The 57671-nt window shown below is 41.9% G+C and carries 48 protein-coding genes and 2 pseudogenes (1 of these 50 cut by a window edge); 38 read left to right on the top strand and 12 right to left on the bottom strand.

Annotation, left to right across the window (positions count from 1 at the left end):
- From JZY04_RS14830 to JZY04_RS14720, 23 genes and pseudogenes are all read left to right on the top strand, one after another.
- Positions 1-1175, top strand: the 3' portion of a protein-coding gene (locus JZY04_RS14830; protein ID WP_122142719.1) for an oligosaccharide flippase family protein. It extends 355 nt beyond the left edge of the window; 1175 of the gene's 1530 nt are visible here — the last part of the coding sequence; its start codon lies off the left edge, out of view; it ends in the stop codon at positions 1173-1175.
- Positions 1176-1229: 54 nt separating this feature from the next.
- On the top strand, positions 1230-2486 hold the full coding sequence (locus tag JZY04_RS14825) for a glycosyltransferase (RefSeq protein ID WP_122142718.1): 1257 nt from the start codon (positions 1230-1232) through the stop codon (positions 2484-2486).
- A 302-nt stretch (positions 2487-2788) separates the two neighbouring features.
- Positions 2789-3811 carry a glycosyltransferase gene (locus JZY04_RS14820; protein ID WP_122142717.1) on the top strand — a complete coding sequence of 341 codons (1023 nt, stop codon included), beginning with the start codon at positions 2789-2791 and terminating at the stop codon, positions 3809-3811.
- Positions 3812-3831: 20 nt separating this feature from the next.
- Positions 3832-4392, top strand: coding sequence for a serine acetyltransferase (locus tag JZY04_RS14815; RefSeq protein WP_122142716.1), 561 nt, complete (start codon positions 3832-3834; stop codon positions 4390-4392).
- A 141-nt stretch (positions 4393-4533) separates the two neighbouring features.
- On the top strand, positions 4534-5730 hold the full coding sequence (locus JZY04_RS14810; protein WP_122142715.1) for a glycosyltransferase: 1197 nt from the start codon (positions 4534-4536) through the stop codon (positions 5728-5730).
- A 17-nt stretch (positions 5731-5747) separates the two neighbouring features.
- Positions 5748-6839 carry an EpsG family protein gene (locus JZY04_RS14805; protein ID WP_181996410.1) on the top strand — a complete coding sequence of 364 codons (1092 nt, stop codon included), beginning with the start codon at positions 5748-5750 and terminating at the stop codon, positions 6837-6839.
- 25 nt (positions 6840-6864) lie between these two features.
- Positions 6865-8187 (top strand): polysaccharide pyruvyl transferase family protein, encoded by a 1323-nt coding sequence (locus tag JZY04_RS14800; RefSeq protein ID WP_122142713.1) that lies wholly within the window; start codon positions 6865-6867, stop codon positions 8185-8187.
- Positions 8188-8282: 95 nt separating this feature from the next.
- Positions 8283-8912: a sugar transferase gene (locus JZY04_RS14795; RefSeq protein ID WP_122142712.1), complete on the top strand. Its 630-nt coding sequence runs from the start codon at positions 8283-8285 to the stop codon at positions 8910-8912.
- The gene (locus JZY04_RS14790) at positions 8912-9877 is read left to right on the top strand and encodes a hypothetical protein (RefSeq protein ID WP_122142711.1); all 966 of its coding nucleotides are present in this window, start codon (positions 8912-8914) and stop codon (positions 9875-9877) included. The genes JZY04_RS14795 and JZY04_RS14790 overlap by 1 nt, the downstream gene beginning before the upstream one ends.
- Positions 9877-10881, top strand: a complete 1005-nt coding sequence (locus JZY04_RS14785; RefSeq protein ID WP_122142710.1) for a glycosyltransferase family 10 domain-containing protein — start codon at positions 9877-9879, stop codon at positions 10879-10881. Before JZY04_RS14790 ends, JZY04_RS14785 begins: the two co-directional genes overlap by 1 nt.
- On the top strand, positions 10878-12029 hold the full coding sequence (locus JZY04_RS14780; RefSeq protein WP_229080741.1) for an ATP-grasp domain-containing protein: 1152 nt from the start codon (positions 10878-10880) through the stop codon (positions 12027-12029). The genes JZY04_RS14785 and JZY04_RS14780 overlap by 4 nt, the downstream gene beginning before the upstream one ends.
- Before the next feature lie 13 nt (positions 12030-12042).
- Positions 12043-12891 (top strand): NAD-dependent epimerase/dehydratase family protein, encoded by an 849-nt coding sequence (locus JZY04_RS14775; protein WP_122142709.1) that lies wholly within the window; start codon positions 12043-12045, stop codon positions 12889-12891.
- Positions 12884-13993, top strand: a complete 1110-nt coding sequence (locus JZY04_RS14770; protein WP_122142708.1) for a glycosyltransferase family 4 protein — start codon at positions 12884-12886, stop codon at positions 13991-13993. The genes JZY04_RS14775 and JZY04_RS14770 overlap by 8 nt, the downstream gene beginning before the upstream one ends.
- An 833-nt stretch (positions 13994-14826) precedes the next feature.
- The gene (locus JZY04_RS14765; RefSeq protein WP_122142707.1) at positions 14827-15504 is read left to right on the top strand and encodes a PIG-L deacetylase family protein; all 678 of its coding nucleotides are present in this window, start codon (positions 14827-14829) and stop codon (positions 15502-15504) included.
- 245 nt (positions 15505-15749) lie between these two features.
- Positions 15750-16109 carry a hypothetical protein gene (locus JZY04_RS14760; protein WP_122142706.1) on the top strand — a complete coding sequence of 120 codons (360 nt, stop codon included), beginning with the start codon at positions 15750-15752 and terminating at the stop codon, positions 16107-16109.
- Positions 16103-16420, top strand: a complete 318-nt coding sequence (gene tnpB, locus JZY04_RS14755) for an IS66 family insertion sequence element accessory protein TnpB (protein WP_122142705.1) — start codon at positions 16103-16105, stop codon at positions 16418-16420. Before JZY04_RS14760 ends, tnpB begins: the two co-directional genes overlap by 7 nt.
- Before the next feature lie 98 nt (positions 16421-16518).
- Positions 16519-16737: a hypothetical protein gene (locus JZY04_RS14750; protein ID WP_147347880.1), complete on the top strand. Its 219-nt coding sequence runs from the start codon at positions 16519-16521 to the stop codon at positions 16735-16737.
- 36 nt (positions 16738-16773) lie between these two features.
- Positions 16774-16974, top strand: a complete 201-nt coding sequence (locus JZY04_RS21535; protein WP_122142703.1) for a transposase — start codon at positions 16774-16776, stop codon at positions 16972-16974.
- A gap of 16 nt (positions 16975-16990) precedes the next feature.
- Positions 16991-17236, top strand: a complete 246-nt coding sequence (locus tag JZY04_RS21530; RefSeq protein WP_181996408.1) for a transposase — start codon at positions 16991-16993, stop codon at positions 17234-17236.
- Between the two features lie 140 nt (positions 17237-17376).
- Positions 17377-17753: pseudogene (locus JZY04_RS14735) on the top strand (N-acetylmuramidase family protein); the annotation flags it as partial.
- 322 nt (positions 17754-18075) lie between these two features.
- Positions 18076-18555 (top strand): HU family DNA-binding protein, encoded by a 480-nt coding sequence (locus tag JZY04_RS14730; RefSeq protein ID WP_032541833.1) that lies wholly within the window; start codon positions 18076-18078, stop codon positions 18553-18555.
- 25 nt (positions 18556-18580) lie between these two features.
- Positions 18581-18673, top strand: coding sequence for a smalltalk protein (locus JZY04_RS14725; RefSeq protein WP_005781518.1), 93 nt, complete (start codon positions 18581-18583; stop codon positions 18671-18673).
- A 287-nt stretch (positions 18674-18960) separates the two neighbouring features.
- A complete protein-coding gene (locus JZY04_RS14720; RefSeq protein ID WP_122142700.1) occupies positions 18961-21030 on the top strand; it encodes an LruC domain-containing protein in 2070 nt (689 codons plus the stop codon).
- Between the two features lie 47 nt (positions 21031-21077).
- Here the strand turns inward: JZY04_RS14720 and JZY04_RS14715 are convergent, their stop codons facing one another.
- Complete coding sequence (locus JZY04_RS14715; RefSeq protein WP_005781514.1) at positions 21078-21512, bottom strand: thioesterase family protein; 435 nt, start codon at positions 21510-21512, stop codon at positions 21078-21080.
- Positions 21513-21591: 79 nt separating this feature from the next.
- On the opposite strand from JZY04_RS14715, the gene JZY04_RS14710 reads away from it, so the two are divergent.
- The 11 genes from JZY04_RS14710 (at position 21592) to JZY04_RS14660 (ending at position 38216) form a co-directional block, all read left to right on the top strand.
- The gene (locus JZY04_RS14710; RefSeq protein WP_005781511.1) at positions 21592-22155 is read left to right on the top strand and encodes an L-threonylcarbamoyladenylate synthase; all 564 of its coding nucleotides are present in this window, start codon (positions 21592-21594) and stop codon (positions 22153-22155) included.
- Positions 22155-23945 carry a chloride channel protein gene (locus JZY04_RS14705; protein WP_005781508.1) on the top strand — a complete coding sequence of 597 codons (1791 nt, stop codon included), beginning with the start codon at positions 22155-22157 and terminating at the stop codon, positions 23943-23945. The genes JZY04_RS14710 and JZY04_RS14705 overlap by 1 nt, the downstream gene beginning before the upstream one ends.
- 44 nt (positions 23946-23989) lie before the next feature.
- Positions 23990-24964 (top strand): methionyl-tRNA formyltransferase, encoded by a 975-nt coding sequence (fmt, locus tag JZY04_RS14700; protein WP_122142699.1) that lies wholly within the window; start codon positions 23990-23992, stop codon positions 24962-24964.
- A gap of 187 nt (positions 24965-25151) precedes the next feature.
- Positions 25152-25802, top strand: a complete 651-nt coding sequence (rpe, locus tag JZY04_RS14695) for a ribulose-phosphate 3-epimerase (protein ID WP_005781503.1) — start codon at positions 25152-25154, stop codon at positions 25800-25802.
- 9 nt (positions 25803-25811) lie between these two features.
- Complete coding sequence (locus JZY04_RS14690) at positions 25812-27911, top strand: ComEC/Rec2 family competence protein (protein WP_122142698.1); 2100 nt, start codon at positions 25812-25814, stop codon at positions 27909-27911.
- Between the two features lie 50 nt (positions 27912-27961).
- Complete coding sequence (locus tag JZY04_RS14685; RefSeq protein WP_005781501.1) at positions 27962-28993, top strand: bifunctional oligoribonuclease/PAP phosphatase NrnA; 1032 nt, start codon at positions 27962-27964, stop codon at positions 28991-28993.
- Between the two features lie 204 nt (positions 28994-29197).
- Positions 29198-29842, top strand: coding sequence for a DUF4827 domain-containing protein (locus JZY04_RS14680; RefSeq protein ID WP_005781500.1), 645 nt, complete (start codon positions 29198-29200; stop codon positions 29840-29842).
- Between the two features lie 36 nt (positions 29843-29878).
- Positions 29879-31267: a phosphoglucosamine mutase gene (gene glmM / locus JZY04_RS14675; protein ID WP_005808542.1), complete on the top strand. Its 1389-nt coding sequence runs from the start codon at positions 29879-29881 to the stop codon at positions 31265-31267.
- Between the two features lie 181 nt (positions 31268-31448).
- Positions 31449-34454, top strand: coding sequence for a glycoside hydrolase family 2 TIM barrel-domain containing protein (locus tag JZY04_RS14670; RefSeq protein WP_122142697.1), 3006 nt, complete (start codon positions 31449-31451; stop codon positions 34452-34454).
- Positions 34455-34493: 39 nt separating this feature from the next.
- Positions 34494-36803, top strand: a complete 2310-nt coding sequence (locus JZY04_RS14665) for a beta-galactosidase (RefSeq protein ID WP_122142696.1) — start codon at positions 34494-34496, stop codon at positions 36801-36803.
- A 216-nt stretch (positions 36804-37019) separates the two neighbouring features.
- A complete protein-coding gene (locus tag JZY04_RS14660; protein WP_181996418.1) occupies positions 37020-38216 on the top strand; it encodes a 6-bladed beta-propeller in 1197 nt (398 codons plus the stop codon).
- A gap of 131 nt (positions 38217-38347) precedes the next feature.
- On the opposite strand, the gene hydF is transcribed toward JZY04_RS14660, so the two are convergent.
- The 8 genes from hydF to JZY04_RS14620 form a co-directional block, all read right to left on the bottom strand.
- Entirely contained in the window at positions 38348-39532 is a 1185-nt protein-coding gene (gene hydF, locus JZY04_RS14655) for a [FeFe] hydrogenase H-cluster maturation GTPase HydF (RefSeq protein WP_122142694.1), read from the bottom strand.
- The gene (gene hydG, locus JZY04_RS14650) at positions 39529-40947 is read right to left on the bottom strand and encodes a [FeFe] hydrogenase H-cluster radical SAM maturase HydG (protein ID WP_122142693.1); all 1419 of its coding nucleotides are present in this window, start codon (positions 40945-40947) and stop codon (positions 39529-39531) included. The genes hydF and hydG overlap by 4 nt, the downstream gene beginning before the upstream one ends.
- Positions 40948-40959: 12 nt before the next feature.
- Positions 40960-41997: a [FeFe] hydrogenase H-cluster radical SAM maturase HydE gene (hydE, locus tag JZY04_RS14645; RefSeq protein WP_022011090.1), complete on the bottom strand. Its 1038-nt coding sequence runs from the start codon at positions 41995-41997 to the stop codon at positions 40960-40962.
- Complete coding sequence (locus JZY04_RS14640) at positions 41978-43447, bottom strand: monomeric [FeFe] hydrogenase (protein WP_005781492.1); 1470 nt, start codon at positions 43445-43447, stop codon at positions 41978-41980. The genes hydE and JZY04_RS14640 overlap by 20 nt, the downstream gene beginning before the upstream one ends.
- Before the next feature lie 88 nt (positions 43448-43535).
- Positions 43536-44315 carry a LytTR family DNA-binding domain-containing protein gene (locus JZY04_RS14635; RefSeq protein ID WP_032529800.1) on the bottom strand — a complete coding sequence of 260 codons (780 nt, stop codon included), beginning with the start codon at positions 44313-44315 and terminating at the stop codon, positions 43536-43538.
- The gene (locus tag JZY04_RS14630) at positions 44312-45373 is read right to left on the bottom strand and encodes a sensor histidine kinase (protein ID WP_005808531.1); all 1062 of its coding nucleotides are present in this window, start codon (positions 45371-45373) and stop codon (positions 44312-44314) included. The genes JZY04_RS14635 and JZY04_RS14630 overlap by 4 nt, the downstream gene beginning before the upstream one ends.
- A 28-nt stretch (positions 45374-45401) precedes the next feature.
- Entirely contained in the window at positions 45402-46289 is an 888-nt protein-coding gene (locus JZY04_RS14625) for an efflux RND transporter periplasmic adaptor subunit (protein ID WP_005808529.1), read from the bottom strand.
- 20 nt (positions 46290-46309) lie between these two features.
- Positions 46310-50629 (bottom strand): CusA/CzcA family heavy metal efflux RND transporter, encoded by a 4320-nt coding sequence (locus JZY04_RS14620; RefSeq protein ID WP_122142692.1) that lies wholly within the window; start codon positions 50627-50629, stop codon positions 46310-46312.
- A 178-nt stretch (positions 50630-50807) separates the two neighbouring features.
- On the opposite strand from JZY04_RS14620, the gene JZY04_RS14615 reads away from it, so the two are divergent.
- Complete coding sequence (locus tag JZY04_RS14615; RefSeq protein WP_122142748.1) at positions 50808-53150, top strand: GH92 family glycosyl hydrolase; 2343 nt, start codon at positions 50808-50810, stop codon at positions 53148-53150.
- A 62-nt stretch (positions 53151-53212) separates the two neighbouring features.
- On the top strand, positions 53213-53755 hold the full coding sequence (locus JZY04_RS14610) for a glutathione peroxidase (protein WP_005781482.1): 543 nt from the start codon (positions 53213-53215) through the stop codon (positions 53753-53755).
- A gap of 119 nt (positions 53756-53874) precedes the next feature.
- Here JZY04_RS14610 and JZY04_RS14605 read toward each other — a convergent pair whose 3' ends face one another.
- On the bottom strand, positions 53875-54405 hold the full coding sequence (locus JZY04_RS14605; protein WP_122142691.1) for an NUDIX domain-containing protein: 531 nt from the start codon (positions 54403-54405) through the stop codon (positions 53875-53877).
- A gap of 3 nt (positions 54406-54408) precedes the next feature.
- Complete coding sequence (locus tag JZY04_RS14600; RefSeq protein ID WP_022011084.1) at positions 54409-55629, bottom strand: S-adenosylmethionine:tRNA ribosyltransferase-isomerase; 1221 nt, start codon at positions 55627-55629, stop codon at positions 54409-54411.
- Positions 55630-55709: 80 nt separating this feature from the next.
- Between JZY04_RS14600 and JZY04_RS14595 the strand changes: the two genes are divergently transcribed.
- Positions 55710-56759 carry a DUF2027 domain-containing protein gene (locus JZY04_RS14595; protein ID WP_122142690.1) on the top strand — a complete coding sequence of 350 codons (1050 nt, stop codon included), beginning with the start codon at positions 55710-55712 and terminating at the stop codon, positions 56757-56759.
- 111 nt (positions 56760-56870) lie between these two features.
- Entirely contained in the window at positions 56871-57095 is a 225-nt protein-coding gene (locus JZY04_RS14590) for a hypothetical protein (RefSeq protein WP_044301437.1), read from the top strand.
- A 304-nt stretch (positions 57096-57399) separates the two neighbouring features.
- Here JZY04_RS14590 and JZY04_RS14585 read toward each other — a convergent pair.
- Positions 57400-57606, bottom strand: a pseudogene (locus tag JZY04_RS14585) (hypothetical protein); the annotation flags it as partial.
- Positions 57607-57671: the final 65 nt, after the last annotated feature.

Raw genomic sequence — 57671 nt, 5'->3', positions numbered from 1 at the left:
TTCCTGTAGAGCGTATGGGGGCAGCTTTAGTAGCATTTCATTGTTCTATAGTTTCATTGTTTTTTGTTATTATTGCTGTACCATTTTATGCAGATATAATAGCTCATGAAAAAATGGGGGCATATGCAGCAATTACACTTATTGATGCAGTTTTACGCTTGGGTATCGCTATTGCATTGAAATTCTCACAAAATGATAGATTGGTAATATATACTATTCTACTGATGGTATCGCAAATTTCCATTCAATTATCATATGGCTATTATAGTAAAACGCATTTTAATGAAGTCGGTTTTGTAAAACAAATAGGGTCAAAACTGGTAAAAGAGATGTTAGCATTCTCAGGCTGGACGATTATTGGAAATTTAGCATTTATATTGTATAGTCAGGGAACAAATATGATTCTCAACGTCTTTTTCGGCCCTATTGTAAATACAGCAAGGGGGTTGGCCGCTCAGGTACAGGGCAGTCTAATACAATTCTGCAGTAGTTTCCAAACAGCTGTCAATCCTCAGATAATCAAGCAATACGCTTCTGATGATTTGTTTTCAATGAATATTTTAGTCCTTAGGAGTTCAAAAATATCTTTCTTCTTGCTCTATTTTATTTCGATACCTATATTTGTAGAAGCAGATTCCCTGATGGCTCTTTGGCTGGAGGAAGTTCCTCCTTATTTGGTTGGCTTTGTGAGATTGTCGGTTTTGGTTTCATTTATAACAGCGTTGGCTAATCCATTTGCAACGGCGATTAGTGCCACTGGCATTATTAAAAAATATCAGTTAATTATAGGCGGCATCTTGTTGCTAAATCTACCTGTATCTTTACTTTTTCTTTATTTAGGTTTTTCACCCTATTGCGTGTATTTTATACAATTAGCGATAGAAATTTTTGCCATTATTGTTAGAATTATCTTTTTTTCTTCTCAAATATCAATTAAAATATTTGATTATTTGTCGCAGGTTCTCCTTAGAATTGTCATTACATTGCCAATTTGTTTGTTTGTCCCATTATGGCTAAAACAGCAATTATGTTTGAATATGATTGTTGAATTAATCACAATAACTATTTTTTCCTGGTTTGTATCCATCATTTTTATTTATTGTGTTGGAATGACTTGTGAGGAAAGAATTTCATTGACGAGTATAGTAAAAACAAAGTTTACAAAATTTAAGTAAGCCCTATTAGAAACAAAATTATCACACTGGGGAACCTCAGTCTATATAAGTATTATGAATATTCTTTTCTTAGTAAGATTATGGCCCGAATTTGGGGGAGGAGAAACAGTTACCAGAAGCTTGGCAAATGAATTTGAGAAGAGAGGACACAATGTTCATGTAGTTTATTTTGTAGATTCGAAGATTAGCAACTTTGCTATGTTAGATGATAGAGTAGTTTCATATCGTATAGACAATGTCAAATGTGATCAAAACTCATATGATGTTAGCATGGCTAAATTTGTTAATCAACAAATTTGTAATTACATAAGACAAAATAGTGTCGAAATTGTTATTAATCAGTGGGTCCCGTTAGAATACACTACTTCAATAAAAATAAAAACTAGTGCAAAAGTCGTGAAATGTTTACATACATCTTTCTACAATCGCATTTCTATCGGGTATAGATTATCAAAGCTTTTAAAACCAGAAATTAAACATGGTAGTATTTTCGCTAATACCATAAAAGAAGTTGTGAAAATTTTAATTGCACCATTTTATGAATATTTTTTAGAAAAAAAAGCTATACAGGAAGTTGAACAATATTTTCCTTATATCGATAAATATATATTTCTTTCAACACAATTCTTAAACCAATACTTAGAAGTATCAAATCACTATAATTATAAAGAAAAAGTTTTCGCTATTTCAAACCCCTTATCTCAAAAAGAATATTACCAATACGAACCTAATAGTAAAGAGAAAATAGTTCTTATTGTTGGTAGACTTGAAGAAAGTTGTAAAAATATATCAAGGGCTATTAGGGCTTGGGCTAACGTTGAAAAAGACTCAAAATCCAGATTTTCCGAATGGAAACTCCAGATTGTAGGAGACGGTTCTAGTAAATTAGAATATGAAACTCTCGTAAGTAATCTTAATCTTAAGAAGGTTGAATTTCTTGGATTTCAAGATCCCGTTCCTTATTATAAAAATGCAAGCATTTTTTTGATGACTTCCTCTTTAGAGGGTTTTGGAATGACACTAGTCGAAGCACAGCATTATGGTGTTGTTCCTATCGTTATGGATTCTTTTTTATCACTTCACGATATAATTATAAATGAGGAAAATGGATTGATTATACCAAATGGTGATATATCTGCTTTTACAAAAGCTCTTTTTAGGCTGATGGAAGATGACAAACTATGGCAAAAATTATCTTATAAATCGTTACAAACGTGTAAACAGTTTGATGTAACTACCATAGCTGACAAATGGGATATTCTTTTTAATGAATTGGAATCAAATAAGAATAAATATGATTATACAATGTAGATTTGATTATGTTAATAGCATTAAAACAATAACTTATTCAAGATACACAGATATGCCTCTGTTTAGTCCTTTCGAGTATACTAGTTTTCTCGTTGCTATTATATCCTGTTTACATCAAAGTTAGAAGGTCATAAAGTCAATCGGATTTTTGCCGCTTAACTTATTGTGAGGATTTAAAGCGATTTTAGACTAAATAACATAGAACGGACAATACGTGCATTATACCCCTATAAATGAGTGTAAAACATCAAATTTCAGTTTGAAACGCAGCTTAAAAATTATTGCATTCAAATATACAAATTATGGAATATTTAAAATTAGTATATGTGGGGTTTGCTTTTCCCCATCATGAGAATACAATGGGTGGATACCATCATATCGCTTCAAGTTTGAAGTATGATTATTGTGTTGATTGTCAAACACTATATAATCAATTCTCTGCTAAGTCGAGTTCTGTATTGGCGAAAATGATAAGAGGTATAAATAGGATATTGTGGGGCCAACATATTGTGCCTTGGTATTTACTCCGTGTTTTATGGTTATCTATTACCAACAAGAATTTATGTTTTCATGTTATCTATAGCGAAAACCTTATAGATGATCTTTTTTTGCGCTGTATTGGTCGTCACAAGGTGGTATGTACACTTCACCAACCATTCGAATGGTTCAAAAAGAGACCTTTCTGGTTGAATTACCTCAAGCGGATTGATCACATAATATTAATGTCAGAAGATGAAATCGTTTTGTTTGAAGAAGTTACTGAAAGAAAAAATGTTTCCTTTGTTCCACATGGTATTAGATGCGATTTTTACCGGTTGCCGTTGTCTTACGAAACTAAAAAAGATGGATCTATACTAATGGTGGGGAATTGGCTTCGTAATTTTGAACTTGCTAATGAGGTTTTTTGTAAACTGCTTGAAAAGAACCCGAATCAAATTATAAATGTCATTTGTTCAAAAGAAAATCACAAGTTCTTTACCAACCGAAATATTCATTGCTTTTGTGGTATTAGCGATGTTGAGTTGCGTGAATTATATTGGAAATCTAATGTTGTTTTCTTGCCGCTACTTCGCTTTACAGCCAATAACGCACTTTTAGAGGCAAGTGCTTGTGGTTGTAATATAGTGATTGCATCGGAACAAATAGAGAATAGTTATTTGCCACACGAGTTTATTACTATATTGGAGCCTAAGTTTGAAACTTGTGTTTCATATCTTGAAAGCATTAATAAGTCCAATGCTAATATAACTCTATGTAATTTTGTGACAAATTACTATTCTTGGAAAAACATTGCAAATCTTACTCTAAAAATACTAAATAGTTAAGATCTTCTTATAATTTCAATATGATAGTTACAAAAAAAGACCTTAGGGAATATCTGTCTTGTGATGCAAAGAATTTTCCTTTGGAAAATGAATGGTGGGGAAAAAGAGTTATGAATCATTTGTTTTCTAATCCCATTTCTGATCAGAAATACATATGGAAGTATATTTATACTCTTAGGCATGTTGAGTATCATTTTAATAATAAGGGTATTTATCATATCCTAATGTCGTTATATTATCGGTGGTTATTACGAGAATATAGTTACAAAACTGGGTTCCAAATTCCCCCTAATACTTGCGGCAAAGGATTGACCATTTGGCATTGGGGACCTATTATTATTAATTCTAAATGTAAATTAGGTGAAAACTGCACGCTCTATCCGATGGTTTTAATCGGCCACAAGAGTACTTGTTCACCAGCACCTGTATTAGGTGATAATGTGTTTGTTGGCGCTGGTAGTAAAATAATTGGAAATATTCGAATTGGAAATAATGTTGTTATAGGTCAGAATGTGACAATTGTTAAAAATATACCTGATAAAACCATTATTGTTAGCCCTTCAGCCCGTTTAATAAATTAAAATTGTTTTAAGCATTTGATTATAAGTGGCACTTTTGAAAATACCCCCTATATTATAAGTCGAATAAATAACTAATATTTGAATTAAACATTAAATAAAAAATGTATATCAAGAAGCGTTATTATTTTTGTGACAACACTGATGAAAGTTGCACTAATTAACCAATATTACGGGATAGGAAGCACTGGAAAAATTGTTTCCGATTTACAGGATTACATGGATTCAATAAGAATGAATAGCCATGCATTCTGTGCAATGGGTGAAGTAACCTCAAGGGCATCGTTGTATGGTGATGTATTTCATTTGAGAGCATCTCAGCTAGAAAACCGTTTGTTAGGTAATCATGGTTTTGGATTCTTTACGACTACAACAAAATTGCTTTCTGATTTGGATAAGTATAAGCCTGATATAGTTCATCTTCACAATATTCATGGCTTTTATCTGAATGTTGAGCTGCTATTTGCATATTTAGTTAAACATAATATACCTGTAGTTTGGACTTTTCATGATTGTTGGCCTATTACTGGGCATTGTGCATACTTTGATTATATCGGATGTGATAAATGGAAAATAGCTTGTTATGATTGTGAGGGCCTTTCAAGATATCCTCAAAGCTGGGTGGATCGCTCGAAGAAATATTTTGAAAAGAAAAAGAAAATGTTTACTTCTTGTAAGAACCTGAATATTGTAACACCATCTAATTGGCTTAAAGAAATAGTAAATGATTCGTTTTTATCAACAGCTCAATCTGTAAATGTAATAAATAATGGTATTGATTTGGAGGTGTTCAAACCGCAAAACCATGATTTGATAAAGCAAAAAATGGGCTACAAGGGGAAAACTGTCATATTAGGGGTTTCATCGGGTGGATTTTCAGAGAGAAAGGGAGGGAAGTATTTCGCAGAACTAGTAGATAAATTAGATTCAAGATATAAAATTGTTCTAATTGGAGTGAACGATGATGATCTTAGTTATCTACCATATAGTATTAAAACAATTAAACGAACTAACAATCAAGCTGAATTAGCCGAATATTATAGTATGGCTGATATTTTTTTGAATCCAACATTAGAGGACAATTTTCCAACGGTAAATATTGAAGCACTTGCGTGTGGTACGCCTGTTATAACATTTCCAACAGGTGGTAGTGTCGAATCAGTATTTGAGGGCGTTGGTGCTGTTACGCAAAATTGTACATCTGATGCACTTAAGGTTGTAATAGAAAATACTGCCACCACAGACTCTGTTAGGTTTAAGTGTAGGTCAATAGCTGTAAAACGTTTTTCAAAACTTTCCTTTTCACAAAAGTATTGCGAACTTTATAGAAAAATACTTTGATTTTTAAATTAAATGTCGTGATATATATATTGTTTTTCTTATTATTATTGATAGGGTATCTTTCAAAAAAAAATAGTAATAACACAATTCTAAAATTGCTATGTTTTTGTATTTGGCTTATTATTGGTCTTCGCAACTTTGATTGCTTTCCTGACACAATGGGATATGTTAGTGACTTTGACTATTTTAAAAAAATGTCACTTGATAAAATTTGGGACTTTTCAAAAACAAAAACAGAACCACTATATGTAATTCTATCTTGGCTTCCATCTATCATTTCTGATAACTATCAAGTATTTCTGTTGTTTTGGTCATTATTTCCTTCTATCGGATTGTATTTTTTTTGTAAACAAAATTTAGAAACCCCAAAAGATTATGCTGTCGCTTTTTTAATAGTGTTTGTGCTTGGCTATTTTGCATTCGTTGCATCTGGTATCAGGCAGGCAGCTGCGTTGTCTTTGGTTATGATATCCTATCGCTATTTAATGAAAATTACAACATCACGAGATTTTTTGATAGCCAATAATTTTGCTTTTATCAAATTCCTAGCATTAATAACAATTGCATTTACAATTCACAATTCGACTTTAATATTTTTAGCTGCTTTTTTCATTCGACTTCTTCCATTTTATTCTTGGTACATTTTAATTGCAATAGGTGCAGTTTCAATTGGCAATTTGTTTCACTTAGAACAGTTTACCATAGTATCTGCTATGCTCTTAGGTGATAGGTTCGATCACTATGGAACATCTATTGTAAGTGAGTTGAGTCTATCTGGTTACTTTGTTCAATTGTTCCTTTTCCTGCTCTGTTATGTGAAAAGAGCGGATCTAATATATAATAGTAAAGAAAACGTTTTTTTTCTTAATATGATGCTTGTTGGCTTGATTTTTCAAGCAATGACTGGTGTAATTGGCGAGATGTTCAGAATTGCTTTCTATTTTAATATGTTTGCAATGATTCTAGTTCCACGTGCATTGGCAGAATATAGAAAGACAAGATTGGGGCGGTTTATCGTGTATTTATTTATATTATCTTGTTTTATTTATCTATTCTTTTTATCCTCGTCAAACTTGCCAGCATACGAGTCCTCTATTTCGTTGTTATAATTTTGCTGTTACTATAAATTGTCGTATGAAAAAAGTATTAATTATTCCAAGCAATACAGATTTAAATCGTGGCGATCAAGCCTTGATATGGGAGTCTGCGCATTTAGCGGAATCTTTATTTAAAGATGAGCCAATAGAAGTGTTCTTAATGGATTCTGATAACGAAGATCAAGTTTGCCAAACAAAAGAACTTGGGTACAAACTCATTTCGCCAATTCTAAAGCATCCCTCTCGAATATATGATAATCATAAAGTTGGTTATGATTTGTTGACTCTTTTATTATGGGGCGGGTGTGCACTATATGACTACCTCAGAACTCGTTTGCTAATAACTAAGTTTGAGTGTGTGAATAAATTTGCTATGTGCTTATTTAACAGGGAAGAAAGAAAATCAATAAAATTGTTTAAGGAGTGTGACGCAGTATTTGTTAAAGGTGGAGGTTTTTTACATTCCTATGGAAAAATCACAGACCCATATCAGTTTTATTATTATTTGTTTGATTATAAATTGGCTACTCATTATAAGAAGCCTGTTGTTTTGTTACCTAATTCTATAGGACCATTGAAAAATAAAATAGCGAAGAGAATGCTTGAGAAAACTTTAAATAAATGTTCTTTAGTCTATACTAGGGAATCTGTATCCCAAGAATACCTTGATAGTACAACTGTTATAAAAGCACGACAATCTTTGGATTTAGCTTTTTATCAAACGTCCGATAAAAAAGATTATGTCGGGTATTTGAAGAACAATGGGGTTGATATTAATAACAAGAACATTGCTATAACATTGCGGCCTTATAGATTTCCTGAAAGTGAAAATTCCAAGGAACATTATAATGCATATTGTCAATCAATTCGTGGTTTTATAATTTTTGCAAGAGAAATGGGATTTTATGTTACTATGGTTGCTCATACGTTAGGACCAAGTGCACATGAGAATGATTGCGATGCTATAGAAGATGTGTTATCGATTTGCAAGGATATAGATGGCATTACATATATTAATGATAAAAGTTTGACGTGTAGAGAATTGCAGAAAGTTTATTCTTATTTTGATTGCGTTGTTGGTACTCGTTTCCATTCGGTAATTTTTGCACTTAATTCTTTGGTTCCTACAGTCGCAATTACTTATGGAGGAAACAAGGGCAAAGGTATTATGAAAGATTTGGGATTGTCAGAATATTCATTACCTATTGAAGAGGTTTCTGCAGAGAAACTTGATGCCATATTTTCAAGCTTAATGGATAATAAACACAAATTCAAGCAAAAAGTTAATGATTTACTTCAAAAAGCAACAGATGAAAGAAATTTGGTGTTATCAGAACTCCAAAAAGCACTAAATGTATGATTTGAAGTATCTTTGGAATATTACCATTTATTTTTAGAATGGTAAAAATAACTTGCTTTTATTTGTATTTTGATAGTAAACAAATATTGTATATAATGGGACATTTCATTAAGAGAACGTTTGACTTGCTTTTGGCGTTAGTGCTGTTTATTCCTTGTACGTTTGTGCTATTGGCTGGTGTGATTTTAGTGGCTATTGCTTCACCGGATTCTTCGCCTATTTTCAAACAAGTGCGCGTCGGATATAGGAACCGTCACTTTACGTTGTATAAGCTTCGCTCGATGACAAATGAGAGAAATGAGAACGGAGATTTGCTTCCTGATGAGGTGCGACTGAAGAAGTGGGGCATGATAGTGCGCAAGACGAATATGGATGAGCTCTTTCAAATATGGAACATTTTAACGGGTGAGATGTCTTTTATTGGCCCTCGTCCTATTCTGCCTAAGGAAATGCTGGTTATGACTGAGACAGAGCAGGTGGAGCGTCAGTCGATGCGTCCTGGCATCACGGGTTGGGAAGCTATCCATGAGGGTGAGTCGGAGAACCGCCGTCAGATGGCTGAGCAGGATTTGTACTATGTGCGTAACTGGAGCCTAAAGCTAGATTGGGTTGTGTTCTTTACGACTATCAAGTTGGTGCTTGGCTTTGGTCGTCCGGATGATTCGGTTAGAGCACCTAAGTTAGATAAAAGCGAGTTTAGAACCGATAAAGAAATAGGTGAATAATGGAAATTGGAAGTTTCATAGAAATGCAGTTCCCCAAGGGAAAGGAATATTATAACCAGTCGGTGGATATTGCTCGTCTAAATACTGGTCGTTCTGCCATTTGGCATGCATTTCGTGTGAGTGGTGTGAAGGCAATATGGATTCCCTATTACCAGTGCGATACTGTTCGGGAGTTGTTGCTGAAGCATAGTGCTAAGGTGAAGTTCTACCATACGGACAATGATTGGAATCCAACGGATTTGGACGCTAAGAAAGACGAGGCTGTTTTGTTTGTGAACTACTACGGTATTATGTCGCACAAGCGCATGTCTGAGTTGGCAAGCCTTTCAGAACACCCTATCATCGACAACTGCCAGGGTTTTTTTTGTGAGCCTGTAGCGGGTGCATTGAACATTTACTCTTGCCGCAAATTTGTAGGTGTGCCTGATGGCTCGTATGTGATTGGAAAGGGGGCTCACAAGTATGTAGGCGAATATCCTCAATGTTATTCTTCAGACACGGCGGCTTTTCTGTTGATGCGTATAGAGTATGGTTGTGAGGGTAAGGGATACGAAGCTCGCTATATTAACGAACAGCGTATTGATACGGAGGACATCATGAAGATGTCAAAATTGACACGCACTATCCTTGATGGAACGGACTATGAGCAGATTAAACAAAAGAGACGTGATAACTTCGACTATATGCACAATCGGTTGGGTGGCATCAACAAGATTAATCCGAAGCAGTATTATAATGAAACGACTATCCCTATGGTGTATCCGTTGGTAGTGGAGGACGATGGACTTATTCAGCGTCTTTTCAAGGCTAGGCATTTCCAGGGGCACTGGTGGAGCTATATCTGTGATGAACAACCAAAAGGTAGCTTCGAGCATTGGATTTCACGATATGTGATACCTATTACTATCGACCAGCGATATGGTACGACAGAACTTGATTATTTAATAAAAATTATTCTGAGATAATGAAAACTATTAAATTAAAATATTTAGACTTTAATAAAGGCTCCTACACAACTGAACTCGGGTATGAGTATTTTAGTGGAATTCTTAGTAAAAAATACAAAGTTGAGTTATCCGATGAACCTGATTATGTTATTTATTCAGTGTTTGGTCAAGAGCATCTTAATGCAAAGTATGATAATTGCGTGAAAATATTCTTTACTACGGAATGCTATACTCCAAATTTTAATCACTGCGATTACGGCATTGGGTATGATAGGTTCTCGTTTGATGACAGATATTTCCGTCTTCCATTATTCACCTTGTTTCAGTATAGAAAATTCTTTGACATGATTTTGAACAGGAAGAAGTACACTATAGATGATTTGAAGAATAAAAAAGAATTTTGCAATTATGTTGTTTCTAACTGTTTTGTTAAGGATCGAAGAACTGACATTTTTCTAAAGATGTGCGAATATAAGAAAGTGAATTCAGGAGGCCGTTATATGAACAACATTGGCGGTGCCGTGAGTGATAAATTTGCTTTTCAACAAAAACACAAATTTTCTATCGCTTTCGAGAATACTTCGTATTGTGGGTATTGCACAGAGAAAATAGTTGAAGCTTTTGCGGCGGGTACAATTCCAATTTATTGGGGAGATCCAAGAGCGGCAGAAGATTTTAATGAGAATGCTTTTGTTAATTGCCATAATTATGAGACATTAGATGATATTGTGGCAAGGGTAAAGGAAATAGATGAGAATGATGAGTTATGTTTGTCAATGCTTAATGAAAGTATTGTAAAATATAAAGATGGTGATATTGAATCTTATTTATTCCATATTTTTGATCAACCTAAACAGTCAGCATTTAGAAGACCAAAGTCTATGTATACAGATGCTGTGGAAAAAATGGTGTCAAGACATTGGTTCTTTGAAAAGTATATTTATAAGTATTATAGAAAACTACTGAATCAGTTCTTTAGACTTAACAATAATACGCTATTAACTTCTAGAAGAACGAAATGACTTACATTAACTATATGAGCAACAGTTACAATGGTCACTTGTGCATCGTGTTTGCACTAGAACACTACAATCCGTTGAATATGATTCGCGCTTTTGGCGAGAACGGTATTAACCCTGTGTATATCTCAGTGAAGAGACGTTATGAGGTGGCTTGCCGGAGCAAATACATCTCTAAACTGCATCGTGTGGACTCTGTGGAGGAAGGCTACAAGTTGTTGATGGAGGAGTATGGTAATATGGAGAAGAAGCCATATATTGTATTCTCGGATGATAAGTCGGTGGGATACTTCGATTTGCACTATGATGAGTGGAAGGATAAGTTCATTACCTACAACGCTGGTCGTGTCGGCAGAATCAATGAGTTTATGGACAAGTACAACATCCAGCAGTTGGCAAAGAAGCATGGTTTCAACGTATTGGATTCATATGTTATTGGCAAGGAAGATCCGCTGCCAGAGCAACTGTGGTATCCAATCATTACTAAGGATATTTCGCCTAATTCGGGTAGTTGGAAAGGGGATGTGTTTGTCTGCCAGAACGAAGAAGAACTGAAGGAGTCCATTAAGAAGATTACAAGTCCACTGATTATGATTCAGCATTTTGTGGATAAACAAAATGAGATGGCGTTGGAGGGGTATACTATCAATCGTGGTAAGGATATGCAGATTATCACCCAAATGACTTGGAAGTATTTGATACAAGGATATTATAGTCCTTTCCACGATGTGTGTATGTTCACGGATAAGGAGATGGAGCATAAGCTTCAAGCTATGTTCGAAGAGATTGGCTTCGAGGGCGTGTTTGAGGTAGAGTTCCTTATTGACAAAGATGGCACCTTCTACTTTATGGAAACAAATTTCCGTGCGTCAGCATGGAATCCGACTTGTAAGTTTGCAGGTATGCCTTTGGATTACCTGTGGGTGAAGGGTATGGAGAACGGCTATATTGATCCTGCAGACCGGAGGGTGTTTGAACCATTCACTTCGATGAGTGAGGTAATAGACTATGACAAGCGTGTGGAAGGTGGCATGGTGAGCATTGCCGAGTGGCTTCGCGACTTCAAGGACGCCAAATGTGTGTATATCTACGACAAGGAAGATCGTGCCCCATGGGATGCTGTAATTGAAAATTGGGAAAACTTTAAGTAAAGTTTGTGCAGAAATGAAGAAAGTATTAGTTTACGGAAAGAACAGCTACATCGGTGAACATTATTATCATGCTTTGAAAAAGTCTGGTAATAATGTAATCATCATTAATTCGTTCGAGCAGAAGCCTAAGGATATTGACTTCACAGGTATTGATACTGTTGTGAATGTGGTCGGTATTGCTCACATTAAGATTACAGATGATATGGAAGACTTGTTCTACAAGATAAATACAGACCTTGCTGTAGAATTATGCGATGTGGCCAAGAAGGCAGGCGTAAAACAATATATCTACATGAGCAGTATGAATGTTTTTGGTGATACCACCGAAACCATTAGCTCGCGTGAGCAGGAAGGTCCGAAGAACTTCTATGGGAAAAGCAAATATCTAGCTGACCAGAAAATTCATGCTATGGAAGCTGAGGATTTTAAGGTAGCTTCTGTTCGTCCTCCTGTTGTGTATGGTAAAGGATGCAAGGGTAATTTTGTGTTGTTACAGAAGGTGGCTTCATTGACTCCTATCTTCCCAAACTACAAGAATAAGAAAAGCATGATTTATATTGGGCATTTAGATAACTTTATATGTGAACTGGTAGCGAATGGTGAAGGCGGTTATTTTCATCCACAAAACGCAGATGTGATTTCTACGGCTGATACTATTGTTGCTATTCGCAAGGCGATGGGGAAGAAAACTCTCCTTATCCCCGGTTTCGGTTGGCTTGTAAAGATTGGAATGAAGATGGTGTCAAGGGCTGAGCGTGCTTTTGCGGATGACAATTATGATTTGGAGTTCTCTAAGTACGGCAAGAATACATACTGTAATCTTGATTTTCAAACAACTATAGACAGAACTGTAAATGGATAAGAAGAAAGCACTATTCGTTGCAAATTATGATCATTTCCATATTAGATTTCATCTACATCATATCAAACATTTGGAAGAAAATGGTTATGAAGTTTCTGTTGTCGCTTCTGGTAACGATTCTTATCCGCCTTCTATTACAAAGTATGATTTAGAATTTGGAAGAACGCCAATTGACAAGCGAAATATAGGGTATTTTAAAAACTTTAGGAAACTGTTGAATACTCATTATGATCTTATCTATTTCAGTACACCTGTAATTGGGGCATACGGACGATTGGCTACAATAGGAAAGCATCAGGGAAGAATTATCTATGCTGCTCATGGATATAATTTCTACGAAGGCAATAGCAAACTGAAGAATTTTATATTCCGTACTGCAGAGAAGTTATTGTGCTATTCGACTGATTGCACCTTCACCATGAATAAGGAGGATTATGAAGCGGCGTTGAAGTATAAGTTTCCTTGTAAGGAAATATATAACGTGGATGGCGTTGGTATTGATACTTCTGTTTTCAAAAGGAGTAATCCCGATGAGAAGACTGCTTTGCGTAATAAGCTAGGTTATGCAGATGATTTATTTATTATGATTTATCCAGCGGAGTTGACAGAGCGCAAGAATCAAGTTCTATTGTTTGAGGTGATGGAAAAACTTGTTAAGCGGCATTCGAATGTAAAACTACTTTTGGCTGGCAGCGGTTCTATGATGGATGAGTATAAGAATATAGTAGCATCCAAAGGACTGAATGGATTTGTGGAGTTTTTAGGTTATCGTAATGATGTACAAGATCTTTTGCGAGCTTCAGACGTATTACTAGCCTCAAGTATCAACGAGGGGTTGCCTATCAATATGATAGAGGGATTAGCATCTGGATTACCTGTAGTAGCTACAGCAATTCGTGGTCAAGTTGATTTGATTAAAGAAGGTGAAAATGGTTTTTTGTTTAGATTGAATGATTCTAATAAGGCTGTTTCTGATTTGTGCAGACTGATTGAAGATAAGAATATTTACGAAGCTATGGCTACGAAGGCAGCAGAGTCCGCCAAGCAATATGATGCAAAGAATGTTGTAAGTCAGTATGATAAAATTTGGGGATTAAAATAATGGAACTAACCAGGACAGATACATATTTCTTTTCGTTATTAAGGTCGCTTATTAGTCGATATTCTTGTTCTTATATAAGTTAGATACTCTGCTTAAAACGCGTATTCCATATACGACACATGTCATATGTAATGATATTCATTATTTCTACAGTAAATACCTGCTGAAGAAGCAAGTAAGAATAGTTGAAAATGTAGATTATTTTGCCTGTATTGTTTCGTCATCGATAATGCTGAATGGCAAACAAGTAGATTTGTATGGCTGTCATCTGTTAAGCAATAATTATTCGGTAGTAGCCAATAGTATTAAGTAGGATGATATAGATGGTGTTGGGACTTTTAGAAATTATCTTCAAAATATCAAGAATGCTTCGGTATTGCGAAAGCAGGCGGCGAATGTAATAATTGATTCATTGCTGACATTATCAACTCCGTTCGTCGTGCTTGGAGATATGAATGATGTGGTGGGTTCGCCAGCGTTGTGTGTTTTTAAAGATGCAGGTTTTACCGATGCTTGGTGGGAGTGTGGCACAGGTTAAGATACTACAATCCATAGTCCGTTGTCGTATAAGGTTGATCATATCTTGTACTCTGAAACTTCGCTTCGTCTTTAGTCTATAAGGAAAATTAATGCAAGGGGATTGAGTGATCATGATGCGCTCCTTGCCGAGTTTGTGTTTGAAAAATAAAAAGTAATATACACTATTTTACTTAGTGGTGATGACTACAGCACGTGAAAAGACTAATATGCGATATTTGCTAGTAATCGGTAATGACTTTGCTGCTCATTATAAAATAATAACGAGTAAGTACTTATTATAAATAGGAAATAACATGAAATATTTGATTGTAGTGGCTCATCCTGATGATGAGATCCTTGGCGTTAGTGCGTCAATTTGGAAATGGTCACATCAAGGTGATGAAATAGATGTGGCTATTATGTGTACTGAAGCAAAGGCGCGTGCATTCCGCCCAGAGGATAATGAACTAGAGGACGATATGAACGATGCGTTGAAGTATGTGGGAGTGCATCACAAGTTTGAGGCTACATTCCCGAATATAGAGATGAATACTGTGCCTCACCTGAAGTTGGTGCAATTCATAGAGAGTGCAATCAGGGAGAGTGAGCCCGATATTGTAATAACACACCATCCTGCGGATACGAATAATGATCATCTGATGACGTCAATGGCGTGTCAGGAGGCGGTTCGTTTGTTCCAGCGTCGTCCAGAGATAAAGCGTGTAAAGGAGTTGTGGTATATGGAAGTTCCTTCTTGCACAGAGTGGGCTATCAATAGTGCTATGAGTCTATTCCGTCCGAACTGTTATGTAGAGGTAGGCAAAGAGGGGGTGGATGCTAAAGTTAAGGCACTCTCGATGTATCGTGGTGTGATGCGTGCGTATCCTCATCCTCGTTCAGTAGAATACATTACTGGACTTGCAGCTATGCGTGGTGGTCAATGGGGCCTTCAGTATGCAGAAGCATTCGAGGTGGTATTGCGTGCTTACTAGAAACGCAAATGTGGTAATGTACAAAGTATGGTGTAGAAGGCTTATAATGTAATCTGGTAATTTATGAGTTATCTGTTTTGATTGTCCGTTTGTATTGCTTCGTATATCTATCTTGCCTGTTTTGCTTTCAGAATTAATTAACGTGAGTTCGATATAAGCGAAAAAATATCGTAAGCATTTGAGTGCTTTTCAGTTCTCTCTTCCTATATTTTTTATCTTCGTGCCATCAATCAAAAAAAGTAAAAATGGCAAATAGTACAGATTTTAAGCTTCTCTATGAAAAGTATCAGGAGGATGGTATAAAGCAAGGTGTTTCGATCGTTAAGTATTGTCAGATGAACGGCGTTGTTTATTCTCATTTTGAGCGTTGGTACAAGAAATACCGTGCCGGCGCTGTTCTCCCTGTGGAGATTGTCTATTCGGATGGTCCAACAGATGAAAAAGCCAATGGTTCTTCTTCTCCCGGCCCAGATAAAGATAGTCTTTCTGTTTTGAGTGTAACTCGTGTTAATATAGTGTTTTCTAATGGTCTTGAGGTTAGCCGCCATAACTTGAGTTATCGGTACTTATGTGAAATGATTGAGAAATTGGAGGTACTATGTTAGCCATCACCGGTAGTATGAATATTGGGTTCATTGCCAATGTAAACGATATGCGTATGGGCCGTCGTCGTCTGATAGATATTGCAAAGGACCGTTTTCCGAATCCTTATAATGTCGATATGTTTGCTTTCATGCCCAAGAATAGACAGTTGATGAAATTGGTCCGGTATGAAAACCGTATGTACATGCTTTACGAACTGGAGTCTGAACGTGGTTACAAGTTTATGCATCCTGTCTATGAATATGGTCGTGTAACTCATTTTCAACTCGACTTCATTCTGAGAAGCACAATGAATCCTTGCAGCCTCAAGTAACCTGTCTTCAAGATATCATTTGTACCCTTACTGATGAAATCCGTGGTTTGTGTGAAGAAGTCTCTAAGCAGTCGGATTATACTAAGCGTCACAATAAAATGTCTTACGGTAAGAAGAGTCTCTCCTCCTGTACTAGGCAAGAAGACAGAAAGAGCCGTGAAGAGGATAAGATGGATGATGACGGTTCCGGTACTTCTTCCACAGGCAGTGCTGATTCTTCTTTGGATTTGACTAAAGTAAAATCAGAGAATCTCGACAACGAGCGTGGCCCCCCCTGTACTCTCGAATTTTTTGCTGATATGGCTGTGAACCGTTGATCGCTTCATGCTTCCAATCACAGAGAGAACATTCGTATGCGCATTGATAAGTTCATTTCCAGCGAGAATGGCCGTTCTAACTGGCTTAAGAGGGTTGCCGGTTATTTGAAGCCTTTATATGAATACATCAAACAGAGATTATTGAAGGTGAAATCCATTCTTCATATTGATGAGACTTGGTGTAGGGTGCGTATAAAATATAAGGGGGGACGGTACGAAACTCGGCAGATATTTTAAAAAGTATGTTTGGGTTTTGGTCAACAAGCTAGACGGTTTGGTTTGTTTCCTTTATGACAATGATGAGAATGACAGCCGTGGCTGTCGCCCGATAGAGGATTTTTTGGGGGATTTTACCGGTTCGATTCATTCCGATGGTTACGTGGTTTATAAACATCTTGCACGTACGAATCCTGAAAATGTCCATCTTCTTTGTTGGACGCATGTGCGGGCGAAGTTCAAATATGCCGAAGAGATAAGTAAGAATTCTGATGCCGCGTAGTTGGTAGAACAGATTGGACTTTTGTATATGGTTGAAGCAGAGAATGTCAAGCTCCATCGAAATGCTGATGAAATAAAACTTCGTCGGTCGCAGTCTGATGTGACCCAAATCCTCACTACTCTTCATGCCAGAGCCGAAAAGATGATAATATTCTTTATCCTAAATGGGAGAAGGGGCATTATTATGGAGGGATAAGAGAGTATGAACGTCTGGAAAGGCCCGGAAAATACATAAAGAAGCTGCTGACGCTTCCACTCCATGGGGAATGTTTCAGGTGATGGGCTTTAACTATGTGATGTGCGGGTATGGCTGTGTAGATGAAATGGTGAAAGATATGTGTACCGGAGAAGATAAGCAACTGGAGGCATTTGCGAGGTTTGTTAAACTTGCTGAGTTACGGCCCAATCTGGAGCGGAAAGACTGGACCGGTTTTGCCAAAAGATATAATGGTTCCGGATATGCTCAGAATCAGTACGATAAAAAATTAGAAGAGGCTTATCGGAGATTTGCGAAGTAGAAAAGAAATATACTCGGTTTTCGGGTATAGATTTTTGTTTCGTCCCCAGCTTTATACTATATCGGGTATAAATCTGGGGACATTCCGTTAAACGGATATAATATGAATAATCGAACCATAGCAGAGTATGTGAAGTAGATGTATGAGAAAGAATTAAGTAATGACTCTGATAATGTGATGATTATAACTTGTTCTGTATAACTTGATCCGGACGCCTCATTTTCCTTTGTCATCTTCCTGCAAATGTTCACCTTTGCAATGTTGATCAACGCAATGTGAATAAAATCAGTGGTAATAACATTAAAAAAAGGAGATTAGGAATATGGCATTATTTTATAAAGCAGTAAAATCGACTATGGCAACTAAGGCCGGTGATAAGAAATGGCACTTGAATTTGGTGAAGGTAGGCAAGGTGGTATCTACTCAGCAATTGGCTGAAATGATTGCGGAAAAGTCGTCGTTGACTCCGGGTGATGTGCATAATGTGGTTCGGAATTTGATGACAGCGATGCGTAGCGCACTGCTGGACAGTAAGACGGTACGCCTGGACGGATTGGGTACTTTTACGATGAAAGCGCGTACACGGGGAAGGGGAGTGGACAAAGAGGAAGAGGTGAATCCGAATCAGGTGGCAGCCCTTCTTTGTCATTTTACTCCTGAATATACTCGTCCTGCGGCTATCGGTACTACCCGGGCTTTGTTTCAGGGAGTTGAGTTTCAGAAGGCGAGTGGGATCGGTGCTTCGGGCAATAATGGTTCCGGAGGTGGTGATGGAGACATAGTAGATGATCCGACTGCGTAGTTGCATTTTTAATAGGATGAAAAAGATGAAGAAAAATAATTGGAACGTTATTTTGAAAGTGATTATTGCTGTAGCAAGTGCTATTGCCGGGGTGATCGGAGGGCAGGGATTGCTTTGATAGGCGGCTGACAGCTTCGGTTGGAATGATAAATGCCGGTGTCCGTTTGGAAGAATGGATGCCGGCATTTTATTATATTACCTGTAGAACCGGGAATGCAAAAGAGCATTAATAATAGGGCCTATATAGTGGTGTGAATGATATTATAGGATAAAGGAGAATAAAATCTACATTAAAATGATCAAATTTTGTAAGTTTCTGTTTTTTTTGATATTTTTGTACAGTGGAATGGATTACTGAGATTACTGATATATGGTGACCTCGCACAAACGAACAAACAGAGTCTTATGGGAAATAATGTATCATTGCTGAAGTATGCACTGCTGATAGTACTTTTTTGCACCTCATGTGTAAAAGAAAAAGATTTGTATGAACCGTCGGGTAAGAATCCTGATGATACCGAGGAACTGGATTTATCATTTAAATTCTCTTTGAGAACCGATAAGCAGATCGGTGTGATGGCTACCTCTGCGAATGAGAAGGTGGCTGAAGGCATCTTGATAGGGATTTATCCCCAACAACCTTATGAGGAGGATGGGACTATTGTCATTAAGCCTCTTTATGTTGGTTATACAGATGTGGATGGATGCATTTATGCTATTATATCTGTTCCGGTAAATGTCGATAAGGTATATATAACTTCATTGACTGCCGGTTTTCCCGGTGTGCAGGAGGTTGATGTGCAACCGGGAATGACGTGTGTCTTGTCTGCCGTACCCTTTCAAGTCAGTACCAATGCTTCTACTCGCATGGCTGTTGCCCGGGGCGGGGCAGAGTTGGCGATTCCTGTCAGCCAGAAGCTAAGCAATCTTTATGAACTGTATAGTCCGTATGCGGATGCAGAAGTTGGGAAAGACGGCATCCCGCTTTTAAATGCTTCGCCGCTTGTTTCAAAAGAAGAATTGTCACCTAAATTTTTAAACCGGGTGAATAGTTGGTATCCGGAACAGAAGAATGTACAGGATGTGGATCTGAATAAGAGTTCGGATCTGGTGGTTACTGACGAACTGGGAGCAGAAGTGTGGGCTACGTATGTTGGTGATGGGGGATTCTATGTAAATAATAGGACTGTTTACAATGTTTTGACTTACTATAGTTATAAAGAAGGGGAACTCAATAAACGCGAAGATATACAGGGACATCGTATGACCTTACTGTTGCCGAACACCCATCAGGAAAAATGTCCGTCGGGACTGAAAGTGCAATTATTATATTGGGACGGAAACAAGTATGATACAATATTTCCGAAGGGTACACGTATCGGTTTTGCCGTGGCACGTGACGGGTTAAACATGACGAATATCGCTACTGGCGGTGTAAACTCGAAGAGCGCCTATAAATTCCAGAATCAGACATTTCCTAATGCGAATGTAAACGGATTCTATTATTCTACTCCAACCTTGAATACAACTAAAAAAACAAATGCCGTGATCCGTAGCATGTCCGATTACAACTGCTGCATTATGGGGTTTGATATCCGTCCTTATGGCGATGCGAAGGCTGATTATGATTTCAATGACGTGCTGATAAAGCTTACCGCATCACCGGTATCTGCCGTTAAACCGGAAGAAGATATTCCGGTAATTGATGAATTCGCTCCTTCGGAGGCTGTTTATGGAACACTTGCTTTTGAAGACCAGTGGCCTAAGATGGGAGATTATGATTTCAATGATTTTGTGATGAATTATGCTTATGAGCTGGAGAAAGGAGATGGTAATTCTATTACTGCCGTGAAATTGACTTTCACACCAATTGCGAAGGGGGCAGCCCCGTGGACGCATATTGGGGTCGGGATTGAACTTCCGCTTTCCGAGGACATTATTGACCGGTCAAAACTGGAAGGTGCTATTATTGAGGAAGGGAATGAATGGGCCACTTTCATTGTGTGGAACGATGTAAATGTAGCTTTGGGGACTACTGAGGGATATGTGAATACGGAAGGGACGGCAACCGGAATTTCCGGGACTCCCGCTGAAATAACCGTTCGGTTGAAAACTCCTGTCAGCAATCTGCAGACTCAAAAATTTAATCCGTTTATCTTTGTCAACAGCCGTCAAAAAGAGATTCATCTGGTAGATTATAAACCGACAAAGCATGCGGATGTTTCACTTTTCAAAACAGAAAATGATCGCTCGGATCCTGAGTCCGGAGTTTACTATCGCATGGACAACCGCTATCCCTGGGCACTTGATTTCCCACGTAAAGAAGCCTCCTCACCGGCATGGAAGTATCCGAAGGAGAGAATTAATGTCATACAGGCATATCCTAATTATGAAAAATGGGTACTTGATCAATCGAACCTTTCGTGGTTTGATGCGAGTGTGTCGGGGAACGTGAATAAGGAATTCTTATATTAAGGAGAAAATAAAATCCTCCGTAGAAAAAGGCATCTACGGAGGATTATTTATTTTTTCTTTCTCAAGTCTCTTCCTTCAAATCGGCAAATTGCCTCTATCCACTCTTCGGTCAGTGGCTTGGATTGATGTTTCTCCAAGTCGAATGTCACCATGACCGAGCGACAAATACATTTCACTTCCATTGTTTCGGTATCGATAACCCGTTGCATCAGATGAAAACTTTTGGTTCCGATCTCACAGACGGCAGTTTGAACGGCAATGTGGTCGGATGAAAAAATCTGTGCCAGAAAGTCGGCTTCAATGTGTACTACTACAATACCATCTTTTTCCCAGTCAACCCCCGGACAAACCGAGGCAAAGTATTCTGTTTTGCCGAGGTCGTAGAATGAAAAATAGACGGTGTTGTTGACGTGTCCGAACTTGTCTACGTCATTGAATCGTAGTTGTATAGGTAAACTGTGATGAAATTCGATTTCTTCCATTTGTTTTCTCTTAACCTTTGTTATTATTGGGCAAAATTAGTATTTTTGCACGTTATTCTCACAAGAAATAGATCAAGAAATGATAGAAGACATTAAAAAAGCTTGTCAAGTGATGAGCGAAGGCGGGGTGATTCTCTATCCCACCGATACGGTTTGGGGAATTGGCTGCGATGCTACCAATGAAGACGCTGTGCGCCGGGTGTATGAGATAAAACAACGTGCTGACAGCAAGGCGATGTTGGTATTGGTGGATTCGCCGGTGAAGGTCGAATTTTATGTGCAGGATGTCCCTTCGATTGCTTGGGATTTGATGGAAGTTGCCGATAAACCATTGACTATCATTTATTCCGGTGCTCGTAATTTAGCTTCAAATCTGCTTGCCGAAGACGGTAGCGTAGGCATCCGGGTGACGAACGAAGCATTCTCCCGTCGTTTGTGCCAGCAGTTTCGTAAGGCTATTGTTTCGACATCTGCCAATATCAGTGGACAGCCGGGAGCTGCCAATTTCAATGAAATCAGCGAAGAAATAAAATCGTCGGTAGACTACATTGTCAATTTCCGGCAGGATGATATGAGTCGTCCTAAACCATCGAGTATCATTAAGCTGGATAAAGGTGGAGTGATTAAGATTATTCGCGAATAATGGAAAAAGAAAAGATAAGTTTATTACAGCGCTTTATTATTTGGCGCGAGAATAAGATTAAAGAAAAGCAGTTTATTCTCATTTTAAGTTTTCTGGTAGGTATTTTTACAGCTATTGCTGCATTGATCCTGAAGTTCTTCATTCATACGATACAGAACTTTCTCACAGATAATTTTAATACGACAGAGGCCAACTACCTTTATCTGGTCTATCCGGTAGTCGGTATTTTCCTTGCCGGATGGTTTGTGCGCAATATCGTAAAGGATGATATCAGTCATGGGGTTACGAAGATCCTTTATGCAATTTCACGTCGTCAGGGACGTATCAAACGCCATAATATCTGGTCGTCGACCATTGCCAGTGCCATTACCATCGGCTTCGGCGGATCGGTAGGAGCCGAGGCCCCTATTGTACTTACCGGATCGGCTATCGGATCGAATCTGGGAAGTATGTTCAAGATGGAACACCGTACGTTGATGTTGCTGGTGGGATGTGGTGCTGCCGGTGCCATTGGAGGTATTTTCAAAGCGCCGATAGCGGGATTGGTATTCACTTTGGAAGTATTGATGATCGATCTTACCATGTCATCCTTGTTGCCGTTGTTAATTTCGGCTGTTACGGCTGCTACTGTTTCGTATATTACAACCGGGCAAGAGGCTATGTTTAAATTTCATTTGGATCAGCCTTTTGAGTTGGAACGTATTCCTTATGTGATTCTCTTAGGTATCTTTTGCGGATTGGTATCACTCTATTTCACACGTGCCATGAGTTCTGTAGAAGGGGTATTTGGCAAACTGTCCAATCCGTATAAGAAGTTGGCATTGGGTGGTGTGATGTTGAGTGTACTTATCTTTCTTTTTCCGCCTCTTTACGGTGAAGGTTACGATACGATTGAATTATTGCTGAACGGTACGAGTAATGCCGATTGGGATACGGTATTGAATAACTCCTTGTTCTATGGATATGGCAATCTGCTGTTGGTCTATCTGGTGCTGATTATCCTGTTGAAGGTATTTGCATCGAGTGCGACTAACGGTGGAGGTGGATGTGGTGGTATTTTTGCTCCTTCGTTGTATTTGGGATGTATTGCCGGTTTTGTTTTCTCCCACTTTAGCAATGATTTTGATTTTACTTCGACTTTGCCGGAAAAGAACTTTGCCCTAATGGGAATGGCAGGAGTTATGAGTGGAGTCATGCATGCCCCGTTGACCGGTGTGTTTCTGATTGCTGAACTGACTGGTGGATATGACCTTTTTCTGCCTTTGATGATTGTTTCGGTCAGTTCTTATCTGACAATCATTGTGTTCGAGCCCCACAGTATTTATTCCATGCGTCTGGCCAAGAAAGGACAGTTGCTGACCCATCATAAGGATAAGGCTGTACTGACATTGATGAAAGTGGAAAATGTAGTCGAAACAGACTTTGTCTGTGTACGTCCGGAAATGGACTTGGGTGAATTGGTAAAGGCTATTTCGACCTCCCATCGTAATATGTTTCCTGTGACAGACAAGGATGGAATTCTATTAGGCGTCGTGCTGCTGGATGATATCCGGAACATCATGTTCCGTCAGGAACTTTATCATCGTTTTACCGTTAGTAAATTGATGACTTCCGTTCCTGCCCGTTTGTATGATACCGACAGTATGGAACAGGTGATGCAGACATTTGACGATACAAAAGCGTGGAACTTGCCGGTAGTCAACGAAGAAGGAAAGTATCTGGGATTTGTTTCAAAATCTAAAATATTTAATTCGTATCGCCAGGTATTGGTGCATTTCTCGGAAGATTGACGGGTTACAATTTCCGGAAACTTATAACTCATAGCTTTTTAAATATGAAAAAAGAAGATTTAAGAATCGTATATATGGGGACTCCTGATTTTGCAGTGGAGGCCCTGCGCTGTCTGGTGGAAGGCGGCTATAATGTAGTCGGGGTGATTACAATGCCTGATAAACCTGCCGGCCGTGGACACAAAATCCAATATTCTCCGGTAAAGCAATATGCGCTGGATCATCAGTTGCCTTTATTACAGCCGGAGAAACTGAAAGATGCAGAATTTGTTCAGGCACTTCGCGAATGGAAGGCCGATCTGCAGATTGTTGTGGCTTTTCGGATGTTGCCGGAAGTGGTATGGAACATGCCTCGTTTTGGAACTTTCAATCTTCATGCTTCTTTGCTTCCGCAGTACCGTGGGGCAGCTCCTATCAATTGGGCGGTTATCAATGGAGATACGGAGACGGGGATTACTACTTTTTTCCTGAAACATGAAATCGATACAGGTGAGGTGATCCAGCAGGTGCGCGTTCCTATTGCTGATACGGACAATGTGGAAGTGATGCATGACAAATTGATGCAGTTGGGCGGACGGCTGGTGATAGAAACGGTAGATGCTATTCTGGAGGGAAATGTAAAGGCAATTCCCCAGGAAGAAATGGCAATGGTCGGCGAGCTTCGTCCGGCTCCGAAAATCTTCAAAGAAACCTGTAGGATTAATTGGAATCAGCCGATGAAACGGGTTTATGATTTTATCCGCGGGCTTTCTCCTTATCCTGCTGCGTGGAGTGAATTACTTAATCCGGAAGGTGAAGCGGTTGTTGTGAAAATCTTTGAGAGTGAGAAAGAAGAGAAAGTACATGCACTGACTCCGGGGAGCATTATTACAGATGGAAAGCACTTCCTGAAAGTAGCCGTGTCGGATGGGTTTGTAAATATCCTTTCTTTACAGTTGCCGGGTAAAAAAAGGCTGAAGACAGATGAACTTTTGCGTGGGTTTCATCTGACTGAGGCATTTAGGATGAAGGCGGAATAATTGACGGTGAGGCTCTCTATCTTATGCTTTGATAGTGTAAAGGCAACGTACTGGAAAGCAGAGTCTGTCACTTGCAATTGTGGAATTGGAATAGAAGGAAAGAATTTCTGCCAAATAAACTGTTATAGAAGAGGGAGCTCTGATGTTTTTTTGTTAATTTTGTGCTATTATTAAAATATTGATGAATATGAAACCTATTATATCCCCTTCTATCCTTTCGGCAGATTTTGCATATCTGGCAAAGGATCTTGAGATGATTAACCGTAGTGAAGCCGACTGGGTGCACATTGACATTATGGACGGAGTATTTGTTCCGAATATATCCTTTGGCTTTCCGGTGCTGAAGTATGTTGCTAAGTTGACTCAGAAACCGTTGGATGTACATTTAATGATAGTCAATCCTGAGAAGTTTATTCCTGAAGTAAAGGCATTGGGGGCGCATATTATGAATGTACATTACGAAGCATGTCCACACCTTCATCGGGTGGTGCAACAAATCCGTGAGGCCGGTATGCAGCCTGCTGTTACCATAAATCCGGCCACTCCGGTAGCTTTGTTGCAGGACATTATCCGGGATGTATACATGGTGTTGATCATGAGTGTGAATCCCGGTTTCGGAGGACAAAAGTTTATTGAGCACTCGGTAGAGAAAGTACGTGAACTTCGTGAACTGATTGAGCGTACCGGATCGAAAGCGCTGATCGAGGTAGATGGTGGAGTGAATCTGGAAACAGGTGCCCGTCTGGTGGCTGCCGGGGCGGATGCGTTGGTAGCAGGAAATGCCATTTTTGCTGCTGAGAATCCGGAAGAGACGATTCATGCCATGAAAGGGCTGTAAGGCCGGCTTGTGAGCTTCCGGTATTTACATCGATATCCATTTTTACGCCTGCTATTACCTCTGATAGCAGGCTTTCTTGTTGGTAATTATTTGTTTTTCAAAGAGGTCTATGTTTCGGATACCGTGTTGGTGGGAGTTTCTGCCGGATTGTTTTTTCTGCTGCTGGCAGTCTATTTTTCACGTCGCTATTCGTTTCGGTGGATATTCGGCAGTGTTGCCTATCTACTTGTTTTTGGGGCGGGAACCGGCGGCATGAATCAGGTTTTACAACAAACTGTATATGCTTTCCAAAAAAAAGAATGCGTTTATCGGGCTATCCTGACTGATCGGCCCGACGAGAAGGAACATACTTTTCTCTGTCCGGCATTTCTGACAGAAAAACAAGATTCAGTGGGAGTCGTACCGGTGAATCGGAAAGTATTGCTTTACATTTCGAAAGATTCACTCGCCGGAAGTTTACATAATGGGGACGAATTAGTATTGATGGCGCGCGTATCTCCACCTTCCAATAATGGTAATCCCGATGAATTTGATTATGCCCGTTATTTACGTTACAGAGGGATTGGAGGAGTTGCTTTTGTTGCAGAGGGAAAATGGCAGATAATCGGACACAGGATGTCCCGTTCCTTTCGGCAGATTGCATTGGACTGCCGGGACCGGATTCTGGATAAATATCGTGCTTTGAAGTTCGAACCGGATGAGTTTGCCGTACTTGCCGCGCTTACTGTTGGCTACAAAGAGGAATTAGGTGAAGATATTAGGGAGACTTATTCCGTGTCAGGGGCCAGTCATGTACTGGCACTTTCCGGACTTCATATCGGATTTTTATATATGCTGCTTCTTTTACTTCTGAAGTGGTTGCCGGGGAATGTTTGGGGGGTGAGGCTGTTTCGTGCGATAGTGATAATTACTGCATTGTGGGGATTTGCTTTCATTACAGGGCTGTCCCCTTCTGTGGTTCGTTCGGTTATTATGTTTTCATTGTTGGCTTTGTCGGTCTTATCCGGGCGTACGGGTATTTCACTTAATACGCTTGCGCTGACTGCATTTATTATGCTGGCGGTTCATCCTTTCTGGCTGTTTGATGTTGGATTTCAACTCTCTTTTTCGGCTGTTACTGCCATTCTACTGATATATCCCCGGTTGTTCAGGTTGCTTTCGATTGGTAATGGAGTATTAAAAAAAGTCTGGGCATTAATGTGTGTTTCGCTTGCTGCGCAGATAGGTACAGCCCCTTTGGTATTGTTGTATTTTTCCAGATTTTCCACCCATTTCTTATTGACTAATCTGTTGGTAATTCCACTTGTGTCGGTGATTATGTATTCAGCGGTTATTCTGCTGGTGGTCAGCCCTTTTTCTCTGCTTTATACCTGGTGTGCTGTGGCGGTGAAGTTTCTTATCGATTTACTGAATGCTGCGGTTCGTTGGGTAGAGCATCTACCGTTGGCATCTATCGATAATGTTTGGATTTATCCGGCGGAAGTTCTTGCCTTTTATCTGGCTTTGTTGGCCTGTATGCGTCATATGATGGTTCGTAGTGCGAAAAGTTTGTACCTTGTAGGTGTTTGCCTGTTGGTTACAGGTAGTCTTCATTGGGCATGGAGGATGGCTGACCGACCGGTGCAGAGCATTGTTTTCTATAATGTCCGGGGATGTCCGGTTGTACATTGCATTGAGTCTCATGGTAAATCCTGGCTTGCCTATGCAGATAGCATTCCGGATGAAAGACGGCTTTTGCGTGCGGTAACCGGCTATTGGAACCGGTTACACCTGAATACCCCGATACCCATAACAAAAGACTATCGCTCTTCCGGCTTCTGGATGCAGGACCACCTGCTCCTGTTCGGTAATAAACGTATTTGTATGGTCAGTGATAACCGTTGGCGGAACAAAATTGTCGCTGAACCGTTAAACATAGATTATTTGTATTTGTGTAAGGGCTATACAGGACGATTGGAGTCATTGGCCCAACTGTTTCATTGCCGGGAGGTTATTCTGGATTCTTCTCTGTCCGCTTATTATAAGGAAGTGTTCAGTGAAGAATGCCGTCGGTTGGGATTGCATTTTATCTCCCTTTCCGACGAAGGTTCTGTGAGGTTTTTGCTCTAAGTACAAAGATTTATCGTATTTTTGCCAACTCATATTTATACAAACAAGTTATGCTGACTAAAGTAATTGCTCAAACCCATATTGATCATTTTACTAAATGGTTTGAACGGGCCGACAAAATAGTAATCGTATCCCATGTGTCGCCTGACGGAGATGCCATTGGCTCATCGTTGGGATTGTATCATTTTCTGGATTCTCAAGATAAAATTGTAAATGTAATTGTCCCTAATGCTTTCCCCGATTTCCTGAGATGGATGCCGGGTAGCAAGGATATTTTGCTGTATGACCGTTATAAAGAGTTTGCCGATAAGTTGATTATGGAAGCAGACGTCATCTGCTGTCTTGATTTTAATGCATTGAAGCGCATTGACGAGATGGCTGATATAGTGGCTTCCTCACCGGGACGTAAAATAATGATAGATCATCATCTTCATCCCGAAGACTTTTGTCGGATCACTGTTTCACATCCTGAAATTTCTTCTACTTCCGAATTGGTGTTTCGCCTGATTTGCCGGATGGGATATTTCAGTGACATTTCCAAAGAGGGGGCTGAATGTATTTATACCGGTATGATGACAGATACCGGAGGATTCACTTATAACTCTAATAATCGTGAGATTTATTTCATTATCAGCGAACTGCTTTCAAAAGGAATCGATAAAGATGATATCTACCGGAAAGTCTACAATACTTATTCCGAAAGCCGTTTGCGTTTGATGGGATATGTATTATCGAATATGCGGGTGTATAAAGATTACAATTCTGCGCTTATATCGCTGACCAAAGATGAACAGGGAAAATTTGATTATATCAAAGGCGATAGCGAAGGGTTTGTAAACATCCCGCTTTCGATTAAGAATGTCTGTTTCTCTTGTTTCCTCCGTGAGGATACGGAAAAGAAAATGATTAAGATTTCACTTCGTTCCGTAGGTAAGTTTCCTTGCAACCAGTTAGCTGCCGAGTTTTTCAATGGTGGTGGGCATCTCAATGCGTCAGGCGGAGAGTTTTACGGTACGATGGAAGAGGCTGTGAAAGTGTTTGAACAGGCATTGGAGAAATATAAGCCGCTTCTGAAACAATGAGGCTGCGGGTTGTCGGTTACAATTTATGAATAAGGAATGACAAGTGTATAACTTCTTGTTACTTTTGACTTATAGCCCATGGCTCCTTGCTCTTCCGTTAAAAGTTGAAAGTCAAAGGTTAAAAGACTTGAACTTTCTGCTTTTAAATCTAAAGATTCGACTAATTTAAAATACATTTGTACGGAATATACATAAGATACAGAAATGAAAAAACTTCTATTGTTATTTTTTTCCTTGTTAGCCTTCGGATATATGTTCCAGGCTTGCGACAATTCGAAGACTTATGCAGAAATGCTGGATGAAGAGAAAGATGCGGTAAACGCTTTTATTAAAAAGCACGATATCCGTACTATTTCTGAGAGTGACTTTGAAGCAAACGGATATAAGACGGATACGACCAAGAATGAATATGTAGCTTTCTCAAACGGAGTCTATATGCAGATTGTGGATAAAGGTATTGTTACCGATAAACCGGAGAACGATTCTATCAAAAATAATAATATTGTAGCCGTACGCTTCGTGGAGCATGATATTAAGGCCAATGATACTACTTGCTTCAATGTGGTGCTTCCCGGTTTTGAAAACTATCCGAACTACTATACTTATCCAGATGTATTCCGTTACGTAGATAATGGAACTTCGGTGGCCGGTGTATTCACAGAAGGTTCGATGTATGCCAAATATGGTACGACAGACGTTCCTCCCGGATGGCTACTTGCTTTGAAATATGTTACCAACTATGCCCATGTGAGAATGATTGTACCTTCAAAGATGGGGCATCAGAGTGCTAACCAATATGTAAACCCCTATTTCTACGATATTCGTAAATTCCAGAAAGCATTGAACTAAAACTACTAAATAACCAATTTTCTAAAACAACAACCTATGACTCTAATCAAATCTATCTCTGGTATCCGTGGAACCATTGGCGGAGGCGCAGGCGAGGGACTGAATCCGCTTGACATTGTAAAATTCACGTCGGCTTATGCCACTTTGATTCGCAAGACATGCAAATCGAACAGTAACAAGATAGTAGTGGGCCGCGATGCCCGCATCTCGGGTGAGATGGTGAAGAACGTTGTAGTCGGTACCTTGATGGGTATGGGCTGGGACGTGGTTGATATCGACCTTGCTTCTACCCCGACAACAGAATTAGCTGTGACAATGGAAGGGGCTTGCGGAGGGATCATCCTGACTGCATCACATAATCCCAAGCAGTGGAATGCACTGAAATTACTGAACGAACACGGCGAATTTCTGAATGCAGCCGAAGGACAAGAAGTGCTTCGCATTGCTGCGGCCGAAGAATTCGATTATGCAGATGTTGATCATCTGGGTTCTTATCGCAAAGATCTTACTTATAACAAAAAACATATCGACAGTGTATTGGCGCTTGACCTGGTAGATGTAGAAGCTATCAAGAAAGCTAACTTCACTGTAGCCATCGATTGCGTAAACTCCGTAGGGGGTATTATTCTGCCTGAACTGTTGGAACGTCTGGGAGTGAAACACGTAGAAAAACTCTATTGCGAACCGACCGGTAATTTTGCCCACAATCCCGAACCTCTGGAAAAGAATCTGGGTGATATCATGAACCTGATGAAGGGAGGAAAAGCAGATGTCGCATTTGTTGTTGACCCTGACGTAGACCGTCTGGCCATGATCTGCGAGAACGGTGTGATGTATGGTGAAGAATATACATTGGTCACAGTGGCCGACTATGTACTGAAACATACTCCGGGTAATACGGTATCTAATTTGAGCTCTACACGTGCTTTGCGCGATGTGACCCGCAAATATGGTATGGAGTACAATGCTTCCGCAGTGGGCGAAGTGAATGTAGTGACCAAGATGAAGGCAACCAATGCGGTGATCGGGGGTGAAGGTAATGGTGGAGTGATTTATCCTGCCAGCCATTACGGACGCGACGCTTTGGTAGGTATCGCATTATTCCTTAGCCATTTGGCTCACGAAGGCAAGAAGGTGAGCGAGTTGCGTGCAACTTATCCTCCTTATTTCATTGCTAAGAATCGTGTAGATCTGACTCCGGAAATAGATGTAGATGCTATCCTTGCTAAGGTAAAGGAAATCTATAAGAACGAAGAAATCAATGATATCGACGGTGTGAAGATTGACTTTGCAGACAAGTGGGTACACTTGCGTAAGAGCAATACCGAAGCCATTATCCGTGTATACAGTGAAGCATCGACTATGGAGGCTGCTGAGGAAATAGGACAGAAGATTATGGATGTAATCAATGAATTGGCTAAGTAAAGATTCTAAAAAATAATAGAAGGGCTGCATTGACGACGATGCAGCCTTTTTTATGAGTTATAATGGAGTAATCTTTTAAAAATCATAAGATTGTCCATCTTTTAAGAAATAAAGTCTATTTTTTGTAAATGATATTTCTTGTTTCTTTGTACCTTCAATTAACCCTCTTATATCGTATATCATGAAATTGAGACTTTCTTTGTTTACTGTAGTGGTCGGTCTATTTTTCTTGTTTTCTGCTACGTCGGCTACCGCTGCACCTTTTACCTCTTCTTCGTATCCTGCTTATACTATCCCTGTGGAACAGGAAGGAGTTCGACAGCCTGTGATACTGCTAAATGGAACCTGGCAATTTAAATATTCACCCCAAAGCAAATGGACTACAATTAAAGTTCCCGGTGAGGCAGCTATGCAAGGATATGCCATAGAACACGACAAGCCTTTTTTCTACCGGAAATCGTTTACTATTCCTGCCGATTATGCCGGAAAACGTATTATTCTCCGTTTTGACGGAGTTTACAGCCATGCTAAATTAAGTGTCAATGGGCAGTTGGTGCGCGAACATCACGGTGGATTTACTCGTTGGGAAACCGATATAACAGCACAGGCTCGTCCAGGGAAGAAAAATGAAATACAGTTGGAAGTGACCGACCGGCTGGACGAAATCTCTTATGCTTCGGGATATGCACATCACCCTGTTGGAGGGATTCTTCGGGATGTGACTTTGTTTACGTTACCTGTTACCCATCTTTACGATATTAGTGTAGAGACTCATTTAGACTCATTGTACCGGGATGCTGTCCTTCGTTTTGCCTGTACATCTGCCGGAAATGAACCTGCTGAAGTCCGGTTGCAGCTGACAGCCCCTGACGGAAAACCTGTACAACTTCCTCAGGATTGTTTTCCGTTGAAGGCAGGAGCAGAAGAACACGTCTGGTCACTGCCTGTTTCACGTCCGTTGAAGTGGGATGCTGAACATCCGAATTTATATACCCTGACTGTTGTACTTCTGCAGGATCGGAAAGAAATCAGCCGTTTTATCCGTGAAGTGGGATTTCGTGAAGTTAAAATAGCAGGTAATCGTATGTTGGTGAACGGACAGCCTGTGAAATTGCGCGGAGCCTGTCGGCATGATATTCATCCCACTCTGGGACGAACCACTACCGCTGAATTGGACAGCCTTGATGTACTTCTGTTCAAAGAGGCGAACATGAACTTTGTACGTACGTCGCACTATCCTCCTTCTGAAAGATTCCTGGAATACTGTGACCGTTATGGGGTGTATGTAGAGAGTGAGACTGCTGTCTGTTTTGTAGATACTTATCGGCAGAAAAACTATGCTCCCGGTAAAACACAAAGCAATCCCGAATATACTGACCGTTATCTGGGACAGTGTCAGGAGATGGTGAAGAGTTTCCGCTCTCATCCGTCTATTTTGTTTTGGAGTATCGGTAATGAGAGTGTGTATGGTACTAACTTTCAGCTTTGTTGGGACTGGGTGAAGGCAACAGACACGACTCGTCCCGTTATTTTCAGTTATCCGGGATCGGTAGACACAAAGGAGAAAATTTATGATATACTCAGTATGCACTATCAGGATGTGAACGGTAACCTTTCGCAATGGGGAATGAATACCCGCCACTTTCAGGGACATGGGATTCCTGCTCTTTTTGACGAATGGGCACATCCGGCCTGTTATACTTATTCTACTTTGCAGACTGACCCGAATATCCGTGAGTTCTGGGGAAAATCACTTGACATGATGTGGAGTGGACTGTTTGATGCGCCCGGAGGATTGGGAGGAGCTATTTGGGGGTATGTAGATGAAACTTTTGCTTTGCCTGTGCCCAAAGCCGGTACTTCGTTCTGGAAAGAGTTTGCCCACACAGCCAAGCCCGAAGGCTATCAAGGTAATTGTGTAGGTTATGGTGAGTGGGGAATCGTAGATGTATGGAGACGTCAGAAACCGGAATTTTGGGCTACGAAGAAAGCGTATTCGCCGGTGCGTCTGTTAGTTGATGATATTCGTAACTTCACTTCCGGACAGCGTTTGGTGCTTCCGGTTTATAATCGCTTTGATCATACGAGCCTGAACGAACTTCAGATGAGTTATACTTATCGGGGGATGAAGAAGAATCTTGCACTTCCGGCCATTCCGCCCCATCAGAAAGGGAGCATAGTGATCCCCGCTGACCGGTGGGAAGAAGGTGAGCATCTGTTGATTGAATTTTGGACGGCCGATGGAAGCCTGATCGACACTTACCGTCCGATACTCGGAACGGAGAAGATTGTTTTTCCACCTGTGCTTGACGGAAATAAGCTATCGGTGGAAGAAACCGATGATTGGGTGATTATTCGTGGGGAAGGTTTTGAAATACCGTTCAGTAAAGAGACAGGGTTGATTACACAAGCCAAAGCCGGCGACCGGGTACTGATAGAAAAAGGACCTTTCCTGAACTTGTATATTAACCTGAATCATTTGACAGGAGCGGAAGTACGCAAAGCAGCTACGCGGTTTATGATTTTGGAAGAGGACTGGAAGAAAAGTGCATTCAGTTACCGGCAGGAAACAAACGGAGATGTATATATCGACCTTGCCGGAAATTATAAGGAGGTAACTGTTGATTTTTCGATAAAAATAACTCCCGATGGACAGTTGGAGGTGGATTACCTGACAGATGGAGCTCCCAACGGATTTCTGCGTGAAACAGGTTTGTCTTTCCATCTGGCAGATGCCATACAGCAGTTGGACTGGAAACGTAAAGGGTATTGGAACTATTATCCGGAAAAAGCTTTTGCTGGAAATGAAGGAAAGACTGCTTTATACATTTCGAAGCAGGCTGCTTACGGTAAAGAACCCCTTCAACCTTGGGGAGACGATACACACAACTATTATTATTGGGCAGATGCAGGAGCCAATTGCCGCTACCCGTTGACTCAAACCGCTAAGGGGATGAAAGAAAACATCTATTATTATACTCTTTCGACAGCTTCCCCTTCTATCCATCAGCTTTCGGTTTTGTCCACAGATGCTTCGGTGGCATGCCGGATCAATAAACAACCGGATGACCAACTGATCCTGTATGTCAACAATTGCTGGGATTATCCCGAAATAGCATGGGGGAATTTTTGCAAAACCCTTGAAGCGCTGCCTTGCTTCGGAAAAATAAAGATGAGGCTTAAATAATAATGATTCAATAAAACCCAAGAACAATACAATAATAACATGAAAAAACTGATTTTACTTCTCGTACTGATTTTTTCGTTGCCTGTCGCGGCGCAGAACTTTACGATCGGGAAGAATACCTTCCTTTTAAATGGCAAGCCTTTCACAGTAAAGGCTGCCGAGTTGCATTATACCCGTATTCCCGCACCTTACTGGGAACATCGCATCGAGATGTGTAAGGCATTGGGGATGAATACCATTTGTCTTTATGTGTTTTGGAACATTCACGAGCAGACTGAGGGTAAATTTGACTTTACCGGACAAAATGATATAGCAGCTTTCTGCCGTCTGGCACAGAAGCACGGAATGTACGTTATTGTCCGTCCAGGTCCTTATGTCTGCGCCGAATGGGAAATGGGCGGACTTCCCTGGTGGTTATTGAAGAAGAAAGATATCGCTCTCCGTACACTCGATCCTTACTTCATGGAGCGTACAGCTATTTTTATGAAGGAAGTTGGCAAGCAGCTCGCACCTTTGCAAATTACCCGGGGAGGGAATATCATTATGGTACAGGTAGAAAATGAATACGGTGCCTATGCTGTTGATAAACCTTATGTCTCGGCGATTCGTGACATCGTGAAAAGTGCCGGGTTTACTGAGGTTCCCCTTTTCCAATGTGATTGGAGCAGTACTTTCGACCGGAATGGTCTGGACGATCTGCTTTGGACTATCAACTTTGGTACGGGAGCCAACATTGAGCAACAATTCAAACGTCTTAAGGAGGCTCGTCCGGACACACCGTTGATGTGCAGCGAGTTTTGGAGTGGGTGGTTTGATCATTGGGGGCGCAAACACGAGACTCGTCCCGCTAAGAGTATGGTACAGGGCATAAAGGATATGCTTGACCGCAATATCTCTTTCAGTCTTTATATGGCACATGGGGGTACTACTTTCGGCCATTGGGGAGGTGCCAACAACCCTGCTTATTCTGCTATGTGCAGTTCGTATGATTATGACGCTCCCATCAGTGAACCGGGATGGGCTACAGATAAATATTTCCAACTGCGTGATCTGCTGGAAAACTATCTGCCTGCAGGTGAAAAGTTACCGGCTGTTCCCGTAGCTTTTCCGGTCATAGAGATACCCGAGGTGAAGTTTACGCGGGTGGCTCCCCTCTTTGCCAATCTGCCGGAAGCGAAACAGAGCACGGATATACAACCGATGGAAGCTTTCGATCAGGGATGGGGAACTATTTTGTATCGGACTGTTTTACAGCAGCCTGTAGATGTCGGTACGACGATGAAGATTACAGAAGTACACGATTGGGCACAGGTTTTTGCGGATGGTAAACTATTGGCTCGCCTCGATCGCCGTCGTGGTGAATTCACTTTGCAGCTGCCAGCTTTGAAGAAAGGGACCTGCATCGATATTCTGGTAGAAGCTATGGGGCGTGTCAACTTCGATGAATCCATCCATGACCGTAAAGGTATCACTGAGAAAGTAGAACTTGTCTGTGATAAGCAAACCACGGAGTTGAAGAACTGGACAGTTTTCAATTTCCCGGTCGATTACTCATTTGTGCAAGACAAAAAATATAAAAGTGGAACGGTCCAGACAATGCCTGCTTATTATAAGGCCACTTTCCATTTGAATAAAGCCGGCGATACGTTCCTTGACATGAGTACCTGGGGTAAAGGTATGGTATGGGTCAATGGTATTGCTATCGGACGTTTTTGGGAGATCGGTCCGCAACAAACACTTTTTATGCCCGGTTGTTGGCTGAAAGAGGGAGAAAATGAAATAATTGTCCTTGATCTGAAGGGACCTGAGAAAGCCTCTGTTCACGGTCTGAAGAAACCCATACTGGATTGGTTGCGTAATGAAGGTGCTTCTACCCATCGAAAGAAAGGTGAACAACTGAATCTGAAGCAGGAAACTCCTGTTGCTACAGGTACGTTTACTCCGGGTAACGGATGGCAGGAGATCCGTTTGGATCGTCAGTATACCGGACGCTTCTTCTGCCTCGAAGCTCTTTCGGCCCAAGACGGAAAGAAGATCGCAGCCATTGCCGAACTCGATGTGTTGGGAGCAGACGGCAAACCGATTTCGCGTGAAAAGTGGCGGATACGTTATGCCGATAGCGAAGAGACGCGTAGTGGTAACTGTACGGGAGATAAAGTGTTCGATCTTCAGGAATCTACTTATTGGATGACTGTTGCCCGTGATGCTTATCCGCATCAGTTGGTTATTGATTTGGGAGGTGACTATACTGTAACCGGTTTCCGCTATCTGCCCCGTGCGGAAAAAGGATACCCTGGTATGATAAAGGATTATCGGGTGTATGTCAAAGGGGAAGAGTTTCAATACTGAAACAGGAATTTCCACTGAAGATTAGGTAGATAGATTGTGAATGTTATAAGATCCAATTATAACATTCACAATTTATTACGCTGTGCTGTCTGATCTCAAAATTACAGAGATGTTTTCTTGAACATATCTTTTCGGTTCATAGAAAAATATTCGGGGGAAAAATGGTAACATAATAAATGTTTTGTATCTTTGACCAAAATATAACTTTAAAACATGATGAACACAAAATCTTTTTTCATGGTTGCCATTAGCGTATTTGTTTTGGCATCTTGTAATTTAAATCAAGTCAACCAAACGGGTCTATTAACCGCTTCCGTTCGTGAAGCACTTCATTCGCCGGCAACTTTGTCTATTGCTGATGAGATAGAGTCAGTCGAATATATCCCTTTAGAAATGACCAGTGACAATGCTTCATTGATAGACGGTGTAGTAGATTTTGCCATCACAAGCAAATATATTTATGTATTGGTGGGCAAGGAAGCTCGTATCGTACTGTTCGATCGCCAAGGACACTTCTTACGTACATTTCTTCGCCAAGGTCAAGGTCCCGATGACTTTAATGGTATGATAGGTTTTATACAGGCTGATGAGACTGATAACCGTTTCTACGTCATCGGCAATAAGGTTGGCGTATATACATTGGAAGGCACGTTTGTGGAAGACCTACCTATAAATTCTCCCATCATCTATGCTCATCATCTCGGTAGTAAGCGCATTGGCGCCATCGCCATGCCTCTTATGCCTTTCCAGGGTGGCAGTTTTGGTATTGGTATATTTCAAGAGGATGGCGAGGCGATAATCACCAAGAATGATTTCTATTCACCGTTGGTGCCTCGAGAAGATTCAGGTTTTACATTTGGAGTAATGGGTTCACCTTCAGGTGGAAAGCAGTCTTCAGTCTTGTTTAAAACAGCCAGTAACGATACTGTTTTTCGTTTGTCGGCAGACACCATACAGCCTGTTTTAGTGGCCGGATTAGGCAATTCGGATGAAGAGGTTATTCGTGGACTCAATATTCGAGATATTAAAAAATTCCCTGCTAACGGTGATATTTTCGTAAACGATATTTTTGAGACACCTCGTCGTTTTTATTTACGCATGATGCTGAATGAGAAGTATTATGTGGCTTCGGTGGATAAACACAGTGGAGAAACAGTTGTGGAACAGTGTGATATTCCTGAGACAAGTGCTTACAACTTGGCTGATATCAATATGCAGTTAGGCATGGTAGGTAGTAAGGGGTATAACCAGTTTCCGGTATGGGGACGTTCTTTAGGAAATAATCTGGTGCAGGTTGTGACACCTTACGAGATAGAGACGTTTGAAGAACAAACAAAAATTACTATACCACAAGAATTGCAAAAGAGAAACACGAATGAAAACCCGATTTTTATCATATATAAGATAAAATAATATTCTTAATATATCGGACTCCTTGGATAAATTCCCTGTTGTTTCAGGTTATGGTTTGATTGCACTTTTGCATCTGTAACATTGCAATAACCTTTTTTCTGAGCTAATACTATTAGGGTATTGGGGATAGCCTATTTATCTATCTGTTCTAAAATACCATTGATATATGCGATAACTACCCCATAGTTAGTCATCGGGACACCTTGCGTTTTAGCTTTGGCTATCCGGTTCAGAACATGTTTGCGGTTGAACATACATGCTCCACAATGGATAATCAGGTCGTAACAATTCAGGTCCTTAGGGAAATCATTTCCGGAAACAATATCGATATGCAGTTGCTCTCCGATCCGTTTGCGCAACATTCGCGGAAGTTTCACTCTGCCGATGTCTTCGGACAGGGGAGCATGGGTACAGGCTTCGGCTATCAGGACACGGGAGTTTTCCGTCAGTTGGTCTATGATATACGCTCCTTCGGTATAGTAGTCAATGTCTCCCTTGTATCGGGCGAATAATACCGAAAAGGAGGTCAGCCGGCTTTGTGGCGGCTTTTTCTCGTATACGGTCCTAAAGACTTGTGAATCGGTGATGATCAGTGCAGGAGGGGCTGACAAAACATTCAGGGCACTGTCTAACTGGTCGGTAGTGCAACTCAGGGTGATGCACTTCTTGTCGAGCAATTCGCGTAGCGTCTGTACCTGTGGCAGGATGAGCCGTCCTTTGGGAGCTTGAATATCTTGTGGCATGACGAGTAGAACTACATCGCCTTTGTTAACCAGATCGCCCATAATATCCGGCTGTCCGCCCAGTTCCGGTAGTTTTTGGAGGATGGACCTGCAGATAGAATCCATGCCTGTTTTCTCTTTGGCGCTGACAATCAGAGGACGTTCTCCTGTCTGCCGTTCCAGTTCGTTGGCTGTTTCTTCCGGGTTTTCTGACAGATCGGCTTTGTTCAGTATCAGTAGATAGGGGATGCCTTTTTCTTTCAGCAGTTCTATCCATCGCTTCTCTTCGGATAACTCCGTATCACAACAAACCATCAGTGCAATGTCGGTTTTGTCTACTGCTTGCACAGTCCGTTCGATACGCAGGGACCCCAGTTCACCGTTGTCATCGAACCCGGCCGTATCGATGAATACACACGGGCCGATGCCGTGTATCTCCATCGGTTGGTATACAGGGTCGGTAGTGGTACCGGCGATATTCGATACCAAAGCAGCATTTTGATTGGTCAGTGCATTGATCAATGACGACTTGCCACTGTTTCGCTTACCAAACAGGGCAATATGCAGGCGGTTGGAGAGCGGAGTTGTTTTCAAAATCTGAAATCCCTTTCTCCCGCTGCTATTTGCTTCAGGTTTTCCAAGGCCCTTTCCCGGATTTTGGGATTGGGGATGTGTTGCATTTCTTGTTTTATCATGGCCGCTCCGCGGACTTTCGTTTCTTCCGAAGCATAATCTTCCAGATACTCCTGTAAGGTCATCAGCGCATTGGGTGAACAGCAATTGGCTATTTGCCCCGATTTGACAAGTGACATAAACCGGTCACCTGTGCGTCCCGCACGATAGCAGGCTGTACAGAAGCTGGGAATATATCCGAGTTTCAGAAGCCAGTTAACTACTTCGTTCAGTGTACGGGTATCGCTGACATCGAACTGCGCAGAATTTTCCTCCGGAGTTTCCGTTTCGGCATATCCACCTACGCTGGTCCGTGAGCCTCCGCTTATCTGTGAAATGCCCAGATCGAGTACTTTTTCACGGGTTTTTTGTGATTCGCGTGTAGAGATGATCATGCCGGTATAGGGGACGCTGATGCGAATGACCGCTACTATTTTCCGGAAGATTTCATCGGAAATAGCATTCTCGAAGTCTCCGGCATCGATGTCGTCTGCCGAACAGATACGTGGAACGCTGATGGTATGTGGTCCCACACCATAGACAGCTTCCAGATGTTCGGCGTGCATCAGCAGGCCTACAAAATCGTAACGATATGTATTCAGTCCGAACAGGACTCCCATTCCCACATCGTCAATTCCCCCTTGCATGGCACGGTCCATGGCTTCGGTGTGGTAGGCATAGTTGCTTTTGGGGCCTGTGGGGTGCAACTGTTCATAGTTCTCTTTATGATATGTCTCCTGAAAGAGGATATAGGTGCCGATACCCGCCTCCTTCAGTTTGCGGTAATTTTCTACTGTTGTGGCGGCGATATTTACGTTCACCCGGCGGATAGCTCCGTTTTTATGATGAATGCTGTAGATGGTGCGGATAGATTCCAATATGTAGTCGATGGAGTTACGCACCGGGTCTTCGCCGGCTTCAAGTGCCAGACGTTTGTGTCCCATATCTTGCAGGGCAATCACTTCCCGGCGTATTTCTTCCTGAGTCAGTTTTTTGCGGGCGATAGTTTTGTTTTTGAGATGATACGGACAATATACACAACCGTTGACACAATAATTGGATAGGTAAAGCGGAGCAAACATTACGATGCGGTTGCCGTAGAATTTTTGTTTGATTTCTTTGGCAAGACGAAATATTTCTTCAGTCAGGTCCTCTTCAACACATTCCAGCAATATGGCAGCTTCCCGGTGGGTGAGTCCTTTGCAAGTGCGGGCTTTCTCTATCAGTTCCCGAATCAGTTTCCGGTCATTTCGGTGCGCACAGGCATACTCCAGAGTTTCAATTATTTCCTGATGGTCGATGAAGTCGGTGGCATCAGGTGAATCTACTTTATACATATCATTTATTGATTAGTCGTTATAGTCTCCCCTGCTGTAGTCGATGTGATATCCGACATCTGCCAGTTGCTTTTCCAGCAAGGCAAGTCCTTCGGCAGCTTCGGCACCGAAAGCTACTTTCTGGTCGTACAGGTCATATTTATTTCTCACAATAATGGGTGACAGATTGGGCATGACCACATTGGCTCCGGCAAGGATGCCACGTACTCTTCCATCCGGTGCCAAGCTTGCCAATGCCGTTGTCGAAGGGATCAGCGCCTGGGGGTGCATCAGCCTGAAGATGGAAAGCAGTAACAGGGTCAGTTCCACGCTGCCCGGCTTTTCGTCACAAAATGGAGTTCGCTGATGGGGAATGAAGGGGCCGATGCCAATCATTTCCGGATGAAAACTTTCAATAAAGCGGATATCTTCTATCAAGTATTCTACAGTTTGAAGAGGGCTGCCCACCATGATACCTGTTCCTGTCTGATAACCGATTCGTTTCAGCTCGTGGAGGCATTTGATACGCCTCTCGTTGGACATTTCGTAAGGGTGCAGACAATAGTAATGTCCCCTGTCGATTGTTTCGTGACGTAACAGGTAGCGGTTGGCTCCTTTCATGAAATAGCGTTCGTAGGCTTTCGATGGTTTCTCGCCGATGGATAATGTAATGGCACACTCCGGATAGCACCGGCGGATTTCCGCGATGATCTCCTCCATGTCGTAATCAGATCGTTTCGGATCTTCTCCTCCCTGAAGAACGAATGAGCGAAAGCCGAGCTTGTAGCCGTGTTCGCAGCAATCCAGAATCATTTCTTTGCTGAGGCGGTATCGGTCGGCTTGCCAATTATCTTTCCGGATACCACAGTATTTGCAATTGTTCCGGCAGTGATTACTTATTTCAATGAGTCCGCGTATGTAGACCCCTTTTCCAAAGTGTGCGTTTGCCACTTCGCGTGCCTGCAGGTTGATGTATGCCAGAGTTTCGTCATCATAATGCGATAGCAGGTGTGCAAACTCTTCGTTGGTGAGGGTGTGTTCCTCTTTTAATTTATCTATGAGTCTCTTCATATGATTCGCGGCGTTTTATCAGTTCCTGGTTCAACTGCCGGCGTCCGCCGACAGCGTCATTATGGGCGCTGGGGCCACTGATACATCCGCCTTCGCAAGCCATGACTTCGATGAATTGTCCTTGCGCTTTGCCTGTTTTGGCAGCAGCACGCAGTAAACCTATGTTTTTCTTATTCAGGTCTGAAACCTGGATGGCAGAGAATCTCTTTGCCTCTTCGCCCAGATATGCCTGAATCGCTCCCATCACGCCTCCGGCTTGTGCGAAGCCGTGTGCTTCGCGCACTGAAGTGTAGAGTACAGAGAACGGTTGTGTCTGTTCAAGCTGGATATCCAATCCTTCGAAGATGGAAGCCATTTCCTCAAAAGTGAGTATATAGTCTACACATTCGTCGCGACGGGCTTCTTTACGTTTGGCTACGCATGGGCCGATGAATACGATTTTTGCGTCCGGATGGCGTTCTTTGGCGATACGGGCGGCATAATACATCGGTGATCCGGTAGAAGAAACATAAGGCTTCATTCCCGGTATATGCTTGTTTACCAGTTCGATGTAGGATGGGCAGCAAGAGGTTGTCATGAATGGTTGTCCCTCTTCCAGCTTTTCTTTCAGTTCGGCAGCTTCGTGGCTTACGGTATCCATGGCTCCTTGAGCCACTTCGACCACATCGGCAAATCCCATTTGGCGGAGTGCACCGTATACTGCCTCGATCGATGTGTTGAATTGTCCGAGAATGGAAGGAGCGGGAATCGCAACCATTTTTTCACCGCGGCGGATACCTTCGAGCACATCAAAGGCTTGTGAGATTTCGAAGATAGCCCCGAAAGGACAAGCGTTGAGGCATTTGCCACAGTAGATGCATTTGTTTTCGTCAATGTGTTCGATACCGTTTTCGTCTTTGCTGATGGCTTTCACAGGGCAGGCTTCTTCGCAGGGTACCGGAATGAATACGATGGCGTGGTACGGGCAACTTTGATGGCATTTTCCACAACTGATACAGGCGTCATGGTCGATCTTTGCCTGTCCGTTTTTCCGGAAGCGGATAGCGTCTTTAGGACAGTTCATGTAGCAACTGCGAGCCACACAACCACGACAGAGGTTGGTTATCTCGTAATTGACCTGTACACAGGATGAACACGCCTCGTCGATGACACAGAGTATGTTTTCTTTTTGTTCGTTTTTACGCTCCAGGGCGTGACGGGCATACTCTGAAAGCGGAGTGAGTTCATCTGTTTCATCTGTCATGTCGAAGCCCAACAACGGGAACAGCTTGTATTTGTACACTGCACGCTCTTTGTGGATGCAGCAGCGTCCGAGCGGGCGTGAACGGCGTGGGCTCAGTTCAATGGGAAGTCTGTCAATTTCATTAGTCAGTTTGTTCTCTTTCCAGAGATTTACCAGTTTTGCCAGCAACTTGTGGCGTACAATCATTACGTTGTTGGTGAAAGCCATATTTGAGTATTTAGAATTAGGGTTACAAAGATACGGCTTGCAGGGGTATCCTGCAAGCTTGCATTAATATTTGTTTTTTATTCCTTAATTATTTAACACAGAACCACTCTTTAAACTCGGCTACACGTGCCTTGCTCACCAGAATCTTTTCCCCCGCAACCGGATGGCGTAGATTGATGGAGAGGCGGCTGTTGAACCAGAGGTCTATATCTTTGATAGCTTCTCGTGAAAGCAGGTATTGTCGGTTTGCGCGGAAAAAGAGTGCCGGATCCAGACATTCCGTCAACTCATCAAGAGTCTGTGGAAAGGAGTATTCCGTATTATCTGTCAGGACAGCTTTCACCTGGCAGTCTTTGATATAGAACAACATGATCATATCGACCGAAACCGGGAGTAGTTTATCCCCTTTCACTGGAATCAGGAAATGGGTTTTATAGCTTTCTTGTTTTTTTAATGAACGTATCAGTTTCAACAGTTCGTCTGTTTCCAGGCCAGCGGGTCTGGATGTGTTGGAACTGAAGAGAGATAACTTTTCCAGTGCCTGTTCTACATCTTTTCGTCCGATGGGTTTCAGCAGATAATCGATACTGTTGACTTTGAAGGCCCGTAAAGCATATTCGTCGTAGGCAGTCGTGAAAATAATGGGACATGTGATGTGGATGTGTTCGAATATCTCAAATGCCGAACCGTCCGCCAGATGGATATCCATAAATATCAATTCAGGCATAGGGTGGCTGGCAAACCATTCGATGGTGCCGGCAATGCTGTCGAGTTCCGTCACCATTTCTATTTGCGGACAGACTTCGGTGAGGAGTGAAGTCAGATTCCGTATTGCTGCTTTTTCGTCTTCAATGATAATTGTTTTCATGGGTATTTCCGGATGAGGGGTATACGAACGGTAAAGTTACTATCTTCTGTGATTTGTATTTCCTGCCGGAACAAGAGATGGTAACGTTTGTCGAGGTTAGCCAGTCCGATGCCGGTACCGGTGGCTGCTGTCAGTTTAGGTTGGATAGGGTTACTTACAGAGAGGCTGCCCTCCGGATCGGTGACGATTGTGATGGTGAGCGGACGACGGTTACTGATTTCATTGTGTTTTACAGCGTTTTCAATTAACATCTGTATCGACATAGGTGGTAGAAAATAATCTTCAAGGTTACATTCTATGTCAATTTCGAATTGCAGATTATCTTCAAAGCGCATTTTTAAAAGAAAGATGTAGGCCGATACAAAATCCATTTCTTCACGTAAGGTGACAGATTGAGATTCGTTGCCTTGCAATGTATAGCGTAATACGCGTGACAATTCTTGAATGTAATCTTGTGCCCGGTCCTGATTTTCACGGACGAGTGAACGCAGCGTGTTGAGCGAATTGAATAGCATATGTGGATTCAGTTGGTTTTTCAATACTTCGAACTGGTTGCGTATGTTCTCTGCCTGCAATTGTTCATTCTCAATGATTACTTGTTGTTGACGGCGGATCAGGTAGATGATGTAACAACTGCTGGTGACAAGGCATGACATGATAAAATCGCGTAATGGGTGCAGGTAGTGGTGTACCATGGCATCGATTGCGGGAATATCGAATGTTTTGTGCAGATAGACAAAACATTGTCCCAATAGGTTACTCAATATCCAGGTCAGTACAAAAGAGAGAACAATCTTTTGCCACGTGATTTTCATCGAGGTCTGATTGAAATGAAACAATCTTGTGTTGACAGCGAACAGGGCCAATAGTGAGAGGAAAGTGAAGATAATCTCGTTGGCTACATCTGCAAATTTCATGCCCGGGAAAAGGGTATGGCTCTCAAACCCGTCAAAGAGGGAGACGGATTCGGGGAAGTGGATAAGTACCGCCACAGCCATTGAAATGATAACCGTGGACAGAAGGTATTTATCGTTATATAGAGCTCTGATTCTTTTCATGGGAACAAAGATAAGATAATCTACCGGATTATTTCTGTATTCTTGCTGTTACATACATGCCGGGACGGAACTGTGGAGCGGTGCTGTCAATCCGGGCGTATACTTCGAGTGAACGACTCGTTTCATCTACTTTCTGCCCGATTGAGACCAAGGTAGCTTTAAATACTGTTTTGCCCATGCCGTTTACCCGGAATTGGACGGGGCTGCCTACCTTCATATCCGCCAGGTCTTTTTCATAAGTTGTCAAGCAGAGTAGGGGAGATGACTTGTCAATGACCTCACAAAGCGCTTCGCCGGGTTGAATGTATTTGCCTATATTCATGGTTACATCGCTGATATAGCCGCTTATAGGAGCTTTCACCTGCAACAGAGGCTGTATACCACTTTTCAATAATTCTTCAGGGGTAATACCTAATAAGGAAAGTTGTGCAGCTGTAGCTTCCAGTTTGCTTTTCATTGATAAGTAGTCTGCTTTGCTCTGTTGAAACTTTTTTTGCGAAGCGGCCTGTTCGGCTGAGAGTGACTTTTGGCGTTCATATTCCGCTTGCAAATATTCTGTTTGGGCATGACTGTCAAGGTAGGTCTGTTGCAACATGATGAAGTCCGGATTCTCAAGGGTTGCCAGCAGGGTGCCTTTCTGCACCTGTTGTCCCGGTAAAAGTGAAGTGTTTCTTACTACTCCTCCCATGGTAAGGGCTACGGTGGCCTGGCGTTGGGGAGATAGTACGATAGTTCCGTTGAAAGATACTTGATTGGGTTTTGAGGTGGCTGATGTAATTCCATCCACTTGCGTAGCAGTAGTATCTGTTTGTACCTTAGCGATGGAAGGAGCTGTTGTTGCTGTTTCGGAAGTTTGTTTTGTCTCTTTGCATGCTATAAGAGCCAACAAGAGAATGGGATAAAATATTCTTTTCATATTATTTATGTTTCAACAGGTTATTGATAAAGTTCATACTCCAGTGAGGCGATGTTATATTGATATACCGTTTCGATATAACCTTTGCGTATTTCACGTGCGGCACTGACCGACTGGATAAATTCCGCGATGCTCGTTTCGCTGTGTTGCAATTGTAGATTAGCCACCTTGATTAATTCGTCTGCTTCTTTGAGTGCAGACGAGGTATAAAACCGGAGACTCTCTTCGTGACGGCGTAAGGTGGCACTCAGTTCAGTAACTTTATTGTTCAATTCGCGAATATTGGCTTCTGCTTGTATTTGTGCGGCAGAAGCGGCAAGTTTTGCTTGTCTGATCCGGCTCTTTTGTGGTAAGAAGTAGATAGGAAATGATACCCCCACCATCCATGCATTCAGGTTTTTCAGGGGCAGAATATTTTGGCGGCTATATCCTATGCTGACTTCCGGAAAGAAACGACTGCGCTCTACGTTCAGTGCTGCCCGTGTTTCGGAAATCTGGCTGTTGAAAAATCCGAGATGGGCTTCGGATACGCTTCCTGGCTGAATATTTGTCGGGAAGAGCTGCATGCTCGTGTTTTCCGGTATGATGGGCGCATCTGCGTAGCAACTCCATTGAAAACGGGTAAGAGCCATTTTTTCTTCTTCCTGTGCCTGAAAGAGTCGGTTGTGCAGGTCCGCAGCCGATGTAGTCATCATGTTTTTTTCCAACAGGGTGATTTCTCCTTGTTCGTATCTCAGTTCGCTGATGCGCTTTAATTCAGCAGCCATGCGATCTTGGTCGCGATAAAGTGAACATATTGCTGAAGCATACTGATAATAAGCCCATGCACGTTTTACTTCTGCCGTTACTTCTTTTTCTACCATTTGGCGGTAGTAAGTGCCGGTTTGTACTTGACGGTTGACAAGAGTATTCTTGTAGAACGGTGTCAATAGTGAACCCAGGTTTTGTTCGAGAACCATTTCTTTATCTTTCTTGTTTTCACCGTTCAGTTGTCCCCAGGAGTAACTGAATGTGGTAGGGGAGGCTTCTACAATCTCACCTCTTGTGGCCTGTACCTGCCGGATGGCGGTTGTGGCTGTCTTAAGCCTTGGATGGTTCTGTCTGGCTATTTTTATTGCTTGTTCCAGGCTGACGGTTTGTGGCGCTTGTGCTGTGACGGTGGCACTCAGCAGAAGTGCCGGCAGCAGGATGAACAGATGCAACCGTCTCTTAGGTTGTTTCCAACCGGCACTTGTCGCATTTACTATTTTATAAAAAACCGGAAGGATAATCAGGGTCAATATGGTTGATAGAATCAAGCCTCCGATTACAACAGTTGCCAGTGGGCGTTGTACTTCAGCTCCGGCGGATGTGGCAATGGCCATCGGTACGAAACCCAGTGAAGCTACCAGCCCGGTTAGGAATACCGGACGTAGCAGGTGTGGTGTTCCTTTTTTTATAATCTGATTAGTGGTCATGGCATATTTATTTTGTTTTCTTAAGTCGTTGAAGTGGTTAATCATCAGAATTCCATTGAGCACAGATACCCCAAACAATGCGATGAATCCTACTCCTGCCGAAATACTGAACGGGAGTCCGCGTAGCCAAAGAGCCAGAATACCACCTATTAATGATAATGGCACTGTAGAGAATACCACCAGTGTATAGGTTACATTCTTGAAAGCGAAGAATAAAATCAACAGGATCAACATCAGGGCTACCGGTATTACGATAGTCAGTGTACGGATGGCGTTCTGCAGATTTTCAAACTGCCCCCCGTATTCAAAATAATATCCCGGTTTCAACCGGATGTTTTTGTCCAATGTTTGTTGGATTTCTGATACTACCTGTTGAATGTCGGCATCGCGCACATTGACTCCGATCACGATGCGGCGTTTAGTGGCATCCCGGTTAATTTGGAGCGGACCGCTTACCAGGTCAATACTTGCCACTTCGCTGACAGGAATCTGTACTCCTTCTGAAGTACGGATAAAGAGTTTATCGAGGTTCAGGTCTGCCACTTTCTCTTGATCGAGGCGTACTACCAAATCGAATCTTCTTTCGTTTTCAAATACTACTCCGCTTACTTCGCCGGCATAAGCTGTACGGATCATTGTGTTTAATTCCTCGATGTTAATGCCATAACGGGCTATTTTCCCCCGGTTGTATTTTACTACCAGTTGGGGTAATCCCATGGTTTGCTCGACAATGACATCGGCAGCGCCCGGAATCTGTTCGACAAACTTTGCAGCCTCTTTCGCTTTTGCATAAAGTTCGTGAGTGTCTTCGCCGTATAGCTTGACCGCTATGTCAGCCTTAGCTCCGGTCATCAGCTCGTTAAAACGCAACTGAATGGGTTGGGAGAAGTTGAATTCTGCACGGTTCTCTAAAGGCAGGAGGGCTTCTTTCATCTTTTCTACCATTTCTGCCCTGCTCGAAGCAGAGGTCCATTCCTTGAAGGGTTTCATTACAATCATCACATCGGCATCTTCCACAGCCATTGGATCGGTAGGAACCTCGGCAGTTCCGATTTTGGCAACTACATGTTTGATTTCCGGAAATTGATCCATCAAAACCTTTTCGGCCTGGTTGGATACTTCAATACTTTCAGAGAGTGAACTTCCGGCCGGTAATGTCATTTGCATGGCAAAATCGCCTTCGTCCAAAGTAGGGATAAATTCTGCTCCCAAACGTCCGAAGAGTAAGAAAGAACCTATTAAAGCAGCGAAAGCTATAGTGACTGTCTGCCATTTGAAACGCAGGCAGAAGCATAGGCAACGTTGGTATATGACATTAAGTTTTTTAAAGAAACGGTCGGCAAACGTAGGTTTTACCACAATGGTGTGTTTCAGGAAGAGGGAAGCCATCATCGGTACATAAGTCAGAGAGAGTAATAGGGCTCCGATAATGCAGAATACCAGTGTCTTTGCCATTGGAGTGAAATATTTTCCTTCAATTCCGTTCAGAGTCAGGATGGGGAAGAATACGATCAGGATGATGAAAACGGCAAATGTAGCCGAACGTACTACCCCCGAAGCACCCTTCTCCACTTCTTCATCCATTTCTGTTTTTGATAAAGTGCGGCCTTTTAGTTTATTGCCGTAGAGGTGAGCTAATATACCTTCTACTATTACAATAGAACCGTCTACCACAATACCGAAGTCGATGGCACCGAGACTCATCAGGTTGGCTGTCACACCGAAAATACGCATAAGGATAAATGCAAACAGCATGGCCAGTGGGATAACTGAGGCTACGATGAGCCCTGCACGTACGTTACCCAGGAAAATGATAAGTACTACGAATACGATAATTGCACCTTCTATCAGGTTGTGTATGACGGTGGAGATATTTCGGTTGACAAGTTCCGAACGATTCAGATAAGGCTCTATACTTACCCCTTCGGGTAATAGTTTCTGTATTTTTTCTACCCTTTTTTCCAACTCTTGTGTCACAACGTTGGCGTTGGCTCCTTTCAACATCATCGCAATGCCTCCTACACATTCACCATTTCCGTCTTTGGTCATTGCGCCAAACCGCTTTGGAGCTCCAAAGCGGACAGTACCTACATCACTAATGTGCACAGGAATGCCGTTGCGGTTGGCAACAACAATCTGCTCGATGTCTTTAGTGCGGCTGATCATTCCCTCTGAACGGATATAATAAGCATTTCGAGCCTTCTCAATATAGCTTCCTCCGGTGTTCTGATTGTTTTTGCTTAAAGCTTCGAACACCTCACCGATGGTGATATTCAGCGAAAAGAGCGCATCCGGATCAACGGCTACTTCATATTGTTTCAGGTATCCGCCAAAACTGTTAATTTCCACAATACCCGGTATGCCGGATAATTGGCGTTTCACCATCCAATCCTGAATTGTGCGGAGTTCCATCGCATCATATTTGTTTTCGTAACCGGATTCTACCTTTAGGATATATTGGTAGATTTCTCCCAATCCGGTAGTGATGGGCATCATTTCCGGCATACCCAATTCCGATGGAATTTCTCCTGCTACGGATTGTATCTGTTCGTTAATCAGTTGCCGGGCATCCAAGGTCGGTACACTCTCTTTAAATACAACTGTCACTACCGATAGTCCGAAGCGACTTACCGAACGGATATCTTCCACATTCATGATATTGCTCATGGCAATTTCGATGGGCATTGTGATCAGTTGCTCTACTTCCTGTGGGGCAAGTGTCGGCGAGACAGTTACGATTTGTACCTGATTGTTGGTGATGTCCGGTACGGCATCAATTGGCAAGGTCATCATCGCATAAATGCCTCCGATAAGAAGAAAGAGGGTAGTGAGTCCTACGAATAGTTTCTTCTTTATAGAAAAACGTACGATAGCTTTAAACATAATCCTTAAGTGTTTGAATATCGGTACAAAGGTAGATCGCTGAAACTTTTGTTGTTGATGAAAAATTGCGAGGTGGAAAGATTGGCAGGTGAAATGGCAAAATGTGGGAATGAAGTGGAACGGAATTGTTGAAAAAGGCTATCTTTGCATATCAACAACACATCACAATAATAAGATTATGAAGAAAAAAGCACTTTCCTTGCTGGCATTCATCCCGGCATTTACGACAGTGACGGCTCAACAGCCGGCGGTACCGGATGTATGCGCACTTGTCAATCCCATTATCGGAACCAATGGTATGGGGCACACCTTTCCCGGGGCCTGCGCTCCGTTCGGACTTGTACAGTTGAGCCCTGATACGGATACAATTCCTCACAATGTGGATGGAGTTTATCAAAAAAATGCATATGAATATTGTGCCGGGTACCAGCATCGCGATCAAACAATAGTAGGATTCAGTCATACCCACTTGAGTGGTACGGGACATTCTGATCTGGGGGATATCTTGATTATGCCTGCTACAGGTGAATTGAAACTGAATCCCGGAAGGGCGGACACCCCAGGCGAAGGATACCGTTCCCGTTTCAGCCATGAAACTGAGGTGGCTCGTCCGGGCTATTATGAAGTGGAGCTTACAGATTACGGTATAAAAGCACAGTTGACAGCTACCCAACGGGTAGGGATACATAAATATACTTTTCCGGACGGTGCCGACGGACGCATTATTCTTGACCTGGTACACGGCATCTATAATTATGACGGGAAAACGTTGTGGGCTAATATACGCGTAGAAAATGATACATTGCTGACGGGGTATCGTATCACGAACGGGTGGGCCCGCACCAACTATACTTATTTTGCCATATCCTTGTCTCAACCCATCAAAGACTATGGATATACAGATAAAGAGAAGGCTTTGTATAAAGGATTCTGGCGACGGTTCAATACCGACCGGAATTTCCCGGAAATGACCGGACGAAAACTGGTGGCTTATTTCAACTTCGATACCCGGCAGAATCCGGAACTGATAATTAAAGTCGCTCTTTCGGCAGTGAGCACAGAAGGGGCTTTAAAAAATTTGCAGGCTGAGGCCGGCGGAAAGACTTTCAGCCGGCTGGCAGCCGAGACACATTCGGCATGGAATCGTGAATTGGATGTGCTTGAGGCCAAAGGAACCCCTGACCAGCTTGCCATGTTTTATACTTCACTGTATCATACGATGATTAATCCGTCTGTCTATATGGATGTAGACGGTAGTTATCGCGGGCTCGATCATAATATCCATACAGCCGAAGGATTTACCAATTATACTATTTTCTCCTTATGGGATACGTACCGTGCAGAACATCCTTTTTTGAATTTGCTTAAACCCCGGCAGAATAGAGACATGGTGCAGTCTATGATTCGGCATCAGCAGCAGAGTGTGCATGGCATGCTGCCGGTATGGAGTCTGATGGGGAATGAAGGCTGGTGTATGAGCGGTTATCATGCTGTATCTGCTTTGGCTGACGCGATTGTCAAAGGTGCCGGAATATCCGTCCGGGAGGCTTTGCCGGCGATGAATCATACGGCAAATGTGTCTTATTATGAAGGCATTGAAGCGTATAAACGATTGGGATATGTGCCTTTTGATCAGAGTGGAACGGCTGCATCTACTACGTTGGAATATGCTTATGACGACTGGACCATTTACCGGGTGGCTTTGTTGGCGGGAGATAAACGGTTAGCCGATATTTATAAGAAAAGGGCGGATAATTATCGGAATGTTTTTGATGCTTCTGTCGGTTTTGCCCGCCCTCGCTATAGCAACGGTGAATTTAAGAAAGAGTTTGATGCTATGCAGACCTACGGTGAAGGTTTTATTGAAGGAAACTCATGGAATTTCTCTTTCCATGTGCCGCATGATGTAACCGGATTGATCGGGTTGATGGGTGGTGAAAAGAAATTTGTCAACCGGCTGGACACACTCTTCTCTATGGCACTTCCCCGGAAATATTATGAAAAGAATGAAGATATCGCCGAAGTGAGTTTGGTAGGAGGGTACGTGCATGGCAACGAACCCAGTCATCATATTCCTTATTTGTATGCATGGACTTCCCAGCCCTGGAAAACACAATATTGGGTGCGTGAGGTGATGAACCGGATGTACAAAAATGATATTGACGGCCTGGGGGGCAATGACGATTGCGGGCAGATGTCTGCCTGGTATATGTTTACGGCAATGGGATTCTATCCCGTTTGTCCGGGTACCGATCAATACGTGTTGGGAGCACCTTATCTTCCATACATCCGTATGAATCTGCCTAATGGAAACACTTTTGAGATAAAAGCGCCGAAAGTGAACGATCGCAACCGCTATGTTCGACAGGTAAAGCTCAACGGAAAAGTTTACGATAAAATGTATATTACCCATGCCGATCTCTTGGCAGGGGGAATACTTGAATTTGAAATGTCTGCTTCTCCAAACAAGAAGAGAGGGCTTGCCAAGGAGGCTAAACCTTATTCGATGTCTGAGGAGTAGAACGTTTTCAAACATTCTGTCCGAGCTGCTTGTTAATTATTTGATGAACCAAATAATAGAATATGAAAGCAATTTTTTCTTTTGTAGCAGTCTTGGTACTCTCATTATCGATGGCTGCGCAGAGTAAATCGTTCTATGACTTCTCTGTGAAGACCATAGATGGCAAAGAGTATAAACTGGCAGACCTTAAAGGCAAGAAGGTATTGGTGGTTAATGTCGCTTCCAAGTGCGGACTGACGCCGCAGTATGCCGAGTTACAGGAATTGTACGATCAGTATAAAGATCGGAATTTTGTGATTATAGCTTTTCCTGCCAATAACTTTATGGGGCAAGAACCGGGTACGAACGAAGAGATAGCCAAGTTCTGTTCGGCAAATTATGATGTTACTTTCCCGATGATGGCCAAGATTTCGGTAAAGGGTAAAGATATGGCTCCACTTTATCAGTGGCTGACTGAGAAGAAGCTGAACGGGAAGCAGGATGCGCCCGTACAGTGGAATTTTCAGAAGTTTATGATTGACGAAAACGGAAATTGGGTCGGTTTCGCAGCTCCTAAAGAAAGTCCTTTTTCTGAGACTATTATCAGTTGGATAGAAAAGAAGTGATTTAATGTGTCAAAACTCACCACAGAGGACACAGAGTAACACAGAGACGATTTTAAGTTGTTGATTATTAATAAAAAGACTCTGTGCTACTCTGTGTTACTCCGTAGTGAAAAGAGTTTCTACACAGCCTCTTTGGGGGAAGTAGAAGAGAAAATCCCTGCTTTTTCTATTTCACTTTCAAAGTTCGGTGTGAAGACACCTTTTCCTAAATTCGTTTTGATTTCTTCATAGCTCCAGAAACGTCCGTCATCTAATTCATCGCTGGGATGTATTACTCCGTCGTATACTGTTTTATGCACAAAGACTAACTCCCGTTCACGGGAAGACTCAAAGACATAACTTGTCAGGAGCTCCGGTGTGAAGTCCGTGATACCTAATTCTTCGGCGACCTCTCTCTTTAAAGCTATTTCTACACTCTCTCCCAGATCGATGTGTCCGCCTACGGCGGTATCCCATTTGCCCGGCTGTATATCCTTCCATTCAGGGCGTTTCTGCAAGTAAAGTTCACCTTTTGAGTTGAATACGTGCAGATGGACAACCGGATGCAATAGCTTGCTTCCGCTATGGCATTCGCCGCGTGTAGCAGCTCCTGTAATAGTTCCCTGTTCGTCTACGATGGGAAACATTTCCTGATTATTATCGCTTTGCATATCTTAAGGTATTAATAAGGATGAATCGCCGTAGCTCAGGAAGCGGAAATCGTGGCTGAGTGCATAGTCGTAAATTGTACGCCAGTTTCCTTTGACAAATGCCGAGACCAATAATAGCAGGGTGCTCTGTGGCTGATGAAAATTGGTAACCATTGCTTTGACTATTTTGTATTCGTACCCCGGAGCAATAATAATTTGTGTACTGGTGTGCAATGCTTCCATACCGTGACGGTCGAGATAACCTAATATTTTCTGTAAAGCTACAACAGGGCGTACGTCACATTCCGTTTCGTAAGGTTGCCACTGTTTTACACGCAATTGTTCTTCCGTAGCTTCCGGGTTGTTGGCCAGCGTTACACCGATGTGGTAGAGACTTTCAAGGGTACGTACGGAAGTTGTTCCTACGGCAATGGCACAAGCGTCGTGGTCTATCAGCTTTTTGATAATACTGCGTGATACGGATATATATTCCGTATGCATTTCGTGCCCCTCTATCTCTTCACTTTTTACCGGTTTAAAAGTACCGGCGCCAACATGGAGGGTCAGTTCCTCGAGGTCGATCCCTTTTTCGGTCAGGGCATCCAGTACACGAGGGGTGAAATGTAAACCTGCCGTAGGAGCGGCCACCGAGCCTTTTATTTTTGAATAGACTGTCTGATAGGTCTCTTTATCACTTTCTTCCGTATCCCGGTTGAGATATGGAGGGATGGGTAACTCGCCGAATACTTCAAGAATATCGGCAAAGGTGACTTCCGGATTATCCCAGTTGAAATCTATCCAATGACTGGTTCCACAACACTCGCCACGAGTAGCCGTCAGGGTGATGGGGAAACCTTTTACAGTCATTTCACGACGTAACGGACCGTCTTTCCATTTTTTCAGGTTACCGATCATGCAAAGCCACGCCGCATGTTCCGTTTGCTGGAAATTGAGTACATAGTCGTTAGGCTGAATCGGTTCCAGACAAAAAACTTCGATTAAGGCTCCTGTCTCTTTGCGGAAATGGAGTCGTGCCTGAATAACCTTGGTATTGTTGAATATCATCAGACTTCCGGCAGGCAAGTGTTCCGGTAAGGAGGTGAATACATCTTCGCTGACTTCGCCGTGACGGTAAATAAGTAACTTAGACTGGTCCCGCATAGGCAACGGGAATTTAGCGATGCGTTCATCCGGCAATGGATAATTGTATTCGCTAATACGGATATGTTTCGGGTTTTCTTTCATCATTTCTTTCTTTGCGACGACAAAAGTAGTTATATTTGCCTTAATTTGTAGATTGTAAATGGTAAATTGTAAACAGAACGATGAAAATAGGTGATAAAGTGCGCTTCCTCAGTGAGGTGGGCGGAGGAATCGTAAAGGGATTCCGGGGAAAAGATATTGTATTGGTGGAAGATGCTGATGGATTTGATATCCCGATGCAGATTCGTGAGTGTGTGGTGATCGATACGGATGATTATAATATGACCCGGAAGGCTGCTCCTGCGCCAAAGAAACCCGAAGAACCCGTCAAACCGGTAAAGCCTGAGATTCCGGTAGTTCGTCCGGCCGAAGTGCGGGGTGGCGATGTTTTAAATGTTTTTCTGGCTTATGTGCCCGAAGATGTGAAAGCTATCAGCAGTACTCCATTCGAGGCCTATCTGGTGAATGACAGCAATTATTATTTGTATTATACGTATCAGAGTGCCGAAGGAAAGGCTTGGAAAACCCGTTCGCATGGACTGGTGGAACCCAATACGAAGCTTTTGCTGGAAGAGTTTACTAAAGATATGCTGAATGAAATGGAGCATGTAGCCGTTCAGTTCATTGCTTTTAAAGATGGACGGACAGCGCCTTTGAAGCCTGCGGTTTGTGTGGAGCTGCGTATCGATACGGTGAAGTTCTATAAACTGCATACATTCCGTGAGTCGGACTTCTTTGAACAGCCGGCTTTGGTTTATGATATTGTGAAAGACGATGTTCCTACCCGTCAGGTATTTGTTTCGGCTGAGGAACTGCAGTCTGTATTGATCCAAAAGAAGGAAGTGGATAAGCCTAAGTCACAACCGATTATGAAACGTGGCGGAAAGAATGAAATTCTTGAGATAGACTTGCACATCAACGAATTGCTGGATGACACACGTGGCATGGGGAATGCCGAGATACTGAATTACCAGTTGGATAAATTCCGTGAAGTGATGGAGAAGTACAAAGCCAAACGTGAACAAAAAATAGTTTTCATTCATGGTAAAGGTGACGGAGTGCTTCGTAAAGCATTGATTAATGAATTAAAGCGAAAATATAGTAATTGCCGCTATCAGGATGCTTCTTTCCAGGAATATGGTTTTGGAGCGACTATGGTGACCATTAAATGATACTTCTATGCCTGTTTTTGAAATAGATAATCTTTAAAATTATACATCGATGTATTATACATTGATGTATAATTTGTATCTTTAGTTCTATGATAAAGAAGGAAACAGCTTATGAAATCACCTTTTCAGTATGGTACACTGGTCGATAAAGAGAATTTCGTCAACCGGGTAGAAGAACGCAAACAACTGAAAGAGTGGTTAGGTTCGGGAAGTGCACAAACCATCACCCGCAACAAACGCATGCTGACCGAACGTGATTTTATTGAGAAGGAGGGGGAACTGTATGTGTTTTCTGATCCTGTATTCGAACTTTGGTTTAAGAGGGAGTATTGTTGAGCTGAATTGTAAGGGGAAAACCGGCTGTTTAACAATGTTAACGTCAATTTTCGTTCATTTTATTCTTGTGTGCAAATAACAAGCCTTTTGCATTTAAAACACTTGTTATTTGCATCCAAAGAATAAACTTTAACTCTGTGTTAAAACAAAGCTTTTACTGACAGATGTTTTGAACTTTGAATAGTTTGTATTTCAGTTTGTTAAGTCTGATTTTTACTTCTTAGCCTCACTAAAGGTTTCTGCAGGTTAGAGCCGATATACTTGCTTTTTTGTCAACTATACACAGGGGACTTGCCCTATCCGTTTATTTCCTTTTTGCCTTATTCAGTGCCGCTATCAGATACCTTCCTTTTGCCCCTATGCCACTCCAGTAAGTGTTGGCAATCAGTCGCCGCACCGTGGTTCCCTTTCTTCCATAGTCCGACAGCCTGAGAATGGCATTTACTTCGCTCACTTCGTTAATCCCCAATCTTTTTAGTGTATCTGTCAGTCCCGAATAATTGTGTGTCATCATGGCTTCACTTTGTGATGCCGGTCTTTTTTTCCGTTTCATACGTATATTTTTTAAGTTGATAA

This window comes from Bacteroides sp. 11BF, assembly GCF_019633765.1.
GTDB lineage: Bacteria > Bacteroidota > Bacteroidia > Bacteroidales > Bacteroidaceae > Bacteroides > Bacteroides hominis.
Note: the sequence above shows the minus strand (reverse complement) of the source record. Positions and strands in the feature narration are given on the sequence as shown.

Excerpts from the sequence above, each read along its gene's own strand:
- JZY04_RS14825 (WP_122142718.1), top strand. The coding sequence starts at position 1,230 with ATGAATATTCTTTTCTTAGTAAGATTATGGCCCGAATTTGGGGGAGGA.
- JZY04_RS14820 (WP_122142717.1), top strand. The coding sequence starts at position 2,789 with ATGGAATATTTAAAATTAGTATATGTGGGGTTTGCTTTTCCCCATCAT.
- JZY04_RS14815 (WP_122142716.1), top strand. The coding sequence starts at position 3,832 with ATGATAGTTACAAAAAAAGACCTTAGGGAATATCTGTCTTGTGATGCA.
- JZY04_RS14810 (WP_122142715.1), top strand. The coding sequence starts at position 4,534 with ATGAAAGTTGCACTAATTAACCAATATTACGGGATAGGAAGCACTGGA.
- JZY04_RS14800 (WP_122142713.1), top strand. The coding sequence starts at position 6,865 with ATGAAAAAAGTATTAATTATTCCAAGCAATACAGATTTAAATCGTGGC.
- JZY04_RS14795 (WP_122142712.1), top strand. The coding sequence starts at position 8,283 with ATGGGACATTTCATTAAGAGAACGTTTGACTTGCTTTTGGCGTTAGTG.
- JZY04_RS14790 (WP_122142711.1), top strand. The coding sequence starts at position 8,912 with ATGGAAATTGGAAGTTTCATAGAAATGCAGTTCCCCAAGGGAAAGGAA.
- JZY04_RS14785 (WP_122142710.1), top strand. The coding sequence starts at position 9,877 with ATGAAAACTATTAAATTAAAATATTTAGACTTTAATAAAGGCTCCTAC.
- JZY04_RS14780 (WP_229080741.1), top strand. The coding sequence starts at position 10,878 with ATGACTTACATTAACTATATGAGCAACAGTTACAATGGTCACTTGTGC.
- JZY04_RS14775 (WP_122142709.1), top strand. The coding sequence starts at position 12,043 with ATGAAGAAAGTATTAGTTTACGGAAAGAACAGCTACATCGGTGAACAT.
- JZY04_RS14770 (WP_122142708.1), top strand. The coding sequence starts at position 12,884 with ATGGATAAGAAGAAAGCACTATTCGTTGCAAATTATGATCATTTCCAT.
- JZY04_RS14765 (WP_122142707.1), top strand. The coding sequence starts at position 14,827 with ATGAAATATTTGATTGTAGTGGCTCATCCTGATGATGAGATCCTTGGC.
- JZY04_RS14760 (WP_122142706.1), top strand. The coding sequence starts at position 15,750 with ATGGCAAATAGTACAGATTTTAAGCTTCTCTATGAAAAGTATCAGGAG.
- tnpB (WP_122142705.1), top strand. The coding sequence starts at position 16,103 with ATGTTAGCCATCACCGGTAGTATGAATATTGGGTTCATTGCCAATGTA.
- JZY04_RS14750 (WP_147347880.1), top strand. The coding sequence starts at position 16,519 with ATGTCTTACGGTAAGAAGAGTCTCTCCTCCTGTACTAGGCAAGAAGAC.
- JZY04_RS21535 (WP_122142703.1), top strand. The coding sequence starts at position 16,774 with ATGCGCATTGATAAGTTCATTTCCAGCGAGAATGGCCGTTCTAACTGG.
- JZY04_RS14730 (WP_032541833.1), top strand. The coding sequence starts at position 18,076 with ATGGCATTATTTTATAAAGCAGTAAAATCGACTATGGCAACTAAGGCC.
- JZY04_RS14725 (WP_005781518.1), top strand. The coding sequence starts at position 18,581 with ATGAAGAAAAATAATTGGAACGTTATTTTGAAAGTGATTATTGCTGTA.
- JZY04_RS14720 (WP_122142700.1), top strand. The coding sequence starts at position 18,961 with ATGGGAAATAATGTATCATTGCTGAAGTATGCACTGCTGATAGTACTT.
- JZY04_RS14715 (WP_005781514.1), bottom strand. The coding sequence starts at position 21,512 with ATGGAAGAAATCGAATTTCATCACAGTTTACCTATACAACTACGATTC.
- JZY04_RS14710 (WP_005781511.1), top strand. The coding sequence starts at position 21,592 with ATGATAGAAGACATTAAAAAAGCTTGTCAAGTGATGAGCGAAGGCGGG.
- JZY04_RS14705 (WP_005781508.1), top strand. The coding sequence starts at position 22,155 with ATGGAAAAAGAAAAGATAAGTTTATTACAGCGCTTTATTATTTGGCGC.
- fmt (WP_122142699.1), top strand. The coding sequence starts at position 23,990 with ATGAAAAAAGAAGATTTAAGAATCGTATATATGGGGACTCCTGATTTT.
- rpe (WP_005781503.1), top strand. The coding sequence starts at position 25,152 with ATGAAACCTATTATATCCCCTTCTATCCTTTCGGCAGATTTTGCATAT.
- JZY04_RS14685 (WP_005781501.1), top strand. The coding sequence starts at position 27,962 with ATGCTGACTAAAGTAATTGCTCAAACCCATATTGATCATTTTACTAAA.
- JZY04_RS14680 (WP_005781500.1), top strand. The coding sequence starts at position 29,198 with ATGAAAAAACTTCTATTGTTATTTTTTTCCTTGTTAGCCTTCGGATAT.
- glmM (WP_005808542.1), top strand. The coding sequence starts at position 29,879 with ATGACTCTAATCAAATCTATCTCTGGTATCCGTGGAACCATTGGCGGA.
- JZY04_RS14670 (WP_122142697.1), top strand. The coding sequence starts at position 31,449 with ATGAAATTGAGACTTTCTTTGTTTACTGTAGTGGTCGGTCTATTTTTC.
- JZY04_RS14665 (WP_122142696.1), top strand. The coding sequence starts at position 34,494 with ATGAAAAAACTGATTTTACTTCTCGTACTGATTTTTTCGTTGCCTGTC.
- JZY04_RS14660 (WP_181996418.1), top strand. The coding sequence starts at position 37,020 with ATGAACACAAAATCTTTTTTCATGGTTGCCATTAGCGTATTTGTTTTG.
- hydG (WP_122142693.1), bottom strand. The coding sequence starts at position 40,947 with ATGTATAAAGTAGATTCACCTGATGCCACCGACTTCATCGACCATCAG.
- hydE (WP_022011090.1), bottom strand. The coding sequence starts at position 41,997 with ATGAAGAGACTCATAGATAAATTAAAAGAGGAACACACCCTCACCAAC.
- JZY04_RS14640 (WP_005781492.1), bottom strand. The coding sequence starts at position 43,447 with ATGGCTTTCACCAACAACGTAATGATTGTACGCCACAAGTTGCTGGCA.
- JZY04_RS14635 (WP_032529800.1), bottom strand. The coding sequence starts at position 44,315 with ATGAAAACAATTATCATTGAAGACGAAAAAGCAGCAATACGGAATCTG.
- JZY04_RS14630 (WP_005808531.1), bottom strand. The coding sequence starts at position 45,373 with ATGAAAAGAATCAGAGCTCTATATAACGATAAATACCTTCTGTCCACG.
- JZY04_RS14625 (WP_005808529.1), bottom strand. The coding sequence starts at position 46,289 with ATGAAAAGAATATTTTATCCCATTCTCTTGTTGGCTCTTATAGCATGC.
- JZY04_RS14620 (WP_122142692.1), bottom strand. The coding sequence starts at position 50,629 with ATGTTTAAAGCTATCGTACGTTTTTCTATAAAGAAGAAACTATTCGTA.
- JZY04_RS14615 (WP_122142748.1), top strand. The coding sequence starts at position 50,808 with ATGAAGAAAAAAGCACTTTCCTTGCTGGCATTCATCCCGGCATTTACG.
- JZY04_RS14610 (WP_005781482.1), top strand. The coding sequence starts at position 53,213 with ATGAAAGCAATTTTTTCTTTTGTAGCAGTCTTGGTACTCTCATTATCG.
- JZY04_RS14605 (WP_122142691.1), bottom strand. The coding sequence starts at position 54,405 with ATGCAAAGCGATAATAATCAGGAAATGTTTCCCATCGTAGACGAACAG.
- JZY04_RS14600 (WP_022011084.1), bottom strand. The coding sequence starts at position 55,629 with ATGAAAGAAAACCCGAAACATATCCGTATTAGCGAATACAATTATCCA.
- JZY04_RS14595 (WP_122142690.1), top strand. The coding sequence starts at position 55,710 with ATGAAAATAGGTGATAAAGTGCGCTTCCTCAGTGAGGTGGGCGGAGGA.
- JZY04_RS14590 (WP_044301437.1), top strand. The coding sequence starts at position 56,871 with ATGAAATCACCTTTTCAGTATGGTACACTGGTCGATAAAGAGAATTTC.